General features: G+C 67.8%; 56 protein-coding genes and 1 pseudogene (2 of these 57 only partly in view). 22 read left to right on the forward strand and 35 right to left on the reverse strand.

From position 1 onward, the window contains the following. Positions 1–135 carry the end of a VOC family protein gene (locus AC3A6X_RS14370; protein ID WP_487842811.1) on the forward strand. The gene continues 243 nt to the left of window position 1, outside the view, so the window shows 135 of its 378 coding nt (coding positions 244–378); its start codon lies off the left edge, out of view; it ends in the stop codon at positions 133–135. A gap of 21 nt (positions 136–156) precedes the next feature. Here the strand turns inward: AC3A6X_RS14370 and AC3A6X_RS14375 are convergent, their stop codons facing one another. The 9 genes from AC3A6X_RS14375 to AC3A6X_RS14415 form a co-directional block, all read right to left on the reverse strand. Then, the gene (locus AC3A6X_RS14375; RefSeq protein WP_487842812.1) at positions 157–984 is read right to left on the reverse strand and encodes an HDOD domain-containing protein; all 828 of its coding nucleotides are present in this window, start codon (positions 982–984) and stop codon (positions 157–159) included. 76 nt (positions 985–1,060) lie between these two features. Next, positions 1,061–2,233, reverse strand: a complete 1,173-nt coding sequence (locus AC3A6X_RS14380) for an ABC transporter substrate-binding protein (protein ID WP_487842813.1) — start codon at positions 2,231–2,233, stop codon at positions 1,061–1,063. Positions 2,234–2,260: 27 nt separating this feature from the next. Then, entirely contained in the window at positions 2,261–4,117 is a 1,857-nt protein-coding gene (locus AC3A6X_RS14385; RefSeq protein ID WP_487842814.1) for an AMP-dependent synthetase/ligase, read from the reverse strand. 5 nt (positions 4,118–4,122) lie between these two features. After that, the gene (locus AC3A6X_RS14390; RefSeq protein WP_487842815.1) at positions 4,123–4,902 is read right to left on the reverse strand and encodes an ABC transporter ATP-binding protein; all 780 of its coding nucleotides are present in this window, start codon (positions 4,900–4,902) and stop codon (positions 4,123–4,125) included. After that, a complete protein-coding gene (locus AC3A6X_RS14395) occupies positions 4,899–5,714 on the reverse strand; it encodes an ABC transporter ATP-binding protein (RefSeq protein ID WP_487842816.1) in 816 nt (271 codons plus the stop codon). The genes AC3A6X_RS14390 and AC3A6X_RS14395 overlap by 4 nt, the downstream gene beginning before the upstream one ends. After that, positions 5,711–6,787, reverse strand: a complete 1,077-nt coding sequence (locus tag AC3A6X_RS14400; RefSeq protein ID WP_487842817.1) for a branched-chain amino acid ABC transporter permease — start codon at positions 6,785–6,787, stop codon at positions 5,711–5,713. The genes AC3A6X_RS14395 and AC3A6X_RS14400 overlap by 4 nt, the downstream gene beginning before the upstream one ends. A 7-nt stretch (positions 6,788–6,794) precedes the next feature. Then, positions 6,795–7,673, reverse strand: a complete 879-nt coding sequence (locus AC3A6X_RS14405) for a branched-chain amino acid ABC transporter permease (protein WP_487842818.1) — start codon at positions 7,671–7,673, stop codon at positions 6,795–6,797. Between the two features lie 93 nt (positions 7,674–7,766). Next, entirely contained in the window at positions 7,767–8,564 is a 798-nt protein-coding gene (locus tag AC3A6X_RS14410; RefSeq protein WP_487842819.1) for a helix-turn-helix domain-containing protein, read from the reverse strand. Between the two features lie 313 nt (positions 8,565–8,877). Next, the gene (locus AC3A6X_RS14415; RefSeq protein ID WP_487842820.1) at positions 8,878–10,356 is read right to left on the reverse strand and encodes a leucine-rich repeat domain-containing protein; all 1,479 of its coding nucleotides are present in this window, start codon (positions 10,354–10,356) and stop codon (positions 8,878–8,880) included. A 222-nt stretch (positions 10,357–10,578) separates the two neighbouring features. On the opposite strand from AC3A6X_RS14415, the gene AC3A6X_RS14420 reads away from it, so the two are divergent. Continuing rightward, a complete protein-coding gene (locus tag AC3A6X_RS14420; protein ID WP_487842821.1) occupies positions 10,579–11,823 on the forward strand; it encodes a glycerophosphodiester phosphodiesterase in 1,245 nt (414 codons plus the stop codon). Then, positions 11,820–12,182 carry a hypothetical protein gene (locus AC3A6X_RS14425; RefSeq protein ID WP_487842822.1) on the forward strand — a complete coding sequence of 121 codons (363 nt, stop codon included), beginning with the start codon at positions 11,820–11,822 and terminating at the stop codon, positions 12,180–12,182. Before AC3A6X_RS14420 ends, AC3A6X_RS14425 begins: the two co-directional genes overlap by 4 nt. 141 nt (positions 12,183–12,323) lie before the next feature. On the opposite strand, the pseudogene AC3A6X_RS14430 reads toward AC3A6X_RS14425, so the two are convergent. The 5 genes and pseudogenes from AC3A6X_RS14430 to purT all read right to left on the reverse strand — a co-directional run. After that, positions 12,324–12,470 (reverse strand): annotated as a pseudogene (locus AC3A6X_RS14430) (PIN domain-containing protein); the annotation flags it as partial. Then, the gene (locus tag AC3A6X_RS14435; RefSeq protein ID WP_487842823.1) at positions 12,471–12,725 is read right to left on the reverse strand and encodes a FitA-like ribbon-helix-helix domain-containing protein; all 255 of its coding nucleotides are present in this window, start codon (positions 12,723–12,725) and stop codon (positions 12,471–12,473) included. Between the two features lie 230 nt (positions 12,726–12,955). Beyond that, positions 12,956–13,411 carry a hypothetical protein gene (locus AC3A6X_RS14440; RefSeq protein WP_487842824.1) on the reverse strand — a complete coding sequence of 152 codons (456 nt, stop codon included), beginning with the start codon at positions 13,409–13,411 and terminating at the stop codon, positions 12,956–12,958. 282 nt (positions 13,412–13,693) lie between these two features. Continuing rightward, positions 13,694–14,647: an alpha/beta hydrolase gene (locus AC3A6X_RS14445; protein ID WP_487842825.1), complete on the reverse strand. Its 954-nt coding sequence runs from the start codon at positions 14,645–14,647 to the stop codon at positions 13,694–13,696. 23 nt (positions 14,648–14,670) lie between these two features. After that, positions 14,671–15,873 (reverse strand): formate-dependent phosphoribosylglycinamide formyltransferase, encoded by a 1,203-nt coding sequence (gene purT / locus AC3A6X_RS14450; RefSeq protein WP_487842826.1) that lies wholly within the window; start codon positions 15,871–15,873, stop codon positions 14,671–14,673. Between the two features lie 126 nt (positions 15,874–15,999). Between purT and AC3A6X_RS14455 the strand changes: the two genes are divergently transcribed. From AC3A6X_RS14455 to AC3A6X_RS14480, 6 genes are all read left to right on the forward strand, one after another. Continuing rightward, on the forward strand, positions 16,000–16,848 hold the full coding sequence (locus AC3A6X_RS14455) for a 3-hydroxybutyryl-CoA dehydrogenase (protein WP_487842827.1): 849 nt from the start codon (positions 16,000–16,002) through the stop codon (positions 16,846–16,848). Between the two features lie 13 nt (positions 16,849–16,861). Beyond that, the gene (locus AC3A6X_RS14460) at positions 16,862–17,677 is read left to right on the forward strand and encodes a crotonase/enoyl-CoA hydratase family protein (RefSeq protein WP_487842828.1); all 816 of its coding nucleotides are present in this window, start codon (positions 16,862–16,864) and stop codon (positions 17,675–17,677) included. Between the two features lie 191 nt (positions 17,678–17,868). Then, positions 17,869–18,324 (forward strand): MarR family winged helix-turn-helix transcriptional regulator, encoded by a 456-nt coding sequence (locus AC3A6X_RS14465; protein WP_487842829.1) that lies wholly within the window; start codon positions 17,869–17,871, stop codon positions 18,322–18,324. 70 nt (positions 18,325–18,394) lie between these two features. Next, entirely contained in the window at positions 18,395–18,823 is a 429-nt protein-coding gene (locus tag AC3A6X_RS14470; protein WP_487842830.1) for an organic hydroperoxide resistance protein, read from the forward strand. 101 nt (positions 18,824–18,924) lie between these two features. Next, a complete protein-coding gene (locus AC3A6X_RS14475) occupies positions 18,925–20,034 on the forward strand; it encodes a DUF2855 family protein (protein ID WP_487842831.1) in 1,110 nt (369 codons plus the stop codon). Between the two features lie 13 nt (positions 20,035–20,047). Beyond that, positions 20,048–21,070: a serine/threonine protein kinase gene (locus tag AC3A6X_RS14480; RefSeq protein WP_487842832.1), complete on the forward strand. Its 1,023-nt coding sequence runs from the start codon at positions 20,048–20,050 to the stop codon at positions 21,068–21,070. 180 nt (positions 21,071–21,250) lie between these two features. Here the strand turns inward: AC3A6X_RS14480 and AC3A6X_RS14485 are convergent, their stop codons facing one another. The 11 genes from AC3A6X_RS14485 to AC3A6X_RS14535 all read right to left on the reverse strand — a co-directional run bounded on the left by AC3A6X_RS14485 (position 21,251) and on the right by AC3A6X_RS14535 (position 31,493). Next, entirely contained in the window at positions 21,251–22,507 is a 1,257-nt protein-coding gene (locus AC3A6X_RS14485) for a cytochrome P450 (protein ID WP_487842833.1), read from the reverse strand. Positions 22,508–22,562: 55 nt separating this feature from the next. Continuing rightward, complete coding sequence (htpG, locus tag AC3A6X_RS14490; RefSeq protein ID WP_487842834.1) at positions 22,563–24,608, reverse strand: molecular chaperone HtpG; 2,046 nt, start codon at positions 24,606–24,608, stop codon at positions 22,563–22,565. Between the two features lie 674 nt (positions 24,609–25,282). After that, positions 25,283–25,612, reverse strand: a complete 330-nt coding sequence (locus AC3A6X_RS14495; protein ID WP_309966683.1) for a hypothetical protein — start codon at positions 25,610–25,612, stop codon at positions 25,283–25,285. A gap of 89 nt (positions 25,613–25,701) precedes the next feature. Then, positions 25,702–25,944 carry a hypothetical protein gene (locus AC3A6X_RS14500; protein WP_487842835.1) on the reverse strand — a complete coding sequence of 81 codons (243 nt, stop codon included), beginning with the start codon at positions 25,942–25,944 and terminating at the stop codon, positions 25,702–25,704. A gap of 12 nt (positions 25,945–25,956) precedes the next feature. Beyond that, on the reverse strand, positions 25,957–26,991 hold the full coding sequence (locus AC3A6X_RS14505) for an MBL fold metallo-hydrolase (RefSeq protein ID WP_487842878.1): 1,035 nt from the start codon (positions 26,989–26,991) through the stop codon (positions 25,957–25,959). A 124-nt stretch (positions 26,992–27,115) separates the two neighbouring features. Continuing rightward, positions 27,116–27,490 (reverse strand): DUF4148 domain-containing protein, encoded by a 375-nt coding sequence (locus tag AC3A6X_RS14510; protein WP_487842836.1) that lies wholly within the window; start codon positions 27,488–27,490, stop codon positions 27,116–27,118. A gap of 317 nt (positions 27,491–27,807) precedes the next feature. Further along, positions 27,808–28,056 (reverse strand): hypothetical protein, encoded by a 249-nt coding sequence (locus tag AC3A6X_RS14515; RefSeq protein ID WP_487842837.1) that lies wholly within the window; start codon positions 28,054–28,056, stop codon positions 27,808–27,810. A gap of 45 nt (positions 28,057–28,101) precedes the next feature. Then, positions 28,102–28,419 carry a hypothetical protein gene (locus tag AC3A6X_RS14520; protein WP_487842838.1) on the reverse strand — a complete coding sequence of 106 codons (318 nt, stop codon included), beginning with the start codon at positions 28,417–28,419 and terminating at the stop codon, positions 28,102–28,104. Between the two features lie 102 nt (positions 28,420–28,521). Continuing rightward, positions 28,522–29,895: a sensor histidine kinase gene (locus tag AC3A6X_RS14525; RefSeq protein WP_487842839.1), complete on the reverse strand. Its 1,374-nt coding sequence runs from the start codon at positions 29,893–29,895 to the stop codon at positions 28,522–28,524. Then, complete coding sequence (locus AC3A6X_RS14530) at positions 29,892–30,554, reverse strand: response regulator transcription factor (protein ID WP_309966697.1); 663 nt, start codon at positions 30,552–30,554, stop codon at positions 29,892–29,894. Before AC3A6X_RS14530 ends, AC3A6X_RS14525 begins: the two co-directional genes overlap by 4 nt. Positions 30,555–30,725: 171 nt before the next feature. Then, entirely contained in the window at positions 30,726–31,493 is a 768-nt protein-coding gene (locus AC3A6X_RS14535; RefSeq protein WP_487842840.1) for a pseudouridine synthase, read from the reverse strand. Between the two features lie 148 nt (positions 31,494–31,641). Here AC3A6X_RS14535 and AC3A6X_RS14540 point away from each other — a divergent pair, with 148 nt between their 5' ends. Next, complete coding sequence (locus AC3A6X_RS14540) at positions 31,642–31,914, forward strand: DUF4242 domain-containing protein (RefSeq protein ID WP_487842841.1); 273 nt, start codon at positions 31,642–31,644, stop codon at positions 31,912–31,914. Positions 31,915–32,325: 411 nt separating this feature from the next. Here AC3A6X_RS14540 and AC3A6X_RS14545 read toward each other — a convergent pair whose 3' ends face one another. Further along, entirely contained in the window at positions 32,326–32,790 is a 465-nt protein-coding gene (locus AC3A6X_RS14545) for a hypothetical protein (protein ID WP_487842842.1), read from the reverse strand. Positions 32,791–32,842: 52 nt separating this feature from the next. Here AC3A6X_RS14545 and AC3A6X_RS14550 point away from each other — a divergent pair, with 52 nt between their 5' ends. Then, complete coding sequence (locus AC3A6X_RS14550) at positions 32,843–33,196, forward strand: hypothetical protein (RefSeq protein ID WP_487842843.1); 354 nt, start codon at positions 32,843–32,845, stop codon at positions 33,194–33,196. 318 nt (positions 33,197–33,514) lie between these two features. Next, complete coding sequence (locus AC3A6X_RS14555) at positions 33,515–33,838, forward strand: hypothetical protein (protein WP_487842844.1); 324 nt, start codon at positions 33,515–33,517, stop codon at positions 33,836–33,838. A gap of 211 nt (positions 33,839–34,049) precedes the next feature. On the opposite strand, the gene kdpE is transcribed toward AC3A6X_RS14555, so the two are convergent. The 6 genes from kdpE to kdpF all read right to left on the reverse strand — a co-directional run bounded on the left by kdpE (position 34,050) and on the right by kdpF (position 42,351). Beyond that, positions 34,050–34,742: a two-component system response regulator KdpE gene (gene kdpE, locus AC3A6X_RS14560; RefSeq protein ID WP_487842845.1), complete on the reverse strand. Its 693-nt coding sequence runs from the start codon at positions 34,740–34,742 to the stop codon at positions 34,050–34,052. 31 nt (positions 34,743–34,773) lie between these two features. Next, entirely contained in the window at positions 34,774–37,515 is a 2,742-nt protein-coding gene (locus tag AC3A6X_RS14565; protein WP_487842846.1) for a DUF4118 domain-containing protein, read from the reverse strand. Between the two features lie 154 nt (positions 37,516–37,669). Then, entirely contained in the window at positions 37,670–38,242 is a 573-nt protein-coding gene (gene kdpC / locus AC3A6X_RS14570) for a potassium-transporting ATPase subunit KdpC (protein WP_487842847.1), read from the reverse strand. Between the two features lie 14 nt (positions 38,243–38,256). After that, the gene (gene kdpB, locus AC3A6X_RS14575) at positions 38,257–40,389 is read right to left on the reverse strand and encodes a potassium-transporting ATPase subunit KdpB (protein ID WP_487842879.1); all 2,133 of its coding nucleotides are present in this window, start codon (positions 40,387–40,389) and stop codon (positions 38,257–38,259) included. Positions 40,390–40,448: 59 nt separating this feature from the next. Next, complete coding sequence (kdpA, locus tag AC3A6X_RS14580) at positions 40,449–42,251, reverse strand: potassium-transporting ATPase subunit KdpA (RefSeq protein ID WP_487842848.1); 1,803 nt, start codon at positions 42,249–42,251, stop codon at positions 40,449–40,451. Between the two features lies 1 nt (position 42,252). Next, positions 42,253–42,351 (reverse strand): K(+)-transporting ATPase subunit F, encoded by a 99-nt coding sequence (gene kdpF, locus AC3A6X_RS14585; RefSeq protein ID WP_106558996.1) that lies wholly within the window; start codon positions 42,349–42,351, stop codon positions 42,253–42,255. Positions 42,352–42,688: 337 nt separating this feature from the next. Between kdpF and AC3A6X_RS14590 the strand changes: the two genes are divergently transcribed. After that, positions 42,689–42,901, forward strand: a complete 213-nt coding sequence (locus AC3A6X_RS14590; protein WP_106558995.1) for a hypothetical protein — start codon at positions 42,689–42,691, stop codon at positions 42,899–42,901. 148 nt (positions 42,902–43,049) lie between these two features. Continuing rightward, positions 43,050–44,012 carry a Bug family tripartite tricarboxylate transporter substrate binding protein gene (locus AC3A6X_RS14595; RefSeq protein ID WP_487842849.1) on the forward strand — a complete coding sequence of 321 codons (963 nt, stop codon included), beginning with the start codon at positions 43,050–43,052 and terminating at the stop codon, positions 44,010–44,012. 4 nt (positions 44,013–44,016) lie between these two features. Here the strand turns inward: AC3A6X_RS14595 and AC3A6X_RS14600 are convergent, their stop codons facing one another. Continuing rightward, positions 44,017–44,781 carry an SDR family NAD(P)-dependent oxidoreductase gene (locus AC3A6X_RS14600; protein ID WP_487842850.1) on the reverse strand — a complete coding sequence of 255 codons (765 nt, stop codon included), beginning with the start codon at positions 44,779–44,781 and terminating at the stop codon, positions 44,017–44,019. Between AC3A6X_RS14600 and AC3A6X_RS14605 the strand changes: the two genes are divergently transcribed. Beyond that, positions 44,780–45,529, forward strand: coding sequence for an SOS response-associated peptidase (locus AC3A6X_RS14605; protein WP_487842851.1), 750 nt, complete (start codon positions 44,780–44,782; stop codon positions 45,527–45,529). The two genes, AC3A6X_RS14600 and AC3A6X_RS14605, sit on opposite strands and share 2 nt — an antisense overlap. 8 nt (positions 45,530–45,537) lie before the next feature. Here the strand turns inward: AC3A6X_RS14605 and AC3A6X_RS14610 are convergent, their stop codons facing one another. Next, positions 45,538–46,272, reverse strand: a complete 735-nt coding sequence (locus AC3A6X_RS14610; protein WP_487842852.1) for a Crp/Fnr family transcriptional regulator — start codon at positions 46,270–46,272, stop codon at positions 45,538–45,540. An 84-nt stretch (positions 46,273–46,356) separates the two neighbouring features. Between AC3A6X_RS14610 and AC3A6X_RS14615 the strand changes: the two genes are divergently transcribed. The 7 genes from AC3A6X_RS14615 (at position 46,357) to AC3A6X_RS14645 (ending at position 54,700) form a co-directional block, all read left to right on the forward strand. After that, the gene (locus AC3A6X_RS14615; protein WP_487842853.1) at positions 46,357–48,315 is read left to right on the forward strand and encodes an AMP-dependent synthetase/ligase; all 1,959 of its coding nucleotides are present in this window, start codon (positions 46,357–46,359) and stop codon (positions 48,313–48,315) included. Then, positions 48,312–49,145 carry an ABC transporter ATP-binding protein gene (locus AC3A6X_RS14620; protein ID WP_487842854.1) on the forward strand — a complete coding sequence of 278 codons (834 nt, stop codon included), beginning with the start codon at positions 48,312–48,314 and terminating at the stop codon, positions 49,143–49,145. The genes AC3A6X_RS14615 and AC3A6X_RS14620 overlap by 4 nt, the downstream gene beginning before the upstream one ends. Further along, positions 49,145–50,074, forward strand: coding sequence for a branched-chain amino acid ABC transporter permease (locus tag AC3A6X_RS14625; protein WP_487842855.1), 930 nt, complete (start codon positions 49,145–49,147; stop codon positions 50,072–50,074). Before AC3A6X_RS14620 ends, AC3A6X_RS14625 begins: the two co-directional genes overlap by 1 nt. Positions 50,075–50,077: 3 nt before the next feature. Next, positions 50,078–51,154 (forward strand): branched-chain amino acid ABC transporter permease, encoded by a 1,077-nt coding sequence (locus AC3A6X_RS14630; protein WP_487842856.1) that lies wholly within the window; start codon positions 50,078–50,080, stop codon positions 51,152–51,154. Positions 51,155–51,233: 79 nt separating this feature from the next. After that, positions 51,234–52,568 (forward strand): ABC transporter substrate-binding protein, encoded by a 1,335-nt coding sequence (locus AC3A6X_RS14635; RefSeq protein ID WP_487842857.1) that lies wholly within the window; start codon positions 51,234–51,236, stop codon positions 52,566–52,568. 81 nt (positions 52,569–52,649) lie between these two features. Continuing rightward, positions 52,650–53,456, forward strand: coding sequence for an ABC transporter ATP-binding protein (locus tag AC3A6X_RS14640; RefSeq protein WP_487842858.1), 807 nt, complete (start codon positions 52,650–52,652; stop codon positions 53,454–53,456). Further along, complete coding sequence (locus AC3A6X_RS14645) at positions 53,453–54,700, forward strand: phenylacetate--CoA ligase family protein (protein WP_487842859.1); 1,248 nt, start codon at positions 53,453–53,455, stop codon at positions 54,698–54,700. The genes AC3A6X_RS14640 and AC3A6X_RS14645 overlap by 4 nt, the downstream gene beginning before the upstream one ends. A gap of 97 nt (positions 54,701–54,797) precedes the next feature. On the opposite strand, the gene AC3A6X_RS14650 is transcribed toward AC3A6X_RS14645, so the two are convergent. After that, on the reverse strand, positions 54,798–55,068 hold the 3' end of the coding sequence (locus tag AC3A6X_RS14650; protein WP_487842860.1) for a type 1 glutamine amidotransferase domain-containing protein. It continues 287 nt past the right edge of the window; 271 of the gene's 558 nt are visible here — the last part of the coding sequence; its start codon lies beyond the right edge, outside the window; its stop codon occupies positions 54,798–54,800.

The following is a 55,068-nucleotide window of genomic DNA, read 5'->3' on the forward strand; positions in this document are numbered from 1 at the left end:
AAGGCGCGCTTCGACGAGAGCGGCACGAAGTACGAGCTGCGCCAGCAGGCCGGCGCGGGGACCTGGCAGCTGTTCTGCCATGACCCGAATGGGGCGAAGGTGGAGTTGGATTTCGATGCGAGCGAGCAGCCTTAGCGGCAGCACTGGCGCCTGGATTCAGGCGATCATCAACTCGAGCTCCGCCGCCAGCTCGGCCGGCGTCGGCATCTGCTGCAGCTTCTCGCGCGAAAGCCCCAGGGCATCGACCACCTCACCGGGCCAGCCCGGGCCTTCCGGGTCTTCCTGGCGATCCACCGCCACCCGCCACACCGCCAGGTGCACGATGCCGGCCAAGGGATCGAAGGGCTGCACGCTCATGGGCCGCGCGAAGCCGCCCAGCGCGGTGACGAACTCGTCGGAGAAATTCCAGCGCGAAGCCAGCCGGGCGCTGACGTCGCCGAAGTGGTAGCCGAAGGCCTGCTCCTCCGCGCCCAGCCGCTTGACGGTGTCGAGCGGGCAGGAGGCATTGAGCGCTCCCATCTCCTCGGGCATGACGATGCACATGATCAGGTGGCCGATCGCATGCATGCTGCCCACGGTGAAGGCGAGGTTCGGGTCGACGGCGCGGGACTCGGCGGCCAGGTGCCGGGCGGCGGAGGCGACGCGCAGGCTGTGGCGCCAGAAGCCCGGCAGGTCCACGTGCGGGACCTTCTTGAAGGTCCCCGTGAGGTTGGAGCTGATCACCAGGGTCCGGATTGCCGACAGGCCGAGCATCCGAATCGCCTCCTCCATCGTGGAGATCTTCCGGCGCACGCCGTAGAAGGGGGAATTGGCCAGGCGCAGCATCTTGGCCGTCAACACCTGGTCGACGTCGATCTTGCGGGCCACTTGCGACAGCGTCGCGTTGTCGTTGCTCAGGACCTCGATCAGGTCACGAACCACCTTCGGGACCGAGGGCAGCGAATGGTGCTCGGCAAACAGCTCGTCCAGGCTTGCTGCGGTCATGCTCGGTGCTCGGATTAATTCTTTCGGGGGCCTCCATTCTCCTACACCACAGGGGCGGCCCGCCGCGGCCCACCCCTCAAGGCGCCACGTAGTCCGACATCACCTTCCACTTCCCATCCACGATCTGCGACAGCCGCGACAAATCGTTGCCCAGCCGCTTGGTGGCGGTGTAGGTGCTCTTCGGCGCGCCGAACATGTCGGGCTCGAAGGTCATCGTGTCCATCGCCTTGACGAAGCTGTCGGTCGTGAGGTTGGGCCCGGCCTTCTGGGCGGCCTTGATGAATGCGTCGATGATCGTGTAGCCGTAGACCGAGAACACCGTCGGGTCTTCGTTGAACTTGGTCTTGTACTTGTTGGCCCAGAAGCGGATCGGCTGCGAGGCCTCGTCCAGGTACGGGTGCTGCGCCGTGTGGGTGGCATAGATGCCGTCCATGGCCTTGCCGCCCAGCTTGTGGATGAGGTCGGTGTAGGCCGCGCTGGAGCCGAGGAAGGTCGGGTTGAAGCCGGTCTTGCGCGCCTCGCCCACGGTGCCGATGGTCTCGCGGATGATGGTGCCCAGCACCACCAGGTCGCAGTTGGCGGCCTTCATCTTCGCGACCTGCGAGGAGAAGTCGGTGGCGCCGCGCTTGTACGAGGTCTTCTCGGTCAGCTCCATGCCCGCGGCCTTGAGGCCGGCCTCGGCGCCGCGCTGCACCTCGAGCCCGAACTCGTCGTCCTGGTAGATGGTGCAGACCTTCTTGGCGCCCTTCTCCTTGATCATCTTGGGCAGCGCCAGGCGGATCTGGTCGTAATAGGTGGCGGCAAAGGAGTACTTGAGCCTGTGGTGCGGCTCGTACATCTCGCGCGCCGCGGTGATGGGCAGGAAATTGACCACGTTCTTCTCGAACTGGACCGGCATGGCCGCCATGTTCTGGGCGGTGCCGATGTGGCCGGCCATGATGAAGATCTTGTCCTGGTTGACCAGCTTCTGCGCCGCCAGCACCGCCTTCTTCGGGTCGTAGCCGGAGTCCTCGACGAAGAGCTTGAGCTTGCGGCCGTTGACGTTGCCCTGCTCGTTGAGCTCGTCCACGCGCAGCTGCATGCCGTTGCGCGCCTGCTTGCCGAAGCCGGCCAGCGGGCCCGACAAATCCTGGATGGTGCCGATGCGGATCTCGTCCTTGGTGACGCCTTGCGACTGCGCGCCGGCCAGGCCGGAACTCAGTGCGAGACCGGCCATCGCGGCCAGCGGGATCAGAGCCTGGATCTTCATAGCGGGGTCTCCTCGGTTGCAAAAAAACTAGGCGTACATGGCGTCGATGCGTTCGGAATACTTCGTCTGCACCAGCTTGCGCTTGAGCTTCATGGTCGGGGTGAGCTCCTCGTCCTCGGCGCTCAGCTGGGTCTCCAGCAGGAAGAACTTCTTGATCTGCTCGACGCGGGCGAACTTCGCGTTGACGCGGTCGATCTCGCCCTGGATCAGGTCTTGCACTTCCTGTGCGCGCGTGAGGCTCTGGTAGTTACTGAAGGGCACGTCGTGGTCCTGCGCGAATTTCTCGACGTTCTCCTGGTCGATCATGACGATCACCGTCAGGTAGGGCCTGGCATCGCCGATCACCACGGCGTCGGTGATGTAGGGGCTGAACTTGAGCTCGTTCTCCAGCTCGCTGGGCGTGATGTTCTTGCCCCCTGCCGTGATGATGATGTCCTTCATCCGGTCGGTAATGCGGAAATACCCGTCCTCGTCCATGCTGCCGACGTCGCCGGTGTGCAGCCAGCCGTCGGCATCGATGGTCTCGGCGGTCTTCTCCGGCAGGTTGAGGTAGCCCATGAAGACGTTGGTGCCGCGCACCAGGATCTCGCCGGTGGCCGGGTCGAGGCGCACCTCGTTGTAGCCCGCGGCCGGGCCGATGGAGCCGGGCTTGATGCGCCCGGCCGGCACGCCGGTGGCGGCGCCGCAGGTCTCGGTCATGCCCCAGACCTCGAGCATTGGCACGCCCAGCGCCAGGTACCACTTGACCAAGTCTGGCGAGATCGGCGCCGCGCCGGTGACCAGGAAGCGCGAGCGGTGGATGCCGATCAGCTTGCGCACGTTGTCCAGCGCCAGCCAGCGCGCCAGGCGGAACTTGAAGCGCAATACAGCGCCCACCGGCCGACCCGCCAGCACGCGCTCGGCGATGGCGCTGCCCACGCCGATGCTCCAGCCGTAGGCCGCCTGCTGCAGGCCGCTGGCCTCCTTCAGGGCGATCATCACGCCCGAGTAGAACTTCTCCCAGACGCGCGGCACGGCGGTGAAGACGGTGGGCGCGATCTCGCGCACGTTCTCGGGCACGGTCTCGGGGTTTTCGACGAAGTTGAGGATGGCGCCGGTGTACATCGCGAAGTACTCGCCGCCCAGGCGCTCGGCGATGTGGCACAGGGGCAGGAAGCACATGCGCTCGTCGCGCTCGTCCTGCGCGACCAAGGTGTTGTAGCCGCGCACGGTGTGGACCAGGCCGCGGTGGCAGTGCATGGCGCCCTTGGGCTTGCCGGTGGTGCCCGAGGTGTAGACCAGGATCGCGAGCTGCTCGGGGCGGCAGGCGGCGATGCGCTGCTCGAGTTCCTGCGGGTGGGCCTGCAGGTGCTCGCGGCCGAGGGCGCGCAGGGCCTCCAGGCTGATCACGCCGGGGTCGTCCAGGTCGCGCAGGCCCTCCATGTCGAACACGATCACCGTGCGCAGCAGCGGCAGCCGGGCGCGCACCTCCAGGGCCTTGTCGAGCTGCTCGTCGTCCTCGACGAAGAGCACGGTGCTGCGCGAGTCCTCGCAGAGGTAGTGCACCTGGGAGGCGGCATCGGTCGGGTAGATGCCGTTGGCCACGCCGCCGCAGCTGAGCACGGCGAGGTCGGCCAGCACCCATTCGACCACCGTGTTGGCGAGGATGGAGGCGCATTCGCCGGGCGCGAAGCCGAGCGCCATCAGGCCACCGGCGATCTCGCGCACCGCCTCGGCGGTCTGGCGCCAGCTCCAGCTGCGCCAGATGCCGAATTCTTTCTGCCGCATCCAGACCTGGTCCCCGCGCGCGGCGACGGCGTTCCAGAAGACGGCGGGGATGGTGTCGCCGGGCACGACGATGTCGTGGCGCGGCTGGATGTGGGCGGTGTCCCAGAGTCCCTGCATGGCCTTCACCTCCAGGTCTTCTTTTTCTTCCAGCGCCGCTCGCCGCGCACGCCCTCGTCCTTGAGGCCGAGGTAGAACTCCTTGATGTCCTCCTTCTCGCGCAGGCGCTCGCAGGTGTCTTCCATCACGATGCGGCCGTTCTCCAGCACGTAGCCGTAGTCGGCCGCGTTGAGCGCCATGTTGGCGTTCTGCTCGACCAGCAGGATGGTGGTGCCGCGCTCGCGGTTGATGCGCACCACGATCTCGAAGATCTCGCGCGTGAGCTTGGGCGAGAGGCCGAGGCTGGGCTCGTCGAGCAGGATCAGCTTGGGCGCGGCCATGATGGCGCGCGAGATGGCGAGCATCTGCTGCTGGCCGCCGGAGAGGAGGCCGGCGTGCTGCATGGCGCGCTCGCGCAGGATGGGGAAGTAGGTGTAGACGGTTTCGATGTCGCGCGCGACGCCGTCGCGATCGCTGCGGGTGTAGGCGCCCATCAGCAGGTTGTCCCGCACCGACAGCAGCGGGAAGACCTCGCGGCCCTCGGGCACGTGGCAGAGGCCCTGCTGGACGATGTGGGCCGGGTCCTGGGCCGTGATGTTGCGCCCCTCGAATTCGATGCTGCCCTTGCGCGGGTCGATGATGCCGGAGATGGTCTTGAGGATGGTGGTCTTGCCGGCGCCGTTGGAGCCGAGCACGGTGGCGATCTCGCCCTGGCGCACTTTCAGACTGACGCCGCGGATGGCCTTGATGGGGCCGTAGGCGCTTTCGACGTTGAGCAGCTGGAGGACGGCGTTGTCGTCGCTCATGAAGCCCTCCGCCTCAAACTGCTCAGGTCATCGACCGCCCCCAGATACGCCTCGATCACCCGCACATCCGACTGCACCTCGCGCGGCGTGCCCGAAGCCAGCGCCTCCCCCATGTTCATCGCCAGCACGCGGTCCGACACCTTCGACACCAGCGACATGTCATGCTCCACCATCAGCACCGAGATGCCGAGTTCCTGCTGGATGTCCTGGATCCAAAAGGCCATGTCGGCCGTCTCCTCCACGTTGAGGCCGGACGAAGGCTCGTCGAGCAGCAGCAGCTTGGGCTCGGTACACAGCGCCCGCGCCAGCTCCACCACCTTGCGCACGCCGTAGGGCAGGCCCGCCACCATCGCGTCGCGGTGATGCTGCAGGTCCAGCAGCTCGATCACCCGCTCGGCCTTCTCGCGCGCCTGGATCTCGGCGCGCCGCGTGCCGGGGGTGAAGAAGACCTCGCTCCAGAAACCGGTGCAGCGATGCGTGTGGCGGCCGATCAGCAGGTTGTGCAGCACCGTCGCATGCTCGAAGAGCTCGATGTTCTGGAAGGTCCGCGCGATGCCCAACGCCGCGATCTCGTGCGGCGCGTGCTCGGTCAGCACGATCGGCGCGGCACCCTCGCCATGCCACAGGATCTCGCCCGTGGTCGGCGTGTAGATGCGGCTGATCAGGTTGAAGACCGTGGTCTTGCCGGCGCCGTTGGGCCCGATCAGCGTGAACACCTCGCCGCGCCGCACGTCGAAGCTCACCTTGTTGACCGCGAGCACGCCGCCGAAGCGCACGCTCAGGTCCTTGGCGGAAAGCAGGACCTCGCTCATCGGAGGCGGTCCGACTTGGTGAAGGCCTTCTGCCGCTTGAACAGGCCCTTGCGGTAGAACGGAAAGAGCTGCAGGTAGGTGCGCACCTTGAGCCAGCGCCCGTACAGCCCCAGCGGCTCGAAGAGCACGAAGCCGATCAGGACCAGACCGTAGACCAGGCCCTGCAGCCCCGGCGCCTGGCCGATCACCGGCGGCAGCCAGTCCTTGCCCAGCGAGATGAGTTGCGGCATCGCGATCAGGAAGATCGCGCCCAGGAAGGCGCCGTGCACCGAGCCCAGCCCGCCGATCACCACCATCAGCAGCAGGTCGATGGACTGCAGGATGTTGAACTGGTCCGGCGAGATGAAGCTGAGCTTGTGCGCATAAAGCGCTCCGCCCAGCCCCGCCAGCGCGGCCGAGATGGCGAAGGACATGGTCTTGTAGCGCGCCAGGTGGATGCCCATGCTTTGCGCCGAGATCTCCGAGTCGCGGATGGCGACGAAGGCGCGGCCGGTGGGAGAGCGCAGCAGGTTCAGGATCGCGAAGGTACACAGCACCGCCACCAGCAGGCACACGATGTAGAAGCTCTCGCCCGAGCTGATGTCCAGCCCGAAGAGCTTGGGCGACTTCACGTGCAGCCCCGAGTTGCCGCCGGTCACGCGCTCCCAGCGCGCGAAGACCTCCTCCACGATGAAGCCGAAGGCCAGCGTGGCGATGCCCAGGTAGATGCCCTTCACCCGCAGCGCCGGCAGCCCCACCACCACGCCGACCGCGGCCGACAGCGCCGCCGCCGCCGCCAGCGCGAGGGGAAAGGGCACGCCCGCATTGGCCAGCACCGCCTGCGTGTAGGCGCCTGTCCCCAGGAAGGCCGCATGCCCGATCGAGAACTGCCCGGTGAAGCCGGCCAGCAGCATCAGCCCCAGGCCGACGATGCCGTAGATCAGCACGAAGGTCAGCTGCGCGAGCCAGTACTCGGGCAGCAGCCAGGGCGCCGCGACCAGCAGCGCGCCCAGCAGGCCATACCAGAACACGTGGCCGCCGTGCTTGGCCAGGGCGATGTCCTGCGCGTAGCTGGTCTTGAAGATGTAGCGCATGTCGGACTCAAACCTTCTTCCTGAGCTTCTCGCCGAACAGGCCGTTGGGCTTCACCATCAGCATCACCAGCACCACGATGTAGGGCGCCGTGTCCTTGAAGCCATCGGGCAGGTAGAAGCCCGCGAAGGATTCGACGATGCCGATCACCAGCCCGCCGACGATCGCGCCCGGCAGGCTGCCGAAGCCGCCCACCACCGCCGCCGGGAAGGCCTTGAGCCCGATGAAGCCCATGTTGGCGTGCACGAAGGTGATGGGCGCGAGCAGCATGCCCGCGATGGCCGCCACCGCGGCCGCCAGCCCCCCCCCCAGCCCGTTGAGCCGCTTGACGGGGATGCCCATGTAGTAGGCCGCCAGCTGGTTCTGCGAGGAGGCCTGCATCGCGATGCCCAGCTTGCTGTAGCGGAACATCGCGTAGAGCAGCCCGCACAGGATGGCGGTGGCGACGATGATCACCGCCTGCTCCACGTTGACCACCAGCGCGCCGAGCTTCCAGATCTCGTCCTTGTAGGGCACGGCGAGCGAGTGCGTCTCGGTGCCGATGCCGGGGATCATGGTGATCAGCCCGCGCGCCACGTAGCCGATGCCGATGGTCAGCATCACGATCGAGAACTGCGGCTGGCCGAGGATGGGCCGGATCACCACCAGTTCGAGCAGCACGCCGAAGGCCGCCATCGCGACGATGGCGAGCAGCGCCGCCAGCCAGAAGGGCAGGCCCACCATCGACATGCCGGCGAAGGCGCAGAAGGCGCCCAGCATCATCAGCTCGCCCTGGGCGAAGCTCACCGTCTCGGTGGCCTTGTAGATCAGCACGAACCCCAGCGCGATCAGGCCGTAGATGCAGCCTTGCGCAATGCCTGAGAGCAGGAGTTGGAGGATTTGAAGCAACGGGGCCTCGGATGGGATTGGCGGTTTATATCGGCCGCCCGCCCCGCGGTGCAGAGGGTTGTCCCGCATGCCGCGGCCGCGCCGGGCTGCGCCTCAGCGATGGACAGCGAGGCGGCGCGAGCCGGCCAGGATGTCGCTGGGGCGCAGGCCGTAGACCTGGCGGATGGAGTGGCTGAAATGGGTGGAGTCGGGGTAGCCGGAGTCGAGCGCGATGTCGGTGAGGCTGGCGGCCTGATCCACGTGGTAGAGCAGGCTGCGCGCGCGCTTCCAGGCGCGGAAGGCGCGGAAGGTGACGCCGGTTTGCTGCTTGAACAGGTGGAGGAAGCGCGAGAAGGACAGGCCGATCGCGGCGGCGCACTCGTCGGCGGGGCTGGGGGCGGCGGGGTCGGCGTTGATGCGTTCGATCACCTCGCGGATGCGGGCGTCAAACAGGGGCGACAGCAGCGCACTGCCAAAGAAGAGTTCGTCGAAGTCGGGAAAGCCGGCCGGGCCTGCCCGGCTAGCGAGCGCGAGCAGCAGCGCATGCCCGTCGCGCACGCGTTGCGCGAAAGCGGGCGCATCGACGGGCCCGCAGTGCCGAAGGAAGGGCGGCAGGCGCGCCAGGTCGATTGACTCCGATTCGAGCAGCAGGTTGAGGACCAGTGGATGCTCAGTCACCACCTGGTGCGACACGCGGGCCGGCACCACCAGCAGTTCGCCGCTATGCCACGCCCCCCCGGCCACGCGCAGGCGCAGCGGCTCGCCCGTGGGGGAGACATAGATCCCGTGGCCGCCTAGGCTCCGGTTCGAGGTGGCGCCCAACAGGCCGGCGTAGAACACGCGCGAGGGGCCGAGCCACATCAGCCGCCCGTCGCTGCCGCGCAGCGCTGTCTTCGATTGCCGGGTTGCCACGATGCACTGTCTCCTGTGCCAGGCGCGTACCGGGACCGGCATCGCGCCGGGTCATCGTAGCGGCAGCCGCCAGCCTCCAGCACGCGCTGACGCAGGGACTTTCCCCAAGGTCGTGCTCGGAGGACCTCGGCCGGTGCGTTTGGACGTGCGCGTCTCGCTTTGCCAGTGAGTCGCCCCGTTGCATCACTTGAAGCAGATCCCGCTGGTGATCGATCATCGCCGCGGGCATGGTGCGGCATCTGGTCGCCGAGTTGACGGCGCGCTAACAGGCTTCGGCAGGCCGCGCGCCGCGTCACTTCGAAGGGCCATCTGCTCAGCGGCGGGCGTCCCAGGCCGCAACGTTGACCGAGGACATGCTCATGGCGTCGGGTTGAGTGAGCCCCTGTTCGAGGATGTGCCTGGCGGCGTCCTTCGGGAAGCCGGGGCGCAGCGAGTTCAACGCTCCCCACATGCCATTCACGACGAAAGAATCGCGGTTGCGCTTGAGAGCGCCCTCCAGGCGCCGGTGGTAGGCGTCTGGGATGTCGGACCAGCGGACACGAAAGCGCTGCAACGACGTGTTGACTTCGAACGCCTGGGCCAACTTCTCCAGCGCATCGGCGCTCCAGCCTTCGCGACCCGGCAGGACGGCGCGCTGAAAAGAGAGCTTCCGGAGCGTCCTGTTCGCATTCAGCAGGGATGCCGTCGCGGCCATGGTTTTCGAGCCGATCGAATTCCCGTTCAGGCCCAGAAACATGAGGCACGTCTGCTCCTTCTTGAGTGCATCGAGCAACTGCATCAACGTGTCGTCTTCAAAAGGGTTCCAGCCGAGATCCAGATCCAGAAGGTTGCGCATGCCTGCCAGGGACGAGATCTGAACAGACTCGGATCCCGCCCCTTTCAGAAACGTGAGATGGCACAGGGAAAGACTCGTCAAGGTGGGCTTGTCCCGCAGCGCTGCGAGCAGACGGTTGAAGTCGCTTGTTTCAAGCTCCCAACCGTCCAGATGCAGCGCCGTGAACGGCGCCTGACCGCAAAGGAATGGCATATAGCAATCGAGCTGCTTCGGCGTGCTGCACGGCTTCTCGCCAACGAGCTTCAGGGAATTCAGCAGAGTTTGACGGCCGAGGGCCTCGGCCAGAATGGCATGCCGGTCGGCGGTGATGGCCCCATAGTCCTGGATGCTCAGACTTCGGAGCCGGCAGGCTCCCAGGAGCTGAAGCAGCAGCGGACAGACGTCCAGTTCGGGGTCGGAACTGGTAAGGGCAATCACGGTTTCGAGCGCTTCGAAGGCGGGCCCGTTCGACCGCTCGGAGGGGAAGGCCCCTTCGACCCCGACCATGTAGAGGACCAGCTTCTGCAGCTTCGGCATCCGGCGCAGCGCCTCGAACAGCAGTTCGACCAGGGAAGCATCGAGGCGCATCATCGACAGCTTCAACGTCTGGAGAGAGAAACCGTCCGGTATGGCCTCGATCAAGGTCTTCAATCCCAACCCGTCGAGCGGACCCTCGATGCACACACTCGTCACGGCCCCAAGCGTCAGGATGTCCTCCAGCACCAACCGTTCCCTATATGCCATGCACCCCCGGATCAGACGGCTCAAGTCCGGCTTTCTGCCTTCGGCGGGCCTGCTCCGCACGTATTGGTCGATCAGGTTGTCGAAGGCGCGGGTCCTGCCATGCAGAGTGGTCGTCAATTTCGACTTGAGCTCGGCCTTCCACTCATCGGACTTCGTCGCTGGAGTGACGACCGAAGCGGGGACGCCTTGCGCAGACTGGGCTTCGTTGACAGAAAAGGCAGAAACAGAGTTCACGATGTGTATTCCGGAGGGATTGTTGAAAGCGTTTCCGCATGCATCGCGGGAACCTCGTGGGTGACACGAGTCCATCAATCGTTCCGTGCCACCGGGAATACCCGGGCCTGCGTGACGCTCCCGCGGTCTGGCTGAATCGCGCCTCCGCTCGCAGTTCGCTTCACTCAGTTGTCACGAAGCCCGCATACCGTCCATCCGCCACATCACGAGGAGAACCTTTTAATGAATCGCCCGAAGAGCCTCTGTTCCACCCTGCTGGCCCTGGGTCTGCTGCTGACGGCCGCCGCGCCTGCCGCCGCGCACGACGAGGGCGCCCGCCGGCGCGCCGACAACGCGCCCTTGGTCATCGGCCATCGCGGCGGCGCCAACGGCTACCTGCCCGAGCACACGCTGGAAGCCTATGCCCTCGGCATCGAGCTGGGTGCCGACTACATCGAGCCCGACCTGGTCGCCACCAAGGACGGCCACCTGATCGCGCGCCATGAGCCCAACCTGATCGACACCACGAACGTCAAGAGCCTGCCGCAGTTCGCCGACCGCCGGAAGACGGTGATGCTCGACGGCGTTCCCACCGAGGGCTTCTTCGCCAGCGACTTCACGCTGGCCGAGATCAAGCAGCTGCGCGCCGTGCAGTCCTTCCCGGAGCGCGACCAGTCCTTCAACGGCAAGTTCCAGATCCCGACGCTGGCCGAGGTGATCGAGCTGGCCAAGCGCAAGTCGCGCGAGGAGGACCGCCGCATCGGCATCTATCCCGAGACCAAGCACCCGACCTACCACCAGAGCATCGGCCTGCCGCTGGAAGACCGGCTGCTGGGCGTGCTCAGCAGGGCCGGCTGGAACCATCGCAATGCGCCGGTCTTCATCCAGTCCTTCGAGACGGCCAACCTGCGCTACCTGCGCACCAAGACCAGCGTGCGCCTGATCCAGCTGGTGGACGCCAACGACGTCAAGCCCGACGGCTCGCTCGACTTCACCAAGCCCTATGACAAGCCCTACGACTGGGTGGTGTCGAACCGCGACGGCCTGTTCGCGGACCTGCTGACGCCGCGCGGCCTGCAGGAGGTGAAGGGCTATGCGGACGGCATCGGCCCCTGGAAGCCGTACCTGATCCCCAGCGCCTGCAAGTCGGTGCAGAACGGTGCCTGCGTCGACGTGACGGGCGACGGCGTGGTCGACGAGCGCGACCGCGTGCTGCTGCCGCCAACCAACGTGATTGCCAACGCGCACAAGCTGGGGCTCCTGGTGCATCCCTACACCTTCCGCAGCGAGCAGAAGCGGCTGACGGGCAGCTTCGAGGGGAACCCGGTCAACGAGTACCTCGCGTTCTACGAGGCGGGCGTGGACGGGCTGTTCAGCGACTTCGCGGACACCGCGGTCGCGGCGCGGGCGATGTTCCTGCTGAAGCACGATCCGGACTACGCGCGCTGCCTGGTCAATGCGCGGCGGTGCGAGAGGAACAACGATTGATGATGCGCGCGGCGCGTGTTGTCCGGCTCCTGGGCATTTTGCTGACGGCTTGTGCGCTGGCGCAGCTTGCCTGCGCCGAGGGCGGGTTGCCCGGCTCGCCGCAGGCCATCGGGCAAGCGCCCGGCGACGCAGTCCCGTCGCCGGGCGGTGATGCGACAGCGACGGCCGCCCAGGCATCGAGCCTCGGCGGCGCCGTCTTCAACCCCTTCGCCAAAGCGGCGGCGATGCCGACCGCAGCACGCCAGCCCGCCGCCGCGAGGCCATCAGTGCCCGAAGGACCCAGCTACACGCTGGGACTTCTCGTCGCGCTGGCCTGCGCTGCGGCACTCGGATGGCTCACTTGGAAAGCAGTGGGCTGAGTTGGTCGGTCGCTCCCCACCCTGATCTTGGCTTCGGTGGTTCTGTTCTCGGCCCTTATGGGTGGCCTTACGTGTCCTTCCAAGGGTTGATGACGGTCACGCCGGCCGCTTCATAGGGCGACGTGTCGCGTGATGCCACGACGCCCGGATGTCAAACAGCAACTCGGCCAGCGTAACGCTGGACAGGTACAAGGTTTCCGCCGCCTGGTCGTTCAGCCAGGCCCTCACGGCCGCGTCTGGCTGGGGCTTCATTGCCTCGGACACGACGTTGGTATCCAGAACGATCATTCAGTCGAAGCTCAACGGTTTGGCCGGCGTCTTGTCGCGCACGCTCTCGAAGACGACGAGATCTTCATTGGTCAACCCGATCTTGCGGCCGACGGCGGCCAGCGCTTCACCCATACGCACGCGCTTCTCCGGCTTGACCACGGCCGCCAGAATCTCGCGCACCTCCGCTTCCGTGCTGCGGCCGTGCTGGGCCGCCCGCACGCGCAAAGCACGATGCACGTCATCCGGCACGTTCCTGACAGTCAGGATTGCCATAATTCAAAACCTCTCATTTGCTTTCCTTGACTGCAATCATAGGTATGTGCAATACCTGTGCAAGTGTCAAACGCCGCGCGCTGATCGCCACCAAGGACCGGCCACCTCGCGCGCATGAGCCCAACGTGGCTTTCTTGGAAAGCAGCGGGCTGAGTTGGTCGGTCGCCCTCTGCGGGCATCACTTTGAAGAGTCGATTGTTCGAAAGAGTTGTTGGCGCAAACCCCACGCCTTACGGTTGACTGAAGCCAGATTCAGGGCGTCGCGTCGGGTCAACCCCTGCTCGAAGATGTGCATGGCAAGTTCGTTCGGAAATGAAAGCTTTGCGCATCCCAGGGCCCACGCGCGCATGCCGCTCTTCATGGCGGAAGTCGTGAAAATCTCTCTGTTGCGCGGGCTTGTTCCGCAGCGCTTTCAGCAACGAGTTGCAGTTGCGAATTCCTAGATCACAACCGCTAAGGTCCAGTTTGGTGAGTGACCTATTGCCGCGCAGGAACCGCACATAACACTCGAATTGCTCCGGCGAGTTGCACAGCGATATCTCCAACTTCAGGGAACTCAAGCGGTCGTTCAGCTCAGGCATTCGCCCCAGCACCTGGAACAGCATGGCTCCGCTGGAAGCGTCGAAGTGCATGTTCGACAGCTTCAGCGCCTCGACGGGAATGCCGCTCTCACTTGACTCGATCAAGGTTTCCCATTCACGCGTTGAACTCAGAAGGCCTCCCGTGATGGGCGGTCTCGAACTTCGAGAGGAGCCCGAGCTTCCAGTTGCCGAGTTCTGTCGATGGAGGATAGGCTGAAGTTGTATTCGATCCCGCAGGCGGAGCGCCCTTCAGAAGGGAAGAAAAAATGTCCAAGATGCATTCCTGACGGATCAATGAGAACGTCCCCGCGGACCTCGCGAGACCCTTTCATTGGTGACGCCAGTGCGTGAACCGTTCCACGCGGTCGGGGTCCACGCCCCGCCCGCTCAGCGCGCAGCTCCGCTTCCGAGCGCGCGCCGTACTTCGGCCGCACACATCGACACCGCCGCATTCGCCTCATCGATCAGCCGGCCCATGGTGATGAAGCCGTGGATCTGCCGCTCGAAGCAGACGTACGCCGCGCGATTGCCGGCCGCGGTCAGGGCGCGCGCATAGTCCAGCCCTTCGTCGCGCAAGGGGTCGTAGCCGGCCGTCAGCACCAGAGCCGGCGGCAGGCGCGAGAGGTCGGGGTGCAGCAGCGGCGAGGCGCGCCAGTCGAGGTCGTGCGCCGGATCGGCGATGTAGTGATCGTGGAAGTAGCGGATGCTGTCGCTGGTCAGCACATAGCCCTGGCCATTGGTGGTGTGCGAAGCGTGCCCGCGGCGCATGTCGGTGGCGGGATAGATCAGCAGCTGGAAAGCGATGGGCAGGTCGCCGGCATCGCGCGCCGCGATCGCGACCACGGCCGCGAGGTTGCCTCCGGCGCTGTCGCCGCCGACGGCGAGGCGGCTGGCATCGACGCCGAGCGCCAACGCTTGATCGTGTACCCAGCGCGTAGCGGCCAGCGCATCGTCCACCGCGGCGGGGAAGCGGTGCTCAGGCCCCATGCGGTAATCGACCGCCACCAGCGCGCAGCCCGAGAGATTGCAGAGCTCGCGGCACAGCGTGTCGTGCGTGTCGAGATCGCCGATGGTCCAGCCGCCGCCGTGGTAATAGACCAGCACCGGCAACACGGCATCGCTCGCGCTGCCGAGCGGGCGGTAGTAGCGCAAGGGGATCGCGCCATGCGGGCCCGGCGCATTCAGCTCGCGCACTTCGGCCACCTCGCCCGGCTCGGGCTGCGTGACGGCGCGGCGCTCGCGGTAGAACTTGCGCGCATCGGCCGGCGTCAGCGTGTGGGTGGGCGGCACCTTGCGCTCGATGAGCAGATCGATGAAGGCCTGGGCCTGGGGGTGCAGCATGGCGGGACTCCTTTGGCGGGAATTCAGGCAGCGCGCGGCTTGACGCGCGAGGCGGCTTCCTTGGCGTTGCGGCGCGCGGTCTCGATGTCGCCGGCACGCGCCAGGGCCACGCCCATGCGCCGCTTGACGAAGCTTTCGGGCTTGCCGAACAGGCGCAGCTCGCTGCCGGGCACCTGCAACGCATGGTCGACGCCCTCGAAGACGATGCCCTGGGCGTCCGCGCCGCCATAGATCACGGCGCTGGCGCCCGGGCTCTTGAGCGTGGTGTCCACCGGCAGGCCGAGGATGGCGCGGGCGTGCAGCTCGAACTCGTTCTGCCACTGCGTGGTCATGGTCACCATGCCGGTGTCGTGCGGCCGCGGACTCACCTCGCTGAACCAGACCTGCTCGCCCTTGACGAAGAGCTCGACGCCGAACAGGCCCTGGCCGCCGAGGTCGGCCGTCACGGCCTGGGCGATGCGCTGGGCTTTCTCCAAAGCGGCGGGCGACATCGGGTGCGGCTGCCAGCTCTCGACATAGTCGCCGCTGACCTGCACGTGGCCGATGGGTTCGCAGAACTGCGTCTGCACCGTGGCGTCGGCAGCGAGGGCGCGCACGGTCAGCAGCGTGATCTCGTAGTCGAAGTCGATGAAGCCCTCGACGATCACGCGGCCGTGGCTCACGCGGCCGCCGGCCATCGCGTAGTCCCAGGCCTTCTGCACATCGGCCGGGCCGTCGATCTTGCTCTGGCCCTTGCCGGAGCTGCTCATCACCGGCTTGACGATGCAGGGGTAGCCGATGCCGCCGTCGATCGCGGCCTGCAGCTCGGCCAGCGAGTCGCAGAACTGGTAGGGGCTGGTGGGCAGGCCCAACGTCTCGGCCGCGAGGCGGCGGATGCCTTCGCGGTCCATGGTGAGGCGGGCGGCGCGCGCGGTCGGGATCACGCGCACCGTGCCGGCCTCCTCCAGCTGCTGCAACATGGGCGTGGCGATGGCCTCGATCTCGGGCACCACCAAGTGGGGCTTCTCGGCCTCGATCAACGCCTTGAGCTGCTCGGGATCGCTCATCGCGATGGTGCGCGCGTGGTGCGCCACCTGGTGGCCGGGGGCGTTCTCGTAGCGGTCGACCGCAATGGTCTCCACGCCCAGGCGCTGCAGGGCGATCAGCACCTCCTTACCGAGCTCGCCGGAGCCGAGCAGCATCACGCGGGTGGCGGTGGGGGACAGGGGCGTGCCGAGGGTGGTCATGGGAGGTGATCGCGGTGAAGAGGGGGAAGCCCGGCACTTTAAATCACCGCGGCTGTCACCGGTAGCAACAGGTGCGGCGCGCGCGCTGTTCCACAATCGCAGCTTTCAGTTGAAGGAGCATTTCACATGGCTATCCAGACCGTCGGCATCATCGGAGCCGGCACGATGGGCAACGGCATCGCCCAGGCCTGCGCCGTCGCGGGCGTCAACGTCGTCATGGTCGACATCGCGCAGGCCGCGGTCGACAAGGGCCTGGCCACGGTGGCGGGCAGCCTCGACCGGCTGATCAAGAAAGACAAGCTGACGGCCGAGCAGAAGGACGCGGCCCTGGCGCTGATCAAGGGCTCGACGAACTACGAGGAGCTGAAGGCCGCCCAGCTGGTGATCGAGGCCGCGACCGAGAACCACGAGCTCAAGCTCAAGATCCTCAAGCAGATCGACGCCATGCTGGCGCCCGAGGCGATCATCGCCTCCAACACCTCCTCGATCTCGATCACCCAGCTGGCCGCCGCCACCTCGCGGCCGGACCGCTTCATCGGCATGCACTTCTTCAACCCGGTGCCGATGATGGCGCTGGTGGAGATCATCCGCGGTTACCTGACCAGCGACGCCACGCACGACGCGGTGAAGGCGTTGGCCGTGGCGCTGGGCAAGTCGCCGATCACGGTGAAGAACGCGCCGGGCTTCGTGGTCAACCGCATCCTGGTGCCGATGATCAACGAGGCCTTCTTCGTGCTGGCCGAGGGGCTGGCCACGGCCGAGGACATCGATGCGGGCATGAAGCTGGGCTGCAACCAACCGATCGGGCCGCTGGCGCTGGCGGACATGATCGGCCTGGACGTGTGCCTGGCGGTGATGGAGGTCTACCTGGAGCAGTTCGGCGATTCCAAGTACCGGCCGTGCCCGCTGCTGAAGGAGATGGTGGCCGCGGGCCAGCTGGGCCGCAAGACCGGGCGCGGGGTGTACACCTACTGAACGCGGAGGCACCATGACCGCCATTCCCACCACGCCCCCACCCGAAGGCTGCATCGACACCCAGGTGCTCGGCCATGTGCTGCTGATCGGCATCAACCGCCCCGCCAAGCGCAACGGCTGGACGCCCAAGATGTTCCGCGAGCTGGCCGAGGCCTACACGCGGCTGGACGACGATCCCGCGCTGCGCGTGGGCGTGCTGCATGCCTTCGGCGATCACTTCACGGCGGGCCTCGATCTGCCCGCGGTGGCCGAATTCATGAAGCGCGGCGAGAAGGCGACCCCCGAGGGCCTGGTGGAGCCGCATGACTTCGGGCTGCCCAACTACCGCCGCCGCACGAAGCCGATGGTGGTCGCGGTCAAGGGCATCTGCTTCACGGTGGGCATCGAGCTGATGCTGGGCGCCGACATCGTGGTGGCGGCGGACAACTGCCGCTTCTCGCAGATGGAGGTGCAGCGCGGCATCATGGCCACCGGCGGCGCCACGCTGCGCATGGCCGAGCGCGCGGGGCTGGGCAATGCGATGCTGCACCTGCTGACGGCGGACGAATTCGACAGCGCCGAGGCCTATCGCCTGAACTTCGTGCAGCGGGTGGTGCCTGCGGGCCAGGAGCTGGACGAAGCACTGCGCATCGCGCAGCGCATTGCCGCCCAGGCGCCGCTGGCGGTGGTGGCGACGCGGCTCAATGTGATGAAGGCGATCGAGCAGGGCCCGCTGGCGGCGGTGCAGGATTTCATTCCGGTGCAGCAGCGGCTGGCGAACAGCGAGGATGCGGCGGAAGGGGTGCGCTCGTTCGTCGAGAAAAGGCCCGCGCGCTTCAGCGGCTGCTGATGACTTGCTCCCTCCCCTTCCGGCGGAGGGCTGGGGTGGGGGCACCGGGCGGTCGAATGGGCGCGCCGATGGATGCGTCCGGTGCCCTCACCCTAGCCCTCTCCCGGAGGGAGAGGGGACAAGACAGAGATCGGAGTCAGAAGCAAACAATTAACTTGCACGCAACTTAATTGAGTACTACAATTCAGCTCATGCCCTCCAAAGCCCCCACCGCCGACGAGATGCTCCAGCTCGACAACCAGCTCTGCTTCGCGGTCTATTCCGCCTCGCTGGCCATGACCAAGCTGTACAAGCCGCTGCTCGACAAGCTCCACCTCACCTACCCCCAGTATCTTGTGATGCTGGTGTTATGGGAGCGTGACGGCCTCATGGTGTCGGAGCTGGGCGAGCGCCTGTCGCTCGACTCGGGCACGCTGACGCCGCTGCTCAAGCGCCTCGAGGCCAACGGCCTGGTGGCACGCATCCGCGACGTGGCCGACGAGCGCCGCGTGCACATCAGCCTCACGGCCGCCGGGCGCCGACTCAAGGCGCGCGCGGCTGCCGTGCCGGCCTGCCTGATGGCCGCCAGCCAGTGCTCGATCGAAGAGCTGGTGGCGCTCACCCAGCAGCTCCAGCAACTGCGCGATCGCGTGAAGGCGGCCGCCTAGCTTTTCCGTTCCCCCACCGCTTCGGCATCGAAGCATCTTTTCCCGCAACTACCAACCTGAAGGAATCATCATGGTCAAGCAGCTCGACAAGGTCCTCTACACCGCCCAATCCCACACCACCGGCGGCCGCGACGGCGGCGCCGGCCAATCCAGCGACAACGCGCTGGAGGTCAAGCTCAACCCGCCCGGCTCCGGCAAGCCCGGCACCAACCCCGAGCAACTGTTCGCGGTCGGCTACTCGGCCTGCTTCATCGGTGCGATGAAGGCGGTGTCGCCGAAGATCAACGTCAAGGTGCCGGAAGACGTCGCGGTCGACGCCAGCGTCTCGCTCGGCCCGACGGACGGCGGCAAGGCCTACGGCATCGCCGTCAAGCTGGCGATCACGCTGCCGGGCCTGGACGACGCGCAGAAGAAGCTGCTGGTCGAGACCGCCCACCAGGTCTGCCCGTACTCGAACGCCACCCGCGGCAACATCGAGGTCGAGCTCGTGATCGCCTGATAGCGGCTCAGCCTCGCGCGGCCCGGCGCCGCGTCACCCAGGTGACGCGGGGCCGGGCTTTTTTCATGCAACGGACGCGGCTTCGCGCTAAGGTGGCTTTCATGAGCACCACCACCCAGCTGCTGATCCGCAAGGACGATCTTTCTTCCACCCGTGTGCGCACGACCGAAGAGACAGCACTGGCCGAGGGCCAGGTCCGGCTGCGCATCGACCAGTTCGCGCTCACCTCCAACAACATCACCTACGCCGCCTTCGGCGAGTCGATGAACTACTGGCAGTTCTTCCCGACCGGCGAGGAAGGCTGGGGCTGCATCCCGGTCTGGGGCTTCGCCTCGGTCGTGCAGTCGCTGCATCCAGGCGTGGCGGTAGGCGAGCGGCTCTACGGCTATGTGCCGATGGCCTCCAGCGTGGTGCTGGCGCCCGAGCGGCTTTCGCCGGCACGCTTCGCCGACGGCACGCCGCACCGGGCCGGGCTGCCGCCGGTCTACAACCAGTACTTCCGCTGCACGCGCGACCCCCTCTACACCCCCGACACCGAAGACCTGCAGGCCCTGCTGCGCCCGCTCTTCATCACCTCCTGGCTGATCGACGACTTCTTCGACGACAACGATTTCTTCGGCGCGCGGCCGGGCATCGCCCTGCTCTCCAGCGCCTCGAGCAAGACGGCCTACGGCACCGCCTTCCAGATGCACCGGCGACCTGGCATCGAGGTGGTCGGCCTGACCTCGGCAGCCAACAAGGCCTTCTGCCAGAGCCTGGGCTGCTACCACCGGGTGCTGGCCTACGAGGAGCTCGACCAGGTCGCGGCCGATGTGCCCTGCGTGTACGTGGATTTCGCCGGCGACGGCGAGCTGCGGCGCGCGATCCACACGCGCTTTTCGCAGCTGCGCCACGACTGCGTGATCGGCGGCACACACGTGGAGCAGCTCGCGCCCGCCGGCACCGCCAAGGAGCTGCCGGGGCCGCGCGCCGCTTTCTTCTTCGCGCCGGCCCAGATCAAGAAACGCACCGAGGAATGGGGCGCCGAGGGTTTCGGCCAGCGCATGGTGCAGGCCTGGCAGGGCTTTCTCGCGAAGGTGGCGCAGCCCGCGACGCCCTGGCTCACGGCCGAGCACCACGACGGCGCCGAGGCGGTGCAGGCCGCCTATGCGCAGGTGCTGTCGGGCCGGGGCGATCCGCGCGTCGGACATATCCTGTCACTCTCCAGGTAGCGACAATGGGCGGATGACTTCCGCAGAGCAAGCCACCGGCGCCCATCCCTACGAATCGCTCACGCCCGACGTGGTGCTGGACGCGCTCGCCGAATTCGGCCTCTACGGCGACGGCCGGCTGATGGCACTGAACTCCTACGAGAACCGCGTCTACCAGGCCCACCTGGAGGACGGCCGCGCGGTGGTGCTCAAGTTCTACCGGCCGGGCCGCTGGAGCGATACGCAGATCGCCGAGGAGCACCGCTTCTCGGCCGAACTGGCCGCGGCCGAGGTGCCGGCGATCGCGCCGCTCGCGCTGGAGGGCGCGACGCTGCACCACCATGGCGGCTTCGCCTTCAGCGTGAGCCCCTACCGCGGCGGGCGCCAGCCGGAGCTGGACGACTTCGAGGTGCTCGAATGGGTGGGCCGCTTCCTGGCGCGCATCCACACGGTGGGCGCGGCGCGGCCCTTCGTCGAACGCCCGGCGCTCGACCTGCAGAGCTTCGGCCTGGCCTCGCGCGACTGGCTGCTCGAGCACGAGATGATCCCGCTGGACGTGCAGCGCGACTGGGAAAAAGCCTGCAGCGAGGCCTTCGAGATGATCGCCCTCACCGCGCTTGGCGCGGACACCTACACCGAGCTGCAGAAGCTGCGGCTGCACGGCGACGTGCACCCCGGCAACATCCTGTGGACGCCCACCGACCGCCCCGATGGCGGCCCGCACTTCGTCGACCTCGACGACACCCGCACCGGCTTCGCGGTGCAGGACCTCTGGATGTTGCTGTCGGGCGACCGCGCCCAGCGCACCGGCCAGCTCAGCGGCCTGCTCGAAGGCTACGAGCAGTTCCGGCCCTTCGACCGGCGCGAGCTGGCGCTGATCGAGCCACTGCGCACCCTGCGCCAGATCCACTACAGCGCCTGGCTCGCGCGGCGCTGGCGCGATCCGATCTTCCCGATCAACTTCCCCTGGTTCGGCTCGAGCGACTACTGGAAGGAGCAGATCCAGATGCTGCAGGACCAGTGCGAGGCGATGGCGGAGGAGCCGCTGTACGCGTGAGCTGCGACGAAGCTCTGCACCATCCTGGAAAGGCTGAAGCGTGGTCAGCGCCGCGGTGCGTCGGGTTTCTTGCCCTCTGAAGGCGCGGACCGCGCTTCTTGTCGCGAAATTTTGACCAGAACGTCCTTGATGTCGGGAATTTTGGCCTGGATTTTCTGACTGTGATCTCCAGAGGCCGCCTTAGGACTCGATCGGCAGCCCCAGGCTCAGCGGCACCCTCAGGTACCCACGAAAGCGCACGCGCCCGCCGCGCACCACCGGCCCGCTCAGCCGGTAGTCGGGAAAGCGCGCAAGAAAAGCGGCGATGGCCACGCGCGCTTCCAGCCGCGCGAGGTTCATGCCCACGCACTGGTGCGTGCCGGAACCGAAGGCCAGGTGGCGGTTGGGCGAGCGCGTGATGTCCAGCCGGTCCGGCTCTGCAAACACCGCCGGATCGCGGTTGGCCGCACCGATGCACAGCGTGATCCGCGTGCCGGGCTGCACCTCGATGCCGCCCACGCTTGTCGCCACGGTGGCAATGCGATTACCCAGCTGGTTGGAGCTTTCGAAGCGCAGGAACTCCTCGATCGCGCCGCGGATGAGCGAAGAGTCGTCCAGCAGCCGCTGCCTTTCTCCAGGCCATTCGAGCAGCGCGACGAGGCCGTTGCCGATCAGGTTGGTGGTGGTCTCGTGCCCGGCGTTGAGGATGAAGATGCAGTTCTGGTAGAGCTCGTTCTCGGTCAGCCGGTCGCCGCCGTCTTCCTCGCCCTGGATCAGCCGCGTCAGCACGTCGTGCGCCGGGTCGCCGGGGTGCCGGCGGCGCTCCAGCACCAGCCCGCGCAGGTAGGCCACCATCTCCGTCACCGCGCGATTGCCGGCGTCCAGCTGCGCCGCGCTGGGCTGCGGTTCCAACGCGCCGAGGATGGCGAGCGACCAGTGGCGCAGCGGCCCGCGCTCCTCGCGCGGCACGCCCAGCAGGTTGCCGATGACCTCCACCGGGATGGCGGCGGCGAAGTCCTCGATCAGGTCCACCTCGCCGCCGGCGTGCTGCCGCTCTTCCATGCGGTCGAGCAGGCCCGCGACGAGGTGCGTGAGCCCGTCCTCCATCGACTCGATGGCGCGCGCCGTGAGCGCCCCGGCGATCAGCCCGCGCACGCGCGTGTGCAGCGGCGGGTCGTTGAACACCAGGCTGGTGGTGTGGTGCTCGTAGAGCGGGCTGCCGACGCCGTACTTGGGCGCGTACTCGGCGCGCTTGTCGGAGCTGAAGGCGTGCGTGTCCTTGTAGACCGCCACGCAATCGGCATGGCGCGTGAGCAGCAGCGAGCCGTCGGGCATGCGGCGCACCGGCGTCGCGTCGCGCAGCGCCGCATACCAGGGGTAGGGGTTCTCGTAGAAGGCCGTGCCGGGACTTCGCAGGTCGAAGCCCGAGAGATCGACGACACAAGGCTCGGCGTTCATGGATCGCCCCCGTGCGGGATTCGGGCCGGCCGGCGGCGCGGCCTCGGGTCCCCGCCTAGACCAGCAGTGCGTTCACTCGCCGCACATAGGCGGCGGGGTCGGCCGGCAGGCCGCCCTCGGCGAGCAAGGCCTGGTCGAACAGGATGTTCGCCAGGTCCTCGAAGTGCGGCGAGCCCTCCAGCTTTTTCACCAGCGGGTGCTCGGCATTCACCTCCAGCACCGGCTTGACTTCCGGCGCCGGCTGGCCGGCCTGCTTGAGCATGCGCGCGAGCTGGGTGCTCATGCCACCGTCCTGCACCACCAGGCAGGCCGGGGAATCGACCAGGCGGGTGGTGACGCGCACATCCTCGGCCTTGTCCTTGAGGGCTTCCTTGAGCCGCTCCAGCATGGGCTTGAAGGACTCGGCGGCTTCCTCGGCCGCCTTCTTCTCGGCCTCGTCCTGCAGCTTGCCCAGGTCGACTGCGCCCTTGGCCACGCTCTGCAGCGGCGTGCCGTCGAACTCGGTCAGGTAATTGAGCGCCCACTCGTCGACGCGGTCGGTCATCAGCAGCACCTCGATGCCCTTCTTCCTGAAGATCTCGAGCTGCGGGCTGTTCCGGGCGGCGGCCGGGGTTTCGGCCGTGATGTAGTAGATCGCCTCCTGGCCTTCCTTCATGCGCGCCTTGTAGTCGGCGAAGCCCACGCTCACCGTGTCGCTGGTGCTGGAGGCAAAGCGCAGCAGCTTGGCGATGCGCTCGCGGTTGCCGAAGTCCTCGCCCAGGCCTTCCTTCAGCACGGCGCCGAACTCGGCATAGAACTTGGCGTACTTGCCCGATTCGTCGCCGTACTCGGCCGCGGCCTCGGCGGCCAGGGTGGTGTCGGCGTTCTTGTCGACCACGTCGGTCACGCCATCGGCCGGGTTGGGCGCGGGCACCGATTCGCCGGAGCCGATGTCGAGCTTGCCATCATCGCCGCTGCTGGTGGTGGTCTTGCGCTGCTTCTTCGCCAGGTCTTCCAGCATGCCGAGCACGCGCTTGGTGCTGCCCTCGCGGATCGCCTTCACGTCGCGGCTTTCCTGCAGCAGCTCGCGGCTCACGTTGAGCGGCAGGTCGGCCGAGTCGATCACGCCCTTGACGAAGCGCAGGTAGGTCGGCAGCAGCGCCTCGGCATCGTCCATGATGAAGACGCGCTTGACGTAGAGCTTGACGCCCGCACTCTTCTCGCGGTTCCACAGGTCCATCGGCGCCTTCGCCGGGATGTAGAGCAGCTGGGTGTACTCGGTGTTGCCCTCGACGCGGTTGTGGCTCCAGGCCAGCGGCGCCTCGAAGTCGTGGCTGATGTTCTTGTAGAACTCCGCGTACTGCTCGTCGGTGATGTCCTTCTTGGGCCGGCTCCACAGCGCGTTGGCCTGGTTGACCGGCTCCCACTCGCCGGTCTTGACCATCTGGCCGCCCTTGTTGTCCTCGCCTTCCTTCCACTCTTCCTTCTCCATGAGGATGGGCAGGGAGATGTGGTCGGAGTACTTCGAAATGATGGACTTGAGTTTCCAGAGGTTCAGGTACTCCTCGGCGTCGTCGCGCAGGTGCAGCGTGACGCTGGTGCCGCGCTGCGGCCGGGCGATGGTGTCGACCTCGAAGTCGCCGGCACCGGCGCTGACCCAGCGCACGCCTTCTTCCGCCGGCAGGCCGGCGCGGCGCGACTCGACGGTGATCTTGTCGGCCACGATGAAGCCCGAATAGAAGCCCACGCCGAACTGGCCGATCAGCTGCGCGTCGGCCTTCTGGTCGCCCGAGAGCTTGCTCATGAACTCCTTGGTGCCGCTCTTGGCGATCGTGCCCAGGTTGTCGATGGCTTCCTGCTGCGACAGGCCGATGCCGTTGTCGGCGATGGTGAGGGTCTTGGCGGCCGGGTCGAAGGACACGCGCACTTCCAGCGTGGGCTGGTCCTCGTAGAGCGCCGGCTGGTCGATGGCCTCGAAGCGCAGCTTGTCGCAGGCGTCGGAGGCGTTCGAGATCAGCTCGCGCAGGAAGATTTCCTTGTTGGAGTAGAGGGAGTGCGTGACCAGGTGAAGCAGCTGGGCGACTTCGGCCTGGAAGGGGAGTTTGGTCTTGGAAAGCGTCATGACTCGGTAAGAAACAGGTGAAAGGCGTCGCCTTGGGCGAACCGAGAACTTTACAAGAGCGCGCCAGCGGGAGCCACGGGGCGCTCGAATGCGCCGCCCCGCGAGCAAGCCGTCTGAACGTCGCAAGCGCGCGACGCTTGCAAATGAAATACATCGTTAGTTTTTAACGGAAGTACTCATTCGGCAGTCGTTTGCGAACTCAACCCCACCGTGCCGGTGACGGCCGGCGCCCTGGCGACGGCCACCACCGGCTTCACCAATGCCGCCACCCGGCCTTCAACACCGCTTCCGCCGGCGGCGCCTCGGCGACGCCCACCACCCTGGCGGCCTCCGGCGGGCTGGTTCGCCGGGACGGCGCCTCGTATTTACTTTCGGATACATCGCCGCCTCGACGGGGAACGGGGCTTCAACATTTCCCTCTTGCTGCCGATATCCGGTAGTCGGGCGTCGAGGGGACGCACGGCGATCTTCATTTGCCGGGTGCCGTATGTCCGCCAGCGTGTTTTCCAGGGGTGTCTGCATGAAAAGCGCGCTGTCCGCGATGCTCCTGCTGCCGCTGGCTTGGTGCTGAACGGCCGCGAGTTTCGCTTCAACCCAGGTCGGCGAGAGCACGCTGAAAGTGCCGGCGGCGCCCTCGGCGCTCTACGTGGTGCACGGGCCCTAGCGAGCCCCGCTCAGTGGGTGTTGCCCGATGGCGGCATCGGCGCCGTGGTCTGCCCCGGCAGTTCGGTGCCGCTCGCATGCGAGGCGGCGACCGCGCCTGCATAGACATCGGTGTCGGACACCTTGGAGGCCATCGCCGGCGCGCTGGTCGACTGCCCGATGGACTCGGTGCCGGCCGGACGGGCGGCCGCCATGGCGCCGGCCTGCACGTCGGGGTTGACGGGCGAATTCATCATGAGCGGGTGGTAGTCGGAGCCGTCGGTGGTCTCCTGCGCCTGGGCGCCGAGCGCGGCGAACGCGATGGCGGCGAAGAGCGGCAGGAAGCGGGTGGATGCAGGCATGGTTGTCTCCGCGACAAAGGGCGGGATCTCGCCGCAGGCGCGACATGCGCCACGGCAGAAGCCGCTCGTGCCACTCTAGGAAGCCGGACTTAGGGCAGCCTGACCACAGCGCCGCGCGAAGGCGGCGATCTCTCGGGGTCGTGCCATGCATGCCATGCGTCCCCTGCCCGGCACGCCGCCGATGCCGGCGCAGCCGCTTGGGGCTGCGCCACCATGGCGCCGCTGGCAAAACCCGCGGCCAGCGCGACGGCTGCAGCGCCGAGCATGCGGCGGTGGGCGGCGCCGGGTCCGGCGCCGCCGATGGTGCTGCGATCCCAAGCCGCTTGCGACATCTGCGTTCCTCCTCAATCGGCCACAGGCCACCAGGCCGTCGTGACGAGCGGCGGCGCATTCATGTCGACCGGCTCGCCGATGCGCGGCGTCACCACCGGGACCTCGCGCGCCGAGGCCAGCGCGGCGATGCGCGTCAGCGGGTCGTGCCAGTCGTGCAGCGCCAGGTCGAAGGTGCCGTTGTGTACCGGCATCAGGCGCTTGCCGCGCAAGTCCAGGTGGGCCTGCAGCGTTTCCTCGGGCTGCATGTGCACGCCGGACCACTGGCGGTCGTAGGCGCCGCACTCGATCAGCGTGAGGTCGAAGGGCCCGTACCTTTCGCCGATGGCCTTGAAGCCGTCGAAGTAGCCGGTGTCGCCGCTGAAGAAGAGCCTGAAGTCGTCCGCCTGGACCACCCACGAGGCCCACAGCGTGGGGTTGTCGCTGAACAGGCCGCGGCCCGAGAAATGCTGCGCCGGCGTGGCGACGAAGCGAACGCCCTCCACCGTGGTGGATTGCCACCAGTCCAGCTGCCGCACCTTGGCCGGGTCGACGCCCCATTCGACCAGCAGATCGCCCACGCCCAGCGGCGCCACGAAATGCCCGACCCGGCCCGCCAGCTGCGCGATCGCGGCTTTGTCGAGATGGTCGTAGTGGTCGTGCGAGAGCAGCACGCCCTCGATCGGCGGCAGCTCGTCGATCGTGATCGGCGGCGGGTGAAAGCGCTTCGGCCCGGCCCATTGCACGGGCGAGGCGCGCTCGGAGAACACCGGGTCGGTCAGCCAGAAGGCGCCCTTGAGCTTCATCAGCACCGTCGAGTGGCCGAGGCGCACCACGGTCCGGTCGGGCGCGGCCAGCAGTTGCTCGCGCGTGAGGCGGGCCACCGGCAGCGGCGCGGCGGGCGCGGCCTCGGCCGGCTTGTCGAACAGCATGCGCCAGACGACGCGGGGCGCCTCGCGCCAGCCGACCGTCTTCGGCGTCACGGGATTGCGGAAGCCGCCGTCGCGGAACTGCGGCGAATCGGCACGGCCGGCGGCATTGCCGCAGGCGCTCAGTCCAAGCGTGGTCATGGTGGCGATGAGGATGAGGAACAGCGCGGCCGCAGCACGGCGCGCGCGGGGAAGACGGGGCGAAGGCACAGGCGGCTTGCCGGCCCGGCGGGGATTTGTGGACCCGCGCCGGGCTGGCGGCGGATCAGAGCCGGCTGCCGCCGTTGGCGTTGGAGGTGCGCACATCCATCGGATGCGGCATGGTCGAGATGACCTTGCTGTTCACGCGCGAACCGGAGGACACGTTCTGGTCCGGCGCCGCGGCCGCGCGCATGGCTTCCTGCGCCACGGCCTTCGAATCGGCGACCGCCTTGAAGGGCTCCGCGCCGCGCGAGCCGCGCACCACGTTCTGGTTGGGGGCGGAGGCGGTGCGGACGGCTTCCGCGTCCATGTCGGCGCGGCTCAGGGCCGAAGCGTGCGTGAGCACGCCGTCGTAGCTTTCGGCCTGGGCGGCCACCGAGGCCAGGCCCGCGAGGGCGCTCAGGGTGGTGACGGCGAGGAACTTCAGGGAGGCTTGCATGGCGATGAACTCCGGGTGATTGGGGTCTGTTGACATACAAATCACCCCCGCCCCGGCCCTTCGGGTGAGGCCCCAGAGAGGGCCCACTCGTCGTTGCCAATGCTCGCTGTGCCACCAGCCCAGCTGCGCTTGGCGCCTAGATTGGGCCCTCTCTGGGCCTCACGCGGGGGTGATTTGTATGTCAACAGACCCTACAGGTCTCGCGCCGGGTGCGACATGCGTCTCGGCTGACCTGGGATGCACTCTAGGCAGCCACACTGAGCCGATCGTTAGGGAAAACTTAGCCGAGTCTTAGCCCCTCGGCAGGCGCCTCGAATTCAGGCGCGGGCGACGGAAAGCAAGCCGTCGATGGCGTGGACAACGCCGCGTCGCGCCTCGGGCGTGGGCGCGCCTTCGACCAGCAACTGGCGGATCAGGCCCAGCGTGTTGAGCAGCTCCGCCTCCATGTCCGTCAGCAGCGGGATCACCTCGTACTTGGGGTAGTGGCCACGTGCGCCCAGCGGGCGGCCGGGGCCGGAGAGATCCACGTCGTAGCCTTCGTAAATTGCTTCGGTTTGGGTCTTCATGGTCTTGGTTTGCCGAAATCCGCCGGGGCGGAGATTGCCAACGCTTCAGCTCAGCTGCATCAGCTCCGAGAGCCGGCGGCCGACCGCCTGCATCCGCGAGCGCTTTTCGCCGGCGCGGCGCTCGGCCAGTTGCTCAAGCGCCATCGCCACGGACTCCGCGCCCTGGTCGCCCTCCTCCAGCCGACGGCGCCACTTCTGCGCGAGCGCCGACAACTGCTCGCTGTCGAGGCGCTTCGGCGGCAGATCCGGCGCGGGCTGCTGGGCGCGCGCTCGCCTTCCGCCCGGGGGCGGCAGCGTGGCGCGCAGCAAGCGGAGGAGGCCGTTGGACGACCACTGGGCGTTGGGGTCGGAGTGATGTTGCATGTAATACATTGTGCCTAGTTAAACACAAAGTAACAAGCGCACTTCTTCACTTTTTTACTACTTTCGCCTGCACCCCCACGGCAGGCTCGTTTTACACCTTCATCAGGCCGGCAGGTAGACCCGGGCGATCAGCCCGGTGCCGCCCTCCTCCTGCTCGCTGCGGTTGCTGAGCGCGATGCGCAGGCCGTGGCGCAAGGCCGCGGTGCGCGCAATCGCCAGGCCCAGGCCGCTGCCGCCGGCCGAGGTGCCGGGCACGCGGAAGAAGCGGTCGAACACGCGCGTCATGAACTCCGGCGGGATGCCCGGCCCGTTGTCGACCACGTCCACCACCGGCTGGCCCTGCACCTCGTGCAGGCGCACGTCGACCACCCCGCCCTCGGGCGCGTGGCGCAGGGCGTTGTCGATCAGGTTGTCGAACACGCTGCGCAGCTCGGCCGCGGGGGCGCTGACCACCGGCGTCACGGTGCCGTCGAAGCCGACGTCGATGTGGCGCCGGTCCGCCACCACCATCAGCTGGCCGAGGCTCTCGCGCAGCAGCGCGGCGACGTCGACCGGCTCGGCGCTCGCCGCCGGCGCGGCGCTCTCCTGGCGCGACAGGCGCAGCAGCTGCTCGATCAGGTGCTGGGCGCGCGTGACGCCGGCCTCGAGCTGCGCGAAGCGCTCGGCGGCATCGCCGGGCGGAACGTGCGCACGCAGGTTCTCCAGCTGCAGGCCGATGGCGGCGACCGGCGTGCGCAGCTCGTGCGCCGCGTCCTGCACGAAGCGGCGCTGGGCGGCGAAGGCGTCGCGCAGGCGCGCCAGCAGGCTGTTGAAGGAGCTCACCAGCGGCGCGATCTCGTCCGGCACGCGCGTCAGCGAGAGCTCGGAGAGGCTGCGCTCGTCCTGCGCCGCCACCTCGCGCGCCACCGCGTGCAGCGAATAGGAGCTGAGCCACACCACCAGCCACAGCACCGCCAGCGAGACCGGCAGCAGGAGCGCGATCGGCAGCGCCGCGAAGAGGGCACGGTGGGCGACCTCGTGGCGCATGAAGCTGCCGCTCTGCGCGATCTGCACGCGCGGCTGGTTGGCGCGCGGGCCGGCCTCGGCGGTGTAGACGCGCCACTCCTCGTCGCTGCCGGCGCCGGTGCGCACGTTGCGCAGGCCAGGCTCGGCTTGCAGCGGCACCGCGAGCTTGGGCCAGGAACTGGCCAGCAGCCGGCCGTCGGGGCTCCAGATCTGGACGATGAAGGAACCCCATTTGAAGACGCTCTGGTCCGCCAGCGGCAGCAGTGCCGGCGTGCTGTCGTTGGCCGCGTAGGAGTTGGCCAGGAGCTGCATCTGGTCGTCCATGAAGGTGTGGACCATGCGCCCGTAGCTCATGTAGGAGGCCCAGCCCGTGACGCCGGCCGCGATCAGGTGCAGCGAGACCAGCCACAGCAGCAGCTTGGCCCGCAGCGAGCAGGGCATGTACCAGGGGCGCGGATTCATCTTCTTCATGCTGCTGCCGCCACCCGCCATCCGAGCCCACGCACGTTGCGGATCGCATCGGGCCCGAGCTTGCGCCGCATGCCGTGGATCAGCACGTCCACTGCGTTGCTGGTGACCTCCTCGCCCCAGCCGTAGATGCGGTTCTCCAGCTGCTCGCGCGACAGGATGGCGCCGGGCCGCTCCAGCAGCGCATGCAGCAGCGCGAACTCGCGCGCGGTGAGGGCCTCGCGCGTGCCGTTGCGCAGCACTTCGCGCGTGGTCAGGTCCAGCTGCAGGCCGGTGCCGCCGATCACCGAATGCGCGGCGCCGTCGCGGCGGCGGATCACCGCACGCATGCGCGCCAGCAGCTCGCGGAATTCGAAGGGCTTGAGCAGGTAGTCGTCGGCGCCGAGGTCCAGGCCCTGGATGCGGTCTTCCAGGCCGTCGCGTGCGGTGAGCACCAGCACCGGCGTGGTGTCGCCGCGCTCGCGCGCCCGTCGCAGCACCTCGGTGCCGTCCTGCTTGGGCAGGCCGAGGTCGAGCAGCACGCAGGTGTAGCCGCCGTCGGCGAAGGCGCTCTGCGCCAGCGCGCCGTCGCGCACCCAGTCGACCGACCAGCCGGCGCCTTCGAGCGCATGCCGCAGGCTGCTCCCGATCATCTCGTCGTCTTCCACCAGCAGCGTGCGCACGGCGCCTCCTTTTCGCGAAGCAATGAAGGCTACACGCGGATTCTTAGCGTGTCATGAGGCCCGATGATCCGCCAGTCCGCTGAATCACTGAAATCGGTCGGTGCTGTCCACCCGAGACGGGCGCGCTGCGGCGTGGGCGTCCCTCACCGCCCATTTCAATGATTCAGCGGACTAGAAGCGCTCGTGTGGCCCCAGATAGCGCCACAGTCCCACGGGCAGGTGCCCCAGCACCACGCGCCCGATGCGGATGCGCTTCAAGCCCACCACCTTGAGCCCGACCTGCTCGCACATGCGGCGGATCTGGCGCTTCTTGCCCTCGGTCAGCACGAAGCGCAGCTGCTCGGGGTTCTGCCAGTCGACCAGCGCCGGCTTGAGCGGCTGGCCGTCCAGGCTCAGGCCATGGCGCAGGCGCTGCAGCTGCTCGCGCGGGAAGGTGGCCTGCGGGTTCTGCGCCACCTCGCCGTAGCTCACGCGCACCAGGTATTCCTTCTCCATGCCCGAGTCCTCGCCGATCAGCTGGCGTGCGACGCGGCCGTCCTGCGTGAGCACCAGGAGGCCCACCGAGTCGATGTCCAGCCGGCCGGCCGGCGCCAGGCCGCGCAGCTGGGGCGGCGAGAAGCGCAGGCGGCTCGGGTCCTCGCGCCAGTGCGTGCGCGGGTTGATCAGCACCACGGCCGGCTCGTGACCGTCCTCGGCCTGCCCGCTGACATAACCCATGGGCTTGTGCAGCAGGATGGTGACCTGTTGCTGCTGCTGGTTCTGCGCCTTGCGATCGACCTCGATGCGGTCGGCAGGGCCGACCTTGAGGCCCATCTCGGCGATCCGGCCGTTGACCTTGACCCAGCCCTGCGCGATCCAGTCGTCGGCCTCGCGGCGCGAGCACATGCCGAGCTCGGCCATGCGCTTGTTGAGTCGGGTCGGTTCGGGGCTGTCGGACATGGGGCGAAGGCTGGGCAGGCGGCGCGCCATTGTCCGCCATTCGACAGAGCCGGCACCGAAGGCACTGGCCGGATGGTAAGTCGCAATTCCACCCGCCGGCGACCATACTGCAACGACCCCGTTCGCCACCCCCCATCGGAGAAACAACATGCCACGCTATGTCATCGAACGCACGCTCCCTGGCGCCGGAAAGCTGTCGGAGCGCGACCTCAAGGCCCTGTCCATCAAGTCCAACGGCGTCCTGCGCGAACTCGGGCCCGAGATCAACTGGGTCGAGAGCTTCGTGACCGACGACAAGCTCTACTGCGTCTACATCGCGCCCAACGACGAGATGATCCGCGAGCATGCCAAGCGCGGCGGCTTCCCGGCCGACAGCGTGGCGCGGGTGCACGCCATCATCAGCCCGACGACGGCGGAGTGAGCGAGGGCCGTATGGGGTCGTCGGCGTAGACGCAGCCCCACGCTCTCCACTTTGATCGCACGATTTGCCGGCGACACCGAATCGTTTCTGATTCCGACGCACGTGAATGCCTGGAAGTGTTCCTTCCTGCATTCCTGGACGAAGCAGGCCGTGGCCGAACGCTGATCGCAACGACCGCGGGGTCGTGGTGGAACGCCCCAGTTGAACGAATTGAGCGACGAAGGGCATCTGGATGCTTCCTCCCCATCGCGATCCTCACCTGCTATAGCGGACTGAAGGGAACCGATGCGCAGGCACTGTTACGCAGTTAAGCGAGGGTCGGGGCCGGACACGGCCGTGCTTCCACTCGTTGTTCCACATGCAAAAAAAGCAACCAGAAAACACCACACATCATGGATTCCACCACACGGTCTATCTCACGGCATTCGTCCAGCTCGACCACATCCGAGGAAGAGCGGTCCTCGAAGCGCCGGAAAACCGAAAACGCCCCTTTGACGCTCTCTGATTCGCCCACACCGCCGCAGACTGATCCGCTTCCGCTGCCACGCGCAGGCAGCACTTCACACACGCGCGCAACTCGTCCACAGTGAAGTGCGGCAGCAAGGATGAGACCTGTTTGGAGAAACGCGACAGCAGATCTGGACGGATCTTGCAATGAGCCAGGGTCAGCGCGCTGAGCCAGTCTTGGATGTCGCCCATCGTTTTGACGTCTCCCAGCACGGCAAGTAGTTGCGTGGGACAGGCGTTTTCATCCGTGCTTCCCGACTTCTCTACAAAGTCGCGGAAGGCCTTGAGGCGTTCGCCGACGGATGGGTTGTACAGCCACGATTCGCTAGCCTTGCAGGAGCTGGGGTTTGGCATCGGATCGGGTGACACGCTGGTAGTTCAGATAGAGGCCACTCCAATTGCGCTCGAGGCAAACGAGCTCATGGTGATCGACACGGGGACTGATCGCTATGCGATCCAGGCCCCAGGTGCAACGATGCACGACACACCTTTCCTGAGTCGCGACCTGGTGACGCTGGCGACAGCGCACACGATCCGGAGAGAGGGAACTGACTGGATGCTGCCCGAGTATTTCGGACCGGAAGGGGCCCCAGAGGTCCTGTTGAAATTGGCGCTAATCGACAAAGGGTTCTCCGCCCGCTTTCGACCAATGCTGGCCAACTATCCGTGGATGAAAGTGGAGGCCACCAGCAGGCGCAAGCTCCGTTCCGGCGAAGACGGAGTCGAACCCGGGAAACCTGAAGCTACTGGAGGGCGTCCACGCGCAGTTGCATAAGCGGGCGACAGTCCAACTGGCAAGCGTGGGCCAGGGAATGGCGCCTTGCTTTGCCCAGCATATCGACCTGTCGGGGATGCCCTTGCAATTGCTTACCATGGCTTCCCGAATGGCGCCCTCGACACGGGTTCTTGCGGGGCTCGCCCAGTTGATATTAGCCAGCTTGCCGGCTTACCCGGAGGATGTCCAGGCACAGACCCTGATCGGCGTGTTGTCGATGACTTTCGGTCCAAAGAACGAGGAAATTCTCCGGACGAGGAGGCGAGTGGGCTTCTTGCGGCGCTGCAGTTGCATCACGCCGTGAGCGATGAGCCGACCTTGCTGATCAACGACCCGTTCGGCGAGCGCTATGTCGCATGGTCCATCACTGACATACGCTTGCTAGGCGCCCTGTCCAGACGGACCGCGACGCCTTCCTCTATGCCTTCAGGGCTCGTGGACTGTTTGGTGGATCTCTTGAAACAGCTCTGCTCGGTGTCTGTCATGGGCTACCGCTTCGCGACCGTGCAGTTCATGAGTGTCTTTTCGACCAAGGTCCTGCAATCCGCGTTTCTTCGACTCACGCCCGATGAGCAGGGATTGATGTTGAGCCGGGTCTACGCCCCGAATGCCAGGCGAAGTGGCGGGATCACATGCAGTTGATCCAGATCTTCGCGATGAATACAGACATTCCTGCCCACCATCGAAGAAGCATCCTGACGCTCATCGCGGGCTATGGGGACCAATCTGCCGAATGCAAGGGCTTCGTGGATGAACTGCGTACCCGGATTTCGCCATATTCTTAACTCCAGTCCCTTTGGAATCATCCGCTCAAGGCGATGAAGATCGAAGGACGTTGAAAGGGGTGGCCCCCTCAGGGCACCAGCCGGTAGCCGACCGCGGTTTCCGTCAACAGGTGCCGCGGCTGCGCCGGATCGGCTTCCAGCTTCTGGCGCAGGTGGCCCATGTAGATGCGCAGGTAGTGGCTCTGCCCGGCATGCGACGGGCCCCACACCTCGCGCAGGAGCTGGCGCTGCGTGAGCACGCGGCCGGCATTGGCGACCAGCACCGAGAGCAGCCGGTACTCGGTGGGCGTCAGGTGCACCTCGGTGCCGGCGCGCCGCACCAGGCGGGCCAGGCGATCGACCTCGACCTCGCCGAAGCGGAACACCGGCTCGGCCTCCTCGCCCCCGTTGGCGGTGCGCGGCCGGCGCAGGTTGGCGCGCACGCGGGCCAGCAGCTCGCCGGTGCCGAAGGGCTTGGTGAGGTAGTCGTCGGCGCCGGCATCGAGCGCCGCGATCTTGTCGGCCTCGTCGGTGCGCGCCGAGAGCACGATGATGGGGACGCCCGACCAGCCGCGCACGTCGCGGATCAGCGCCACGCCATCACCGTCGGGCAGGCCCAGGTCCAGCACCAGCAGGTCGGGTTGCCGCGTGCCGGCCGCCGCCAGGCCGTCGCGCAGCGTCCCGGCCTCATGCACCTGCCAGCCTTCGGCCTCCAGCGCGCCGCGCACGAAGCGCCGGATCTGGGGCTCGTCTTCGATCACGATGGCGGTGGGGCTGGGCATGGCTCGGGGAATCAGGAACGGGAGCGAATTTTCACACCGTCTCCTCGGCCGACGGGGCCTCCCGCCGAGGCAGCGTCACCGTGAACTCGGCCCCGCCGTCCACCGCATTGGCGGCCGTGATCTCGCCGCCGTGCGCGCTGACCACCGCCTTGCAGATCGCCAGCCCCAGCCCCACGCCGGGCGTGGCCGACTCGGCCTGGCCGCGCGTGAACTTGTCGAACAGGGTCTGCTCGCGGCCCCTGAGCGCCGCCGGCAGCCCGGGCCCGTGGTCGCGCACGCCGAGCACCAGCGAGCGCTCGGTGGTGCGCGCACTGACCACGACCGGCGCGGCGCCGTACTTGCCGGCGTTCTCCAGCAGGTTGACCAGCACGCGCTCGATCAGCACGGCATCGAACTCGACCAGCGGGAGGTCGGGCGGCAGCTCGGTCCGCACCGTCGTCTCGCCGAGCGCGGGCCGCGCCGCGCGGATCGCCGCGCCCACCACCTCCTCGACCGACTGCCATTCGCGCCGCAGCTGGACCGCGCCGCCGGCGATGCCGCTTTCGAGTCGCGCCATGTCCAGCAGGTTGTTGACCAGCGCGTGCAGCTGGTGCGCCTGCACGACGATGGCGCGAGCCACTGCCGGCCGGTCGACCCCGCCCACGCCGGGCGGCGCCTGCAGCGACTCGGCCAGCGCGATCAGCGCCGTCAGCGGCGTGCGCACGTCGTGGGAGATCGCGCCCAGCAAGGCGTTGCGCAGGCGCTCCGACTCCATCTCGACCACCGCCTGCTGCGCCACGTCGACGTAGTGCACCCGCTCCAGCGCGATCGCGATCTGCCGCGCGAGCGTGTCGAGCTGCTGCGCCTGCTCCGGGATCATCAGCCAGCGCGGCTGGGCCGGCTCCAGCGCGAGCACGCCGCGCACCCGCATCGGCGCCTTCAGCGGCACGTAGTGCCAGGGCTGCGCCGCCAGCGTGGCGGTGGCCAGGCCGGCCGGCTGGCCCTGGCGGAAGGTCCAGTCGGCGACGCTGGGATCGAAGCCGGGCGGCGGCTCGGCGGGGGTCGCCAGCCGGTCGTTCGCATCGGTCACCAGCACCAGCGCGCGCCCGCCGAAATGGCCCTGCACCGCGTCCGCGCCCAGTTGCGCCACCTGCGAGGTCTCGAGCGCCGCCGACAGCTCGCGCGTGAGCTCGAACAGCGACTGCGCGCGCCGCTCGCGGCTGGTCGAGACGCCGGCCGCGAAGCGCAGCCCCGCGGTGAGCTGGCCGACCAGCAGGCCCACGCCCAGCATGACCACGAAGGTCAGCAGGTACTGCACGTCGCTGACCGCGAAGGACAGGCGCGGCGAGACGAAGAAGAAGTCGAAGGCCGCGACGTTGAGCAGCGCCGCAAAGGCCGCCGGCCCGCGGCCGAAGCGCATCGCCACGCCAACCACCCCGAGCAGGAACAGCATCACGATGTTGGCGAGCTCCAGCCTGCCCGCCAGCGGCGTGGCCAGCAGCGTGACGGCGACGCAGCTGGCCGCGGCCCAGGCATAGCCGGGCCAGCGCGCGTGCGGGCGGTCGCTGTCCTCGACGTCGGAGGTGCCGCGCCGGCCCGGCCGCGGCGGGGCCAGGCGGCGCGAGCTGTCGGCGCGCGCCGCCTCGACGATGTCGATGCCGGGTGCATGTCGCGCGAGCTCGCGCGTCAGCACCCGCTGGGGCCACCAGCGCCGCCAGCCCTGCGCCGGCTCCGGCCGTCCCACCACCAGCGTCGCGCAGTTCAGGCGCTGGGCCTGGGCCGCGAGCGCCTCGGCCACGTTCTCGCCGGTCAGCACCGCGGTCTCGGCGCCCAGCTCTTCCGCAAGCTGGAGCGTCGCAAGGATGCGGTCGCGCTGCGCCGCTTCCAGCCGCTGCAGCCGCGGCGTCTCGACATAGGCCGCATGCCAGCGCACGCTGAGCTGGCCGGCCAGCCGCGCCGCGGTGCGCACCGTCTGGCCCGCGCCCTCGTGCGGGCCGACGCAAGCGAGGATCGCGCCGGAGGTGTTCCAGGCCGGCGGCCCTGCCTCGCCCCCGCGCCCGGACTGCTCGATGCGCCAGCCGCGCACGTCGTCTTCCACGTGCTCGGCGGTGCGCCGCAGCGCGATCTCGCGCAGCGCGATGAGGTTGCCCTTGCGGAAGAAGTTCTGCGCCGCGCGCTCGGCCTGCTGCGGCAGGTAGACCTTGCCGGCCGCGAGGCGGGCGGTGAGCTCGTCGGGCGTGACGTCGACCAGCACCACTTCGTCAGCTTCGTCGAGCACGGTGTCGGGCACGGTCTCATGCACGCGCACGCCCGTGATCGCGCCCACCGTGCCGTTGAGGCTTTCGAGGTGCTGGACATTGAGCGCCGACCAGACCTCGATGCCCGCGGCCAGCAGCTCCTGCACGTCCTGCCAGCGCTTGGCGTGGCGCGAGCCGGGTGCGTTGGAATGCGCGAGCTCGTCGACCAGCAGCACCGCGGGCTTGCGCGCCAATGCGCCATCGAGATCGAACTCGGCCAGGTTGCGGCCGCGGTAAGGCACCTCGCGCAGCGGCAGCGTCTCCAGGCCGGCCAGCAGCGCCGCGGTTTCGCTGCGGCCGTGCGTCTCGACCACCCCGATCGCCACGTCGCGCCCGCTCGCACGCTCGCGCTGCGCGGCACTCAGCATGGCCCAGGTCTTGCCGACGCCCGCGCTGGCGCCGAAGTAGATGCGCAGCTTGCCGCGCTGCGCTTGCGCTTCCTGCGCGCGCAGCTCGGCCAGCAGGGCGTCGGGGTCGGGGCGGGCAGCGTCGTTCATGGGGCGGGCCAACGCATCAGGTTATCGCATCGGCCTGTTCCTTCGACGGCTCCGGCGCGCGGCACGCGACACCATGAACCAGGCAAAGCCCAGCGGAACGAAGAAGGCCGCCAGCGCGCAGAGGGCATGGAGCCAGGAGTCGGTCATGGCCGGTTCAGCGTGTTGCGTCGAGCGCCAGGTTGAGCGCGAGCACGTTCACGCGCGGCTCGCCGAGCAGCCCGAGCAACGGGCCCTCGGTATGGTCCTCGATGAGCTTCTGGACGCGCTCGGGCGGCAACTTGTGCAGCCGCGCCACGCGCGCCGCCTGGTAGCGCGCCGCGGCCGGGCTGATGTGCGGATCGAGCCCACTGGCCGAGGCCGTGACCAGGTCCACCGGCACCGGCTGCGCGTTGCCCGGATCGGCCGCGCGCAACGCCTCGACCCGGCTCTTGACGGCATCGGCCAGCGCCGGGTTCAGCGGCCCCTGGTTGGAGCCGCTGGAGGCGCCCGCGTTGTAGGGCATGGGCGCAGTGGCCGAGGGGCGGCCCCAGAAGTGCGCCGGATCGCTGAAGTTCTGGCCGATCAGCGAAGAGCCCACCGGCTTGCCGCCGCGCAGCACCAGGCTGCCCTCGGCCTGCGCCGGGAACAGCGCCTGCGCGGCGCCGGTCACGGCCAGCGGATAGAGAAGCCCGGTCAGCGCGCTGAGCAGCAGGAAGATCACGAGCGTCGGACGAAGGATCTTGAACATGGAGATGGCTTTCTTCAGACCAGATGGATGGCGACCAGCAGCCAGTCGATGAGCTTGATGCCGATGAAGGGAACGACCAGGCCGCCCAGGCCGTAGATCGCCAGGTTGCGGCGCAGCAGCGCGGCGGCGCCCACCGGCCGGTAACGCACGCCCTTCAGCGCGAGCGGGATCAGGAACACGATGACCAGCGCGTTGAAGATCACCGCCGACAGGATGGCCGACGACGGGCTGGCCAGCCGCATCACATTGAGCGCCGCAAGCTGCGGATAGGTCGAGACGAAGATCGCCGGGATGATGGCGAAGTACTTCGCCACGTCGTTGGCGATCGAGAAGGTGGTGAGCGAGCCGCGCGTCATCAAGAGCGCCTTTCCGGTCTCCACCACCTCCAGCAGCTTGGTCGGGTTGGAGTCGAGGTCGACCATGTTGCCGGCCTCCTTGGCGGCCTGCGTGCCCGTGCCCATGGCCACCGCCACGTCGGCCTGCGCCAGCGCGGGCGCGTCGTTGGTGCCGTCGCCTGTCATCGCGACCAGGCGGCCTTCGGACTGGTACTTGCGAATCAGCGCCAGCTTGTCCTCGGGCGTGGCCTCGGCCAGGAAGTCGTCGACGCCGGCCTCGGCTGCGATGGCGGCGGCCGTGAGCTTGTTGTCGCCGGTGATCATCACCGTGCGGATGCCCATGCGGCGCAACTCGGCGAAGCGCTCGCGGATGTCGGTCTTGACGATGTCCTTGAGCTCGACGATGCCCAGCACGCGCTTGTCCTCGGCCACCGCCAGCGGCGTGCTGCCGCGGCGTGCAACCTCGTCGGCGGCGCGCAGGACCTCGGGCGGCATCGTGCCGCCGAGCGCCTCCACGTGGCGGCGCACGGCGTCGACCGCGCCCTTGCGCAGCGGAACGTGGTCGGCGTCGAGGCTGTTGGGTGCGGCCGGCAGGTCCACGCCGCTCATGCGCGTCTGCGCGGTGAAGGGCACGAAGCGCGTGCCCTCGGGCCCTGCCTCGTCGACGCCGCCGCGGCGCGCCAGTTCGACGATGCTGCGGCCCTCGGGCGTCTCGTCGGCCAACGAAGCCAGCAGCGCGGCGCGTGCCAGCCGCTGCTGCACCACGCCCGGTGCCAGCAGGAAGGCGCTGGCCTGGCGGTTGCCGAGCGTGATGGTGCCGGTCTTGTCGAGCAGCAGCACGTCGACGTCGCCCGCCGCTTCCACCGCGCGGCCCGAGGTCGCGATCACGTTGGCCTGCATCATGCGGCTCATGCCGGCCACGCCCACGGCCGACAGCAGACCGCCGATGGTGGTCGGGATCAGGCACACCAGAAGCGCCACCAGCGCCGTCAGCGGCACCACCGTGCCCGCGTTCATCGCGCCCACGCTGAAGATGGAGTACGGCAGCAGCGTGACCGTGACCATCAGGAACACCAGCGTCAGCGCCACCAGCAGGATGGTGAGCGCGATCTCGTTGGGCGTCTTCTGGCGCTTGGCGGCCTCGACCATGCCGATCATGCGGTCGAGGAAGGACTCGCCCGGGTTGACCGTGATGCGCACCACCAGCCAGTCGGACAGCACGCGCGTGCCGCCGGTCACGGCCGAGAAGTCGCCGCCCGACTCGCGCACCACCGGCGCCGATTCGCCGGTGATGGCGCTCTCGTCGACCGAGGCCACGCCCTCGATCACTTCCCCGTCCAGCGGGATCACGTCATGGGCCTCGACCAGCACCACGTCGCCGCGGCGCAGCTCCGGCGCCTGCAACGGCAGCCACTTGCCGCCGTGATAAGGCTCGACCATCTTCTTGGCCCAGGTGTCCTTGCGCAGGCCGCGCAGCGAGGCGGCTTGCGCCTTGCTGCGGCCTTCGGCGAGGGCCTCGGCGAAGTTGGCGAAGAGCACGGTGAACCACAGCCAGATCGAGATCGCCAGCACGAAGGCCGGCGCCATGCCGGTGTCGCCCGGGAAGCTCAGCGCATGCGCCCACAAGAGCGTCGTGAGGATGCTGCCGATGTAGACGATGAACATCACCGGGTTGCGCCACTGCACGCGCGGGTCCAGCTTGGCGACGGCGGCCCACAGCGCGGGGCGCACCAGGGAGGCGTCGAAGAGGCCGAGGTGCTTTTTCTTGCGGGCCTGGGTCTTGGCTTCAGCCACGGCCTGGACTTCGGCCATGGCCTGGGCGGGCTCGCCCAGCGGGATCGAGGAGAGATTCTTCTTCATGGTCTGCGACCTCATTTCCACAGCAACAGGTGCTCGACGACGGGGCCGAGCGCCAGCGCCGGCACATAGTTGAGCAAGCCAACGAGCAGCACGGTGCCGATCAGCAGCGCCACGAACAGCGGGCCGTGCGTGGGCATGGTGCCGGCCGTGGCCGGCAGGCGCTTCTTGGCGGCCAGCGAGCCCGCGATGGCGAGCACCGGCACGATCACGCCGAAACGGCCGAACCACATCGCGACGGCCAGCATCGCGTTGTAGAAGGGCGTGTTGGCCGACAGGCCGGCAAAGGCGCTGCCGTTGTTGTTGCCGGCCGAGGTGAAGGCATAGAGGATCTCGGAGAAGCCATGGGCGCCCGGGTTCGCGATGCCCCCCTTGCCGGGATCGGCGATGACGGCGACGGCCGTTCCGGCCAGCACCAGGATCGGCGTGACCAGGATCGCGATCGACGTCAGCTTCATCTCGCGGATCTCGATCTTCTTGCCCAGGTACTCGGGCGTGCGGCCGATCATCAGGCCGGCAATGAACACCGCCAGCACCGCGAAGATCAGCATGCCGTACAGGCCCGAGCCGACGCCGCCGAACACCACCTCGCCGAGCTGCATCAGCACCAGCGGCACCATGCCGCCCAGCGGGGTGAAGGAGTCGTGCATGGCGATCACCGCGCCGCAGGAGGCGGCGGTGGTGATGGCCGCGAAGAGCGCGGAGGCGTCGATGCCGAAGCGCAGCTCCTTGCCTTCCATGTTGCCGCCGACCTGCAGCGCGCTGGCCGCCTGGTCGACGCCGAGCGGCGGCAGGAGCGGGTTGCCGGCGTGCTCGGCCGGGATCACCGCGATCACGGCCAGCACGAACAGCACGGTCATCGCCGCGAGGAGGGCCCAGCCCTGGCGCAGGTCGCCGACCACGCGGCCGAAGGCGAAGCACAGCGCGGCCGGGATCAGGAAGATCGCGATCATCTGCACGAAGTTCGCGAGCGCCGTCGGGTTCTCGTAGGGGTGCGCCGAGTTGGCGTTGAAGAAGCCGCCGCCGTTGGTGCCCAGCATCTTGATCGCCTCCTGCGAGGCGACCGGGCCCATGGCCAGGGTCTGGGTGGTGGTGCTCGCGGCCTCGGTCACCGCGTTGCCGGCCGCGTCCTTCAGCGGTTGGCCGGCAGCGTCGAGCTTGGGGTTCTGGTAGGCCGTGGCTTCCAGCGTGGTCACCGTCTTGTAGGTGTCGAAGTTCTGGATCACGCCCTGGCCCACGAACACGATGGCGATCACGAACGAGATCGGCAGCAGCAACCAGGCGGTGATGCGGGTCACGTCCGTCCAGAAGTTGCCGACGAAGCCTCTGCCGTCCGTGTTGCGCGCCGCGAAGCCGCGCGCCAGCGCGAAGGCGACCGCGATGCCGGTGGCGGCGGAGAGGAAGTTTTGCACCGTGAGCCCGAGCATCTGCGTGAGATAGCTCATGGTCGACTCGCCGGCGTAGCCCTGCCAGTTGGTGTTGGAGACGAAGCTCACCGCGGTGTTGAAAGCCGAATCGGGCGACACCGCGGCCATGCCGGCCGGGTTCAGCGGCAACAGGTGCTGCAGGCGCTGCAGGCCGTAGACGGCGAGCGCGCCGACGGCATTGAAGGCCAGCAGCGACAGCGCATAGCCGCGCCAGTGCATGGCACGCTCGGCATCCACGCCGGCGAGCTTGTAGAGCGGCGCTTCGGCGCGCTGCATCCAGGCGGGCAGCCGGCCTTCGCACAGCGCCGCCAACCAGCGGCCCAGCGGCCAGGCGAGCAGGCCCAGCAGCACGAGGAACAGGCCCAGGAGGGTCCAGGCGGAGGCATCCATTTCAGAATTCCTCGGCGCAGATCAGCGCGAACACCAGGTAGGCGAAGAGGATTACGGCCAGCAGGCCGGCGAATCCGTAGAGCACATCGAGGCTGATCATCGAGCCTCTCCCTTGGGCGCGTCGAGCTTGCCGAGGCCGATCACCGCCTCCGCCATGACGACCCAGAACACCGCGATGGCGGCGATCCAAACGAAATCCATCTTTCAACTCCTGCATGCGAAGCACGTGCAGGCAGTCTCGTGAGACGCACGTAAAGATGGGGAACAGAGTCGGCGGGCGGCCGTAAAGAAAGCGTAAAAACGACGCCCGCGCCGTGCGCATTTGCACACTCGCCGCGTCTTTGTGGCACGGCGCCTGCCGCTTTGTGAATTCCTCGCTAGCCGTTCGTCCTGAGCCTGCGTACAACCGGCGCATGGACTGAAAGACGAGGAATCACATGGAAACGGAAGCCATCGCACTCATCGTGGACGAACCGATTGCCGGCCACTTCTACTGGGTGCTGCAGAAGCAGGACGGCAATGACTGCCGCCCCATCGACGCCGCCGAAGGGCCGATGCCCACCTACGGCGCGGCCATGATGGCCGGCATTGCGGCGCTGCAGCGGCGCAACGATGCGCGAGGCAGCGGCGGCGCGCGGACTGTGCACTGAGGCAGCGGGCGCGCTGCGACAGACGCGCCCTTCCATCGCCCCTCGGCAAGGGCGGCATCTCGAATCGCGTACCCTTCGTCGCCCCCGATCCGGCACACTGCCGGCCCGTGCGCAGTCTTCAGGCTGCGCCTGAACGAAGAGACACCCCATGATCCGAAAGCTGCTGACCTCCGCCGTCCTCGCACTGGCCTTCGCCGCCGTGCAGGCCCAGCCCTACCCCGCCAAGCCCGTGCGACTGATCGTGCCCTTCCCGCCCGGCGGCGGCACCGACATCCTGTCGCGGCTGGTGGCCACCAAGCTGACCGAAGTCAGCAAGTGGACCGTGGTGCCCGACAACCGCGCGGGCGCCGGTGGCACCATCGGCATCGCGGAAGCGGTGCGCGCCGCGCCCACCGGCTACGACATCGTGATGGGCCAGAAGGACAACATGGTCGTCGCGCCCTGGCTCTACAAGAACCTCAGCTACGAGCCGACCAAGGACCTCGCGGCGGTGGCCCATGTGGCCTACACGCCGGTGGTGATCGTCACGCGCACGGAGTCGAAGTTCAAGACGCTGAAGGACGTGGTCGACGCTGCGCGCGCCGCGCCCGACACCATCACCTACGGCTCGCCCGGCAACGGCACCACCATCCACCTGGCCGGCGAGATCTTCAAGAGCGCGGCCAACATCAAGATGCGCCACGTGCCCTACAAGGGCTCGAACCCCGCGATGATGGACGTGCTGGCCGGCAACGTGGACCTGATGGTGTCCTCGCTGCCCTCGGCGATGGGGCAGATCAAGTCGGGCAAGCTGCGCGCACTCGCCGTGACCTCGGCCAAGCGCAGCAGCTCGCTGTCCGAGGTGCCCACCGTGGCCGAGCTGGGCTACAAGGACTTCGACGTCAGCACCTGGTACGGCCTCTTCGCGCCCGCTGGGACGCCTAAGGAAATCGTCACCACGTTGAACGCCGAGGTGAACAAGCTCTTGGCCACGCCCGAAATGAAGGCCGCGATCATCGCCCAGGGCGCCGAGCCGCAGGGCATGACGCCCGAGCAGTTCGGCACGCTGCTGAAGACCGATTACCTGAAGTGGCGCGACATCGTGAAGGCTTCGGGCGCAACCATCGAATAGCCCATCAGGGCTCGCGGACGTCGGCCACCGGCTTGCTGCCGAAGTCCGCACGCTCCAGATAGGCCAGCACCTTCGCCGCCGCCTCCTCGGCTGACCAGAGCTGGCCCTGGGCCTTGAGCCGCTCGAAGCGCGCGCGGTCCGGGAACAGGGCCGCATCGCTTTCGCGCAGCTGCACCTGCATGTCGGTGTCGATCACGCCGGGCGCGAGCGAGACGATCTTCGCGCCGCCGCCCAGCGACTCCTCCTCCAGCGCCACTGCGCGCGAGAAATGGTCCATGCCCGCCTTGGCCGCGCAGTAGGGCGCCTGGCTGGCCATGGCGTTACGCCCCAGGCCCGACGAAATGTTGAGCACCTTGCGCTCGCCGCGCCAGCCGCGGGTGGCGCCGAGGAAGGCGGAGGTGAGCAGCAACGGCGCCTCCAGCCCGACGCGCAACGCCTGCGACAGCTCGGCCGCCACCGCCTGCGACAGCGGCCCGATACGGCCGACGGCACCGGCGTTGTTGATCAGCGCGACGCCATCGAAGGACTGCCCGTCCAGGCCCTGCAGCCAGGCCGCGAGCCGCGTCGCCGCCGGCACCGGGTCCGCCAGGTCCTGCTGCCATTGCTCGAGCTCGGTGCCCGCTTCGCGTGCGCGCGCGGCGAGCTGCTCGTCGGCCCGGCGCGCGATGCACAGCAGGCGCTGCCCCGGCTGCGCCAGCAGCTGCTCGGCCATGGCGCGGCCCAGGCCGCGCGAGGCACCGGTGATGATGGTGAGTTGGCGTGAATTCATGGCGGTTCTCGTGAAATGCGTCATCGACGGCGACATGCCGTGTGGCTCGCATGCTATCGGCGGATTGACGAAGCGCGAGGCGGCTTCTTACATTCAGCCGATGCCCATCCAGTACGAGCCTGCAAGCGACGCGCGCCATTTTGCCGAGAGCTTCGGCCTGGCCAGCCCTGCGCAGCCCTCGGTGGTCCGGCCGGGCGGGCAGGGGGTCTTCATCCGCCGGCCGCGGGGCGACCGCGAGGGCAGCGCCATCACCGCGCGCTTCGAGGCGGCCGAGGGCCGCTGGGGCCTGGTTCCCCTGTTCGCCAAGGAGCGCGACTACCCCCACACCTTCGAAGCCCGCGGCGAGACGGCCGCGAGCGAACGCAACTTCTACCAGCCCTGGAAGCGCGGCCACCGTTGCGTGGTGCTGGCCGATGCGCTTTACCGTCGCGGCGACAGCGAGAAAACGGTGGTGCGCGTCACCCGCGCCGATGGCCAGCCGCTGGCGATGGCCGGCCTGTGGAACGGCTGGCGCGCCCCGGACGGCGAGTGCGTCGAGAGCTTCGCGCTGCTGACGCTACCGGCCGTGGAGCAACCCTCGCAGCGCCGCGTGGTGTTCCTGCGCGAGGCCTGGATCGACGACTGGCTGCATTGCCCGGTCGAGGAAACGGCTGCCTACCTGCGCCCCTACGCCCTCGACAAGCTGGTGCGCCGCGCGATCGTGCGCGACCCCAATATTCCCCTGCCGGAAAGGGCGCCCGAGGCGTGATCGCCTGATCACTCCCTGCCCGCCACCCCGCCCGCACGCAAGGCCGCGAGGTCGAGCACGCGCAGCCCGCCGTACTCGACGCGGATCGCACCCTCCGCCTGCAAGGTGCGCAGCGCCTCGTTGACGCGCTGGCGCGAGAGCCCGATCAGGTAGGCCAGCTCCTGCTGCGTGATGCGCAGCAGTTCGCCCACGCCGGGGAAGAGCACCGGGTTGAAGAGCGCCGCCAGATTGCGCGCGACGCGCGCATCGGGGTCGTTGAGCCGATCGGCCTCGCGCGCGGCGATGAACTGGCCGAGGCGCTCGTTCAGCTGGTTCATGACGAAGCGGTTGAAGCCGATCGAGTGGTCCAGCAGCCAGTGGAAATCGTCCACCGGCAGGCCCGCCACCACGCTGCGCCGCAGCGCCTGGATGTTGTAGCGGTACGGCTCGCGCTTGAGCGCCGTGCCCTCGCCGAACCAGCCGCCCGGCGGCAGGCCGCTGTAGGTCATGGAGGTGCCGTCGGCGTTGTCGTTGCTCATCTTGAGCAGGCCCTCGACCACGCCGAACCAGAAGGTGGGCGAGCGGCCGATGCGGCACACCAGGTCGCCGGGTTCGGCGTCGCCCACCACCACCGCGGCCTCCGCGCGCCGGCGTTCGGCGGGCGTGAGCGTGCGAAGCCAGGGAATGTTCTGCAGCTCCTCGGCGGTGGCCGGCCGCACGCGCTCGCGCAGGGAGGAAGCGCCGTTGGAACTGCCGTGGCTCATCGGGAAACTCCGGGGAGTACTGTCCCTAGGATTGTCGTTGAAACGACAAGCTGGCGACAAGCGGGGTTCTACAGTCCGCCCATCGTGCAAACCAACGCCAACACCTTTCCCCGCCTGCTGCTGGCCCATGCGCAGCGCCAGCCCGACGCGCCGGCCGTGCGCGAGAAGGACCTCGGCATCTGGCAGACCTGGAGCTGGTCGGCCGTCGCCCGCGAGGTGCGCGAGCTCGCCTGCGGGCTCGCCAGCCTGGGCTTCAAGCCGGGCGACAACCTGGCGATCGTCGGCGCCAACAGGCCGCACCTGTACATGGCGGTGGTGGCGGCGCAGAGCCTGCGCGGCGTGCCGGTGCCGCTGTACCAGGACGCGGTGGCGGGCGAGATGGTCTTCATGCTGGAAGACGCGGCGATCGACTTCGTGATCGCCGAGGACCAGGAGCAGGTCGACAAGCTGCTGGAGTGCCGCGAGCTGATGGCGGCCCAGGGCAAGCCGGGCCTGCGCCACATCGTCTACGACGACCCGCGGGGGCTGCGCCACTACGAGCAGCCGGGCCTGCTCGGCTACGAGGCCCTGCGCGCGCTGGGCCGCGCCTTCGACGGCGCGCAGCCGGCCTTCTTCGAGCAAAGCCTGAACGGCGCCGAACCCGGCGATGTCGCCGTGATCCTCTACACCTCGGGCACCACCGGCCGGCCCAAGGGCGTGTGCCAGACGCACGCCAGCTTCATCGCGGCGGGCCGCGGCGGCGTCGAGACCGACAAGCTCGGCCCCGGCGACAACATCATGAGCTACCTGCCGATGGCCTGGGTCGGCGACCACCTGTTCTCGGTGGCGCAATGGCTGGTGGGCGGCTTCACGCTCAACTGCCCGGAGTCCTCGGCCACGGTGATGAACGACATGCGCGAGATCGGGCCCAGCTACTACTTCGGACCGCCGCGTACCTTCGAGGGGCTGCTCACGGCCGTGTCGATCCGCATGGAGGATGCGGCGGCGCCCAAGCGCTGGCTCTACGCGAAGTTCATGGCGCTGGCGCAGCGCGTGGGCGCCGACATCCTGAACGGGGCGAAGGTGGGCCTGGGCGACCGCCTGCTCTACGGCCTGGGCGACCTTCTGATCTACGGGCCGCTGCGCAACGTGCTGGGGATGAGCCGCATCCGCGTCGCCTACACGGCGGGCGCGGCGATCGGGCCCGACCTGTTCCGCTTCTACCGATCGATCGGCGTCAACCTCAAGCAGTTCTACGGCCAGACCGAGACCTGCGCCTACGTGTGCCTGCAGCAGGACGGCAAGGTCAAGCTGCAGACCGTGGGCAGCGCGGCACCCGGCATCGAGCTGCGCATCGCGCCCGACGGCGAAGTGCTGGTGCGCGGCGTCTCGGTGCTCCAGGGGTACTACAAGCGGCCCGACGCGACGGCCGAGGTGCTCGATGCCGAGGGCTACTTCCACACCGGCGATGCCGGCGTGATCGACGCCGAAGGCCACCTGCGCATCATCGACCGCGCCAAGGACGTGGGCAAGCTCTCGCGCGGCGCGATATTCGCGCCCAACTACATCGAGAACAAGCTCAAGTTCTTTCCGCAGATCAAGGAAGCGGTGTGCTTCGGCAACGGGCGCGAGGAGGTCTGCGCGGCGATCAACATCGACTTCGAGGCCGTGGGCAACTGGGCCGAGCGCCGCGGCCTGTCCTATGGCGGCTACGTGGACCTGGCCGGCAAGCCCGAGGTGCTGCAGCTGATCGCCGAATGCGTGGAGAAGGTCAACGCCGACCTGGCCGGCGAGGAGGGCATGGGCGACACGCAGATCGCCCGCTTCCTGGTGCTGCACAAGGAGCTGGACCCCGACGACGACGAGCTCACCCGCACCCGCAAGGTGCGGCGCGGCTTCATCGCGGAGAAGTACCGCGTGCTGGTCGATGCGCTCTACGGCGGCAAGGCCGAGCAGTACATCGAGACCCAGGTCAAGTTCGAGGACGGGCGTACGGGCGTGGTCAACGCCACGCTGAAGATCGTCGAAGCCAAGCGCTTCCCACCGATGAAGGCCGCCGCATGAACGCACAGAACATCGCCGAGGCCGCCATGCTCGCCAGCGCGACCCACGGCGCGCGCCGGATCGGCGAGGTGATCCTGGACGTGCAGAACATCAGCCTGTCCTTCGGCGGCGTGAAGGCGCTGACCGACATCAGCTTCGACGTGCGCGAGCACGAGGTGCGCGCCATCATCGGGCCCAACGGCGCGGGCAAGAGTTCCATGCTCAACTGCATCAACGGCGTCTACCAGCCGCAGCAGGGCTCGATCACCTTCCGCGGGCAGCACTTCAGGCACATGAACTCGCGCCAGGTGGCCGAGATGGGCGTGGCACGCACGTTCCAGAACCTGGCGCTGTTCAAGGGCATGAGCGTGCTCGACAACATCATGACGGGCCGCAACCTCAAGATGAAGAGCGGCCTGTTCGCGCAGGCGCTGCGCTGGGGCCCGGCCGAGCGCGAGGAGATCGCGCACCGCGAGTTCGTCGAGCGCATCATCGACTTCCTCGAGATCCAGCCGCACCGCAAGACGCCGGTGGGCCGCCTGCCCTACGGCCTGCAGAAGCGCGTGGACCTGGGCCGCGCGCTGGCGATGGAGCCGCAGGTGCTGCTGCTGGACGAGCCCATGGCCGGCATGAACGTGGAGGAGAAGCAGGACATGAGCCGCTTCATCCTCGACGTGAACGACGAGTTCGGCTCCACCATCGTGCTGATCGAGCACGACATGGGCGTGGTGATGGACATCTCGGACCGCGTGGTGGTGCTCGACTACGGCAAGAAGATCGGGGACGGGTCGCCGGATGAAGTGCGCAACAACGAGGACGTGATCAGGGCCTACCTGGGAACGGAACACTGATGGGATTCCTGCTCGAAACCTTCATTGGCGGCCTGATGTCCGGCATGCTGTACGGACTGGTGGCGCTCGGATTCGTGCTGATCTTCAAGGCCAGCGGGGTCTTCAATTTCGCCCAGGGCGCGATGGTGCTCTTCGCGGCACTGGCGATGGCGCGACTTTCGGAATGGATCCCCAGGCTGGCGAGCTTCGATAGCAAACTCGCCGCCAATGTGCTGGCCTTCGCCGGCGCACTCGCGGCGATGATCCTGCTGGCGTGGCTGATCGAACGGCTGGTGCTCGGCAAGCTCGTCAACCAGGAAGGCATCACCCTGCTGATGGCTACGCTCGGGATTGCCTATTTTCTGGACGGATTCGGCCAGACCCTCTTCGGCAGCGATGTCTACAAGATCGACATCGGCCTGCCGAAGGATCCGTTGTTCCTTTTCGAGAGCGTGTTCCAGGGCGGCGTGCTGGTGAACAAGGAAGACGTGTACGCGGCGTCGATCGCCGCAGCCCTGGTGGTCGTGCTTTCGCTGTTCTTCCAGTACACGTCGACCGGCCGGGCTCTGCGCGCAGTGGCCGACGACCACCAAGCCGCCCAGTCGATCGGCATTCCGCTGTCGCGCGTGTGGGTCGTGGTGTGGAGCGTGGCCGGCTTCGCGGCGCTGGTGGCCGGAATGATCTGGGGCAGCAAGCTGGGGGTCCAGTTCTCGCTCAGCGTCCTGGCGCTGAAGGCGCTTCCGGTCGTCATCCTGGGTGGTCTCACGTCGGTGCCCGGCGCCATCATCGGCGGGCTGATCCTGGGCGTGGGCGAGAAGCTGTCGGAGGTGTACCTGGGCCCGCACGTCGGCGGCGGCATCGAGATCTGGTTCGGATACGTGCTGGTGCTGGTGGTCCTGCTCGTCAGGCCGCAGGGCCTCTTCGGCGAAAAAATCATCGATCGGGTCTGAACCATGTTGTATCGCGAAAACGGCCAATTCAAGACCAGCTATCGCAGCGACAGCCAGGTCTTTCCGATCCTGCAGGACCGCATCGGCATGGCGCTGCTGCTCGCGCTGGCGGTAATCGGCGTGCCGCTGCTGGCCGACGAGTACCTGTTCCGCGCCATCCTGATCCCGTTCCTGATCCTCTCGCTGGCCGCACTGGGCCTGAACATCCTGGTCGGCTACTGCGGCCAGATCTCGCTGGGCACGGGCGCCTTCATGGCAGTGGGCGCCTATGCGGCGTACAACTTCTTCGTGCGCATCGACGGCATGCCGCTGCTGCTGGCGCTGCTGCTCGGCGGCACCTGCGCCACGATGGTGGGCGTGGTGTTCGGCATCCCGAGCCTGCGGATCAAGGGTCTGTACCTGGCGGTCGCCACGCTGGCGGCGCAGTTCTTCGTCGACTGGGCGTTTCTGCGCGTCTCGTGGTTCACCAACAACTCGTCTTCCGGCTCGGTGTCGATATCAGGATTGAGCGTGCTCGGGTGGCCGATCGAGAGCCCCCACGCGAAATACCTGCTGTGCCTGGCCATCCTCGTCGTGTTCGCGATGGCGACAAAGAACCTGGTGCGCAGCCACATCGGCCGCGAATGGATGGCGATCCGCGACATGGACGTGGCCGCCGCAGTGATCGGCATCCGCCCGGTGTACGCCAAGCTCACCGCCTTCGCCGTCAGCTCGTTCATCGTCGGCGTGGCCGGCGCCTTGTGGGGCTTCGTGCACCTGGGCTCTTGGGAGCCGGCGGCATTCTCCATCGATCGTTCGTTCCAGCTGCTGTTCATGATCATCATCGGCGGACTGGGCTCGATCATGGGCAGCTTCTTCGGCGCCGGGTTCATCGTGGTGTTGCCGATATTGCTGAACCAGGCGCTGCCGGTGCTGGGCCACCTGTTCGGCATCACCATCACGACGGCATCGGTAGCGCATGCCGAGTCGATGATCTTCGGCGCCTTGATCGTGTTTTTCCTGATCGTCGAGCCGCACGGACTCGCGCGGCTCTGGTCGATCGGCAAGCAGAAGCTGCGGCTGTGGCCCTTTCCGCATTGATTTTCTCGACGGCCGACGGGCCTCTCGATCCGGCTGCACTGACGAGTGCGATTTCGATGTTCCACCAACGGAGGCACCAATGAAGAAGTTCACAACCATGGCAAGGGCAACCACGCTGGTCATCGCCAGCATCCTGCTGGGCGCAGGCGCAGCCTCGGCGCAGGAAAAGGTCCAGTTCTTTCCGAGCCTGACCGGCCGCACCGGCCCGGTCGCGCCCAACGCCACAGCGTTCGCCAACGGCTATGCGGACTACATGAAGCTGGTGAACGCTCGTGGCGGCATCAACGGCGTCAAGACCCTGGTCGAGGAATGCGAGACCGCCTACGCAACCGACCGTGGCGTCGAGTGCTATGAACGCCTGAAGGGCAAGCACGGTGGGGCCACCGTGTTCCAGCCGCTGTCCACTGGCATTACGTTCGCGCTGACTGAAAAGGTGGCGGCCGACAAGATCCCGATGATCACCTCGGGCTACGGCCGCAGCGATTCGGCTGAGGGCGGCATCTTCAAATGGAATTTCCCCCTGATCGGCCACTACTGGGTGGCCGGCGACACGCTGCTGCAGCACATCGCCAAGAAGGAAGGCGGTTGGGACAAGCTCAAGGGCAAGAAGTTCGCCGTGGTCTACCACGACAGCCCTTTCGGCAAGGAACTGCTGCCGATCCTGCAGGAGCGCGCCAAGATGCACGGCTTCGAGCTGCAGCTGCTGCCGGTGCCTGCGCCGGGCGTGGAGCAGAAGGCGATCTGGCTGCAAGTTCGCCAGCAGCGGCCCGACTTCGTGATCATGCAGACCTGGGGCATCATGACGCCCACTGCCATCAAGGAAGCCATCGCAACCGGCTATCCGCGCGAGAAGATGTTCGGCACCTGGTGGTCGGGCGCCGAGCCCGACCTGCGCGACATCGGCGCGGCTGCCAAGGGCTACAGCGCAGTGATGATGCAGCATGGCGCGGAGTTCGATTCGCCAGTGGTCAAGGAGATTCTGGAGAAGGTCCATGCCAAGGGCCAGGGCACCGGGCCGAAGGACGAAGTCGGGACCGTGATCTACATGCGCGGCGTGGTCGGCGCCTTCCTCGCGGTGGAGGGCGTGCGCGCGGCGCAGGAGCGCTTCGGCAAGGGAAAGGTGATGACCGGCGAGCAAGCGCGCTGGGGTTATGAGAATCTGAACCTCACCCAGGCCAAGCTCGATGCCAACGGCTTCAAGGGCGTGATGCGACCGGTTTCCACCAGCTGCACGGACCACATGGGCTCGGCCTGGGCGCGCGTGCATAGCTGGGACGGTGCCAAGTTCGTCTGGACGTCCGATTGGTTGCAGGCGGACGACCAGATCATCAAGCCGATGATCAAGGGCTCGGCCGAAAAGTACGGCGCCGAGAAGAAGCTGACGCGCCGCGCATCCGAGGACTGCGGAGCCTGAGGCAGTCACCCGCGGCGCGCCCGCAAAGCACCGGATCGAGCCTCCGGGCGCGCCGCCCTTGCCAAGTCCACGGATCAGAACATGTCCAACATCCTCCTCAACGTCAACGGCATCGAGGTCATCTACAACCACGTGATCCTCGTGCTCAAGGGCGTCTCGCTGAAAGTCCCGGAAGGCGGCATCGTGGCCCTGCTCGGCGGCAACGGCGCGGGCAAGACCACCACGCTGCGCGCCATCTCCAACCTGCTGGCCGGCGAGCGCGGGGCGGTAACCAAGGGCACGATCGAGCTGCGCGGCGAACGCATCGAGGCGCTGTCGCCGGCCGAGCTGGTGCGGCGCGGCTTGATCCAGGTGATGGAGGGCCGCCACTGCTTCGCCCACCTCACCATCGAGGACAACCTGATGACCGGCGCCTACACCCGCACCGACGGCAAGGCCGCGGTGGCGCAGACGCTGGAGAAGGTCTACGCGTATTTCCCGCGACTGAAGACCCGGCGCACCTCGCAGGCGGCCTACACCTCGGGCGGCGAGCAGCAGATGTGCGCCATCGGCCGCGCGCTGATGGCCAACCCCAGCATGGTGCTGCTCGACGAGCCCTCGATGGGCCTGGCACCGCAGATCGTGGACGAGGTCTTCGGCATCGTGAAAGACCTGAACCAGAAGGAGCGCGTGACCTTCCTGCTGGCCGAGCAGAACACCAACATGGCGCTGCGCTATGCCGACTACGGCTACATCCTGGAGAACGGCCGCATCGTGATGGACGGCGAGGCGCACAGCCTCAGGGAGAACGAGGACGTCAAGGAGTTCTACCTGGGCGTGGGCGGCGCGGACCGTAAGAGCTTCCGCGACGTGAAGAGCTACAAGCGCCGCAAGAGGTGGCTGGCATGACGGAGTTCTACGACAAGCTGGAGGTGCGCGACCCGGCGGAGCGCGAGCAGGACTTGCTGGCTGCGTTGCCGAAGCAGATTGCCCAGGCCCAGACCGCCGCCCCCGCCTTCGCGAAGATCCTCGACGGGGTGAAGCCCGCCGACATCGACAGCCGCGAGGCGCTGGCCCGGCTGCCCGTCACGCGCAAGTCGGAGCTGCTGGAGCGGCAGAAGGCCGAGCGGGCGCGCGATCCCTTCGGCGGCTTCTCCACCCTCCGCTTCGGCCCACGCATGCTGCGCGTGTTCGCCAGCCCCGGCACCATCTACGAGCCCGAGGGCGAGGCGCTCGACTACTGGCGCACGGCGCGCGCGCTGCATGCGGCGGGCTTTCGCAGCGGCGAGCTGGTGCACAACAGCTTCAGCTACCACATGACGCCGGCCGGCGCGATCATGGAAAGCGGCGCGCGAGCCCTGGGCTGCACCGTGTTCGCCGGCGGCACCGGCCAGACCGAGCAGCAGGTGGACGCGATCGCCGAGCTCCAGCCCGCGGGCTATGCCGGCACGCCCAGCTTTCTGAAGACCCTGCTGGAGAAGGCGGCCGAGCGGGGCATCCCCCTGCCCTCGCTGACCAAGGCACTGGTCTCGGGCGAGGCCTTCCCGCCCAGCCTGCGCGACTGGATCGCCGAGCGCGGCGTGGCCGGCACTCAGTGCTACGCGACCGCCGACCTGGGCCTGATCGCCTACGAGACCGCGGCACGCGAAGGCCTGGTGCTCGACGAGGGCGTGATCGTCGAGATCGTGCGCCCCGGCACCGGCGACCCGGTACCCGAGGGCGAGGTGGGCGAGATCGTCGTCACCACGCTGAACCCCGACTACCCGCTGATCCGCTTCGGCACCGGCGACCTCTCGGCCGTGCTGCCGGGACGCTGCCCGACCGGCCGCACCAACACCCGCATCAAGGGCTGGCTCGGCCGTGCCGACCAGACCACGAAGGTGCGCGGCATGTTCGTGCATCCGGGCCAGGTGGCGGAGATCGCGCGGCGCTTCCCGGAAGTGCGGCGCGCGCGGCTGGTGGTCGAGGGTGAGATGGGCGAGGACCGCATGACGCTCCGGCTCGAATGCGCGTCGGAGCCCGAGGGCCTGGCCGGCCGCATCGCCGAGGCGGTCCGCGATGTCACCAAGCTGCGCGGGGACATCGAGCTGATGGAGCCCGGCAGCCTGCCCAACGACGGCAAGGTGATCGAGGACGCGCGCAGCTATCGGTAGCGTCGGCCTTCGTCGATCGCAATGGCTGGATTTATGTCGCGGATGGGTTCAACAACATGATCCGGAAGATCGCTCCAGTCCGGTGATGCCGTCGTCGTCAAGCGTGCGCGTGCACGCTGGCAAAGGCTTCCACCATCACCCGATTGAAAGCCGGCAGGTCCGCCGGCTTGCGGCTCGTGATCAACGGCCCATCGGCCACCACCTCCAGATCGACCCACTTGGCGCCTGCATTCTTCAGGTCCGTGCGCAAGGAGGGCCAGGAGGTCATCGTGCGGCCCTTGACCGCGCCCGCCTCGATCAAGGTCCACGGACCGTGGCAGATGGCAGCGATGGGCTTGCCGGCCTTGACGAAATCGCGCACGAAGGCG

The sequence above is a fragment of the Variovorax sp. Soil_C_12 genome (assembly GCF_057657375.1).

Bases quoted from the DNA above. Each gene is read 5' to 3' on its own strand.
- AC3A6X_RS14475 (WP_487842831.1), top strand. From the start codon at position 18,925: ATGAGCACCACCACCCAGCTGCTGATCCGCAAGGACGATCTTTCTTCC.
- AC3A6X_RS14540 (WP_487842841.1), top strand. From the start codon at position 31,642: ATGCCACGCTATGTCATCGAACGCACGCTCCCTGGCGCCGGAAAGCTG.
- AC3A6X_RS14455 (WP_487842827.1), top strand. From the start codon at position 16,000: ATGGCTATCCAGACCGTCGGCATCATCGGAGCCGGCACGATGGGCAAC.
- kdpE (WP_487842845.1), bottom strand. From the start codon at position 34,742: ATGCCCAGCCCCACCGCCATCGTGATCGAAGACGAGCCCCAGATCCGG.
- AC3A6X_RS14610 (WP_487842852.1), bottom strand. From the start codon at position 46,272: ATGAGCCACGGCAGTTCCAACGGCGCTTCCTCCCTGCGCGAGCGCGTG.
- AC3A6X_RS14460 (WP_487842828.1), top strand. From the start codon at position 16,862: ATGACCGCCATTCCCACCACGCCCCCACCCGAAGGCTGCATCGACACC.
- AC3A6X_RS14565 (WP_487842846.1), bottom strand. From the start codon at position 37,515: ATGAACGACGCTGCCCGCCCCGACCCCGACGCCCTGCTGGCCGAGCTG.
- AC3A6X_RS14390 (WP_487842815.1), bottom strand. From the start codon at position 4,902: ATGAGCGACGACAACGCCGTCCTCCAGCTGCTCAACGTCGAAAGCGCC.
- AC3A6X_RS14635 (WP_487842857.1), top strand. From the start codon at position 51,234: ATGAAGAAGTTCACAACCATGGCAAGGGCAACCACGCTGGTCATCGCC.
- AC3A6X_RS14645 (WP_487842859.1), top strand. From the start codon at position 53,453: ATGACGGAGTTCTACGACAAGCTGGAGGTGCGCGACCCGGCGGAGCGC.
- AC3A6X_RS14630 (WP_487842856.1), top strand. From the start codon at position 50,078: ATGTTGTATCGCGAAAACGGCCAATTCAAGACCAGCTATCGCAGCGAC.
- AC3A6X_RS14485 (WP_487842833.1), bottom strand. From the start codon at position 22,507: ATGAACGCCGAGCCTTGTGTCGTCGATCTCTCGGGCTTCGACCTGCGA.
- AC3A6X_RS14625 (WP_487842855.1), top strand. From the start codon at position 49,145: ATGGGATTCCTGCTCGAAACCTTCATTGGCGGCCTGATGTCCGGCATG.
- AC3A6X_RS14525 (WP_487842839.1), bottom strand. From the start codon at position 29,895: ATGAAGAAGATGAATCCGCGCCCCTGGTACATGCCCTGCTCGCTGCGG.
- AC3A6X_RS14515 (WP_487842837.1), bottom strand. From the start codon at position 28,056: ATGAAGACCCAAACCGAAGCAATTTACGAAGGCTACGACGTGGATCTC.
- AC3A6X_RS14600 (WP_487842850.1), bottom strand. From the start codon at position 44,781: ATGAATTCACGCCAACTCACCATCATCACCGGTGCCTCGCGCGGCCTG.
- AC3A6X_RS14375 (WP_487842812.1), bottom strand. From the start codon at position 984: ATGACCGCAGCAAGCCTGGACGAGCTGTTTGCCGAGCACCATTCGCTG.
- AC3A6X_RS14510 (WP_487842836.1), bottom strand. From the start codon at position 27,490: ATGCAAGCCTCCCTGAAGTTCCTCGCCGTCACCACCCTGAGCGCCCTC.
- AC3A6X_RS14495 (WP_309966683.1), bottom strand. From the start codon at position 25,612: ATGCCTGCATCCACCCGCTTCCTGCCGCTCTTCGCCGCCATCGCGTTC.
- AC3A6X_RS14400 (WP_487842817.1), bottom strand. From the start codon at position 6,787: ATGCGCTACATCTTCAAGACCAGCTACGCGCAGGACATCGCCCTGGCC.
- AC3A6X_RS14435 (WP_487842823.1), bottom strand. From the start codon at position 12,725: ATGGCAATCCTGACTGTCAGGAACGTGCCGGATGACGTGCATCGTGCT.
- AC3A6X_RS14395 (WP_487842816.1), bottom strand. From the start codon at position 5,714: ATGAGCGAGGTCCTGCTTTCCGCCAAGGACCTGAGCGTGCGCTTCGGC.
- htpG (WP_487842834.1), bottom strand. From the start codon at position 24,608: ATGACGCTTTCCAAGACCAAACTCCCCTTCCAGGCCGAAGTCGCCCAG.
- AC3A6X_RS14620 (WP_487842854.1), top strand. From the start codon at position 48,312: ATGAACGCACAGAACATCGCCGAGGCCGCCATGCTCGCCAGCGCGACC.
- AC3A6X_RS14465 (WP_487842829.1), top strand. From the start codon at position 17,869: ATGCCCTCCAAAGCCCCCACCGCCGACGAGATGCTCCAGCTCGACAAC.
- AC3A6X_RS14605 (WP_487842851.1), top strand. From the start codon at position 44,780: ATGGCGGTTCTCGTGAAATGCGTCATCGACGGCGACATGCCGTGTGGC.
- kdpA (WP_487842848.1), bottom strand. From the start codon at position 42,251: ATGGATGCCTCCGCCTGGACCCTCCTGGGCCTGTTCCTCGTGCTGCTG.
- AC3A6X_RS14385 (WP_487842814.1), bottom strand. From the start codon at position 4,117: ATGCAGGGACTCTGGGACACCGCCCACATCCAGCCGCGCCACGACATC.
- AC3A6X_RS14480 (WP_487842832.1), top strand. From the start codon at position 20,048: ATGACTTCCGCAGAGCAAGCCACCGGCGCCCATCCCTACGAATCGCTC.
- AC3A6X_RS14380 (WP_487842813.1), bottom strand. From the start codon at position 2,233: ATGAAGATCCAGGCTCTGATCCCGCTGGCCGCGATGGCCGGTCTCGCA.
- AC3A6X_RS14520 (WP_487842838.1), bottom strand. From the start codon at position 28,419: ATGCAACATCACTCCGACCCCAACGCCCAGTGGTCGTCCAACGGCCTC.
- AC3A6X_RS14505 (WP_487842878.1), bottom strand. From the start codon at position 26,991: ATGACCACGCTTGGACTGAGCGCCTGCGGCAATGCCGCCGGCCGTGCC.
- kdpB (WP_487842879.1), bottom strand. From the start codon at position 40,389: ATGGCCGAAGTCCAGGCCGTGGCTGAAGCCAAGACCCAGGCCCGCAAG.
- kdpC (WP_487842847.1), bottom strand. From the start codon at position 38,242: ATGTTCAAGATCCTTCGTCCGACGCTCGTGATCTTCCTGCTGCTCAGC.
- AC3A6X_RS14470 (WP_487842830.1), top strand. From the start codon at position 18,395: ATGGTCAAGCAGCTCGACAAGGTCCTCTACACCGCCCAATCCCACACC.
- kdpF (WP_106558996.1), bottom strand. From the start codon at position 42,351: ATGATCAGCCTCGATGTGCTCTACGGATTCGCCGGCCTGCTGGCCGTA.
- AC3A6X_RS14640 (WP_487842858.1), top strand. From the start codon at position 52,650: ATGTCCAACATCCTCCTCAACGTCAACGGCATCGAGGTCATCTACAAC.
- purT (WP_487842826.1), bottom strand. From the start codon at position 15,873: ATGACCACCCTCGGCACGCCCCTGTCCCCCACCGCCACCCGCGTGATG.
- AC3A6X_RS14590 (WP_106558995.1), top strand. From the start codon at position 42,689: ATGGAAACGGAAGCCATCGCACTCATCGTGGACGAACCGATTGCCGGC.
- AC3A6X_RS14550 (WP_487842843.1), top strand. From the start codon at position 32,843: ATGGTGATCGACACGGGGACTGATCGCTATGCGATCCAGGCCCCAGGT.
- AC3A6X_RS14595 (WP_487842849.1), top strand. From the start codon at position 43,050: ATGATCCGAAAGCTGCTGACCTCCGCCGTCCTCGCACTGGCCTTCGCC.
- AC3A6X_RS14420 (WP_487842821.1), top strand. From the start codon at position 10,579: ATGAATCGCCCGAAGAGCCTCTGTTCCACCCTGCTGGCCCTGGGTCTG.
- AC3A6X_RS14500 (WP_487842835.1), bottom strand. From the start codon at position 25,944: ATGTCGCAAGCGGCTTGGGATCGCAGCACCATCGGCGGCGCCGGACCC.
- AC3A6X_RS14445 (WP_487842825.1), bottom strand. From the start codon at position 14,647: ATGCTGCACCCCCAGGCCCAGGCCTTCATCGATCTGCTCATCGAGCGC.
- AC3A6X_RS14535 (WP_487842840.1), bottom strand. From the start codon at position 31,493: ATGTCCGACAGCCCCGAACCGACCCGACTCAACAAGCGCATGGCCGAG.